General features: G+C 31.9%; 53 protein-coding genes and 1 pseudogene (2 of these 54 cut by a window edge). 28 read left to right on the top strand and 26 right to left on the bottom strand.

Annotated features, from left to right (window positions below; all coding sequences use genetic code 11):
- On the top strand, positions 1-480 hold the final stretch of the coding sequence (locus tag FJR48_RS05205; protein WP_152307097.1) for an EAL domain-containing protein. Its footprint begins 2022 nt before the window's first position; only the last 480 of its 2502 coding nucleotides appear in the window; its start codon lies off the left edge, out of view; it ends in the stop codon at positions 478-480.
- Here the strand turns inward: FJR48_RS05205 and FJR48_RS05210 are convergent.
- Positions 460-1284, bottom strand: coding sequence for an HAD family hydrolase (locus tag FJR48_RS05210; protein ID WP_152307098.1), 825 nt, complete (start codon positions 1282-1284; stop codon positions 460-462). The two genes, FJR48_RS05205 and FJR48_RS05210, sit on opposite strands and share 21 nt — an antisense overlap.
- A complete protein-coding gene (tgt, locus tag FJR48_RS05215; RefSeq protein WP_152307099.1) occupies positions 1285-2406 on the bottom strand; it encodes a tRNA guanosine(34) transglycosylase Tgt in 1122 nt (373 codons plus the stop codon).
- A gap of 126 nt (positions 2407-2532) precedes the next feature.
- On the opposite strand from tgt, the gene efp reads away from it, so the two are divergent.
- Positions 2533-3099 carry an elongation factor P gene (efp, locus tag FJR48_RS05220; RefSeq protein WP_152307100.1) on the top strand — a complete coding sequence of 189 codons (567 nt, stop codon included), beginning with the start codon at positions 2533-2535 and terminating at the stop codon, positions 3097-3099.
- Positions 3100-3146: 47 nt separating this feature from the next.
- Here the strand turns inward: efp and FJR48_RS05225 are convergent, their stop codons facing one another.
- The 3 genes and pseudogenes from FJR48_RS05225 to FJR48_RS12550 all read right to left on the bottom strand — a co-directional run.
- Positions 3147-4820: a putative bifunctional diguanylate cyclase/phosphodiesterase gene (locus FJR48_RS05225; RefSeq protein WP_152307101.1), complete on the bottom strand. Its 1674-nt coding sequence runs from the start codon at positions 4818-4820 to the stop codon at positions 3147-3149.
- Between the two features lie 5 nt (positions 4821-4825).
- Entirely contained in the window at positions 4826-5254 is a 429-nt protein-coding gene (locus FJR48_RS12545; protein ID WP_241856177.1) for a CZB domain-containing protein, read from the bottom strand.
- Positions 5243-5911 (bottom strand): annotated as a pseudogene (locus FJR48_RS12550) (methyl-accepting chemotaxis protein); the annotation flags it as partial. The gene FJR48_RS12545 and the pseudogene FJR48_RS12550, both read right to left, overlap by 12 nt.
- Positions 5912-6050: 139 nt before the next feature.
- Between FJR48_RS12550 and FJR48_RS05235 the strand changes: the two are divergent.
- From FJR48_RS05235 to FJR48_RS05320, 18 genes are all read left to right on the top strand, one after another.
- A complete protein-coding gene (locus tag FJR48_RS05235; RefSeq protein WP_152307103.1) occupies positions 6051-6311 on the top strand; it encodes a helix-turn-helix domain-containing protein in 261 nt (86 codons plus the stop codon).
- Positions 6312-6380: 69 nt separating this feature from the next.
- Positions 6381-9929, top strand: coding sequence for a DNA polymerase III subunit alpha (dnaE, locus tag FJR48_RS05240; RefSeq protein WP_152307104.1), 3549 nt, complete (start codon positions 6381-6383; stop codon positions 9927-9929).
- Between the two features lie 11 nt (positions 9930-9940).
- Positions 9941-10693, top strand: a complete 753-nt coding sequence (locus FJR48_RS05245; RefSeq protein WP_152307105.1) for a response regulator transcription factor — start codon at positions 9941-9943, stop codon at positions 10691-10693.
- A gap of 66 nt (positions 10694-10759) precedes the next feature.
- Positions 10760-11998 carry a sensor histidine kinase gene (locus FJR48_RS05250; RefSeq protein WP_241856142.1) on the top strand — a complete coding sequence of 413 codons (1239 nt, stop codon included), beginning with the start codon at positions 10760-10762 and terminating at the stop codon, positions 11996-11998.
- Between the two features lie 7 nt (positions 11999-12005).
- A complete protein-coding gene (locus FJR48_RS05255) occupies positions 12006-13277 on the top strand; it encodes a response regulator transcription factor (protein WP_152307106.1) in 1272 nt (423 codons plus the stop codon).
- Positions 13278-13296: 19 nt separating this feature from the next.
- Complete coding sequence (locus tag FJR48_RS05260; RefSeq protein ID WP_152307107.1) at positions 13297-14796, top strand: HD domain-containing phosphohydrolase; 1500 nt, start codon at positions 13297-13299, stop codon at positions 14794-14796.
- Positions 14797-14848: 52 nt separating this feature from the next.
- A complete protein-coding gene (locus tag FJR48_RS05265; protein ID WP_152307108.1) occupies positions 14849-16108 on the top strand; it encodes a M18 family aminopeptidase in 1260 nt (419 codons plus the stop codon).
- Positions 16105-17091: a sensor histidine kinase gene (locus FJR48_RS05270; RefSeq protein ID WP_152307109.1), complete on the top strand. Its 987-nt coding sequence runs from the start codon at positions 16105-16107 to the stop codon at positions 17089-17091. Before FJR48_RS05265 ends, FJR48_RS05270 begins: the two co-directional genes overlap by 4 nt.
- A gap of 34 nt (positions 17092-17125) precedes the next feature.
- Positions 17126-17446: a hypothetical protein gene (locus FJR48_RS05275; RefSeq protein ID WP_241856143.1), complete on the top strand. Its 321-nt coding sequence runs from the start codon at positions 17126-17128 to the stop codon at positions 17444-17446.
- An 8-nt stretch (positions 17447-17454) separates the two neighbouring features.
- Positions 17455-17739, top strand: a complete 285-nt coding sequence (locus FJR48_RS05280; RefSeq protein WP_152307110.1) for a hypothetical protein — start codon at positions 17455-17457, stop codon at positions 17737-17739.
- 7 nt (positions 17740-17746) lie between these two features.
- Complete coding sequence (locus FJR48_RS05285; RefSeq protein ID WP_152307111.1) at positions 17747-20029, top strand: fatty acid cis/trans isomerase; 2283 nt, start codon at positions 17747-17749, stop codon at positions 20027-20029.
- Between the two features lie 57 nt (positions 20030-20086).
- Complete coding sequence (locus FJR48_RS05290; RefSeq protein WP_152307112.1) at positions 20087-23212, top strand: cytochrome c biogenesis protein; 3126 nt, start codon at positions 20087-20089, stop codon at positions 23210-23212.
- Between the two features lie 9 nt (positions 23213-23221).
- Positions 23222-23926 (top strand): DUF2461 domain-containing protein, encoded by a 705-nt coding sequence (locus FJR48_RS05295; protein WP_152307113.1) that lies wholly within the window; start codon positions 23222-23224, stop codon positions 23924-23926.
- Complete coding sequence (hemH, locus tag FJR48_RS05300; protein WP_152307114.1) at positions 23923-24873, top strand: ferrochelatase; 951 nt, start codon at positions 23923-23925, stop codon at positions 24871-24873. Before FJR48_RS05295 ends, hemH begins: the two co-directional genes overlap by 4 nt.
- A 2-nt stretch (positions 24874-24875) precedes the next feature.
- Positions 24876-25505, top strand: coding sequence for an HAD family hydrolase (locus FJR48_RS05305; RefSeq protein WP_152307115.1), 630 nt, complete (start codon positions 24876-24878; stop codon positions 25503-25505).
- Positions 25506-25528: 23 nt separating this feature from the next.
- Entirely contained in the window at positions 25529-26776 is a 1248-nt protein-coding gene (locus FJR48_RS05310) for a coiled-coil domain-containing protein (protein WP_152307116.1), read from the top strand.
- Positions 26769-29348, top strand: coding sequence for an EAL domain-containing protein (locus tag FJR48_RS05315; RefSeq protein WP_188108632.1), 2580 nt, complete (start codon positions 26769-26771; stop codon positions 29346-29348). The genes FJR48_RS05310 and FJR48_RS05315 overlap by 8 nt, the downstream gene beginning before the upstream one ends.
- Before the next feature lie 14 nt (positions 29349-29362).
- A complete protein-coding gene (locus tag FJR48_RS05320; protein ID WP_152307118.1) occupies positions 29363-29743 on the top strand; it encodes a YbgC/FadM family acyl-CoA thioesterase in 381 nt (126 codons plus the stop codon).
- Here the strand turns inward: FJR48_RS05320 and FJR48_RS05325 are convergent.
- Positions 29729-31006, bottom strand: coding sequence for a type 1 periplasmic-binding domain-containing protein (locus FJR48_RS05325; protein ID WP_152307119.1), 1278 nt, complete (start codon positions 31004-31006; stop codon positions 29729-29731). The genes FJR48_RS05320 and FJR48_RS05325 overlap by 15 nt on opposite strands.
- Positions 31003-31659: a uracil-DNA glycosylase gene (locus tag FJR48_RS05330; RefSeq protein ID WP_152307120.1), complete on the bottom strand. Its 657-nt coding sequence runs from the start codon at positions 31657-31659 to the stop codon at positions 31003-31005. The genes FJR48_RS05325 and FJR48_RS05330 overlap by 4 nt, the downstream gene beginning before the upstream one ends.
- Positions 31660-31709: 50 nt before the next feature.
- Here FJR48_RS05330 and FJR48_RS05335 point away from each other — a divergent pair, with 50 nt between their 5' ends.
- Both FJR48_RS05335 and FJR48_RS05340 read left to right on the top strand, forming a co-directional pair.
- Entirely contained in the window at positions 31710-33278 is a 1569-nt protein-coding gene (locus FJR48_RS05335) for an EAL domain-containing protein (protein WP_152307121.1), read from the top strand.
- Between the two features lie 49 nt (positions 33279-33327).
- On the top strand, positions 33328-35157 hold the full coding sequence (locus tag FJR48_RS05340; protein WP_152307122.1) for an ATP-binding protein: 1830 nt from the start codon (positions 33328-33330) through the stop codon (positions 35155-35157).
- A gap of 38 nt (positions 35158-35195) precedes the next feature.
- On the opposite strand, the gene FJR48_RS05345 is transcribed toward FJR48_RS05340, so the two are convergent.
- Complete coding sequence (locus tag FJR48_RS05345; RefSeq protein ID WP_152307123.1) at positions 35196-35582, bottom strand: class II SORL domain-containing protein; 387 nt, start codon at positions 35580-35582, stop codon at positions 35196-35198.
- A 161-nt stretch (positions 35583-35743) separates the two neighbouring features.
- Here FJR48_RS05345 and glyS point away from each other — a divergent pair, with 161 nt between their 5' ends.
- Together glyS and FJR48_RS05355 are read left to right on the top strand one after the other, a co-directional pair.
- Entirely contained in the window at positions 35744-37762 is a 2019-nt protein-coding gene (gene glyS / locus FJR48_RS05350; protein WP_152307124.1) for a glycine--tRNA ligase subunit beta, read from the top strand.
- 5 nt (positions 37763-37767) lie between these two features.
- A complete protein-coding gene (locus FJR48_RS05355; protein ID WP_152307125.1) occupies positions 37768-38862 on the top strand; it encodes an NAD(P)/FAD-dependent oxidoreductase in 1095 nt (364 codons plus the stop codon).
- On the opposite strand, the gene FJR48_RS05360 is transcribed toward FJR48_RS05355, so the two are convergent.
- The gene (locus FJR48_RS05360) at positions 38859-40190 is read right to left on the bottom strand and encodes a GGDEF domain-containing protein (RefSeq protein ID WP_152307126.1); all 1332 of its coding nucleotides are present in this window, start codon (positions 40188-40190) and stop codon (positions 38859-38861) included. The genes FJR48_RS05355 and FJR48_RS05360 overlap by 4 nt on opposite strands.
- A gap of 28 nt (positions 40191-40218) precedes the next feature.
- The gene (locus FJR48_RS05365; protein WP_152307127.1) at positions 40219-40953 is read right to left on the bottom strand and encodes a hypothetical protein; all 735 of its coding nucleotides are present in this window, start codon (positions 40951-40953) and stop codon (positions 40219-40221) included.
- A gap of 52 nt (positions 40954-41005) precedes the next feature.
- On the opposite strand from FJR48_RS05365, the gene FJR48_RS05370 reads away from it, so the two are divergent.
- The 3 genes from FJR48_RS05370 to FJR48_RS05380 are packed head-to-tail and all read left to right on the top strand — an operon-like array spanning position 41006 to position 44005.
- Positions 41006-41752: an ElyC/SanA/YdcF family protein gene (locus FJR48_RS05370; RefSeq protein ID WP_152307128.1), complete on the top strand. Its 747-nt coding sequence runs from the start codon at positions 41006-41008 to the stop codon at positions 41750-41752.
- Positions 41745-42836: a DNA alkylation repair protein gene (locus tag FJR48_RS05375; protein WP_152307129.1), complete on the top strand. Its 1092-nt coding sequence runs from the start codon at positions 41745-41747 to the stop codon at positions 42834-42836. Before FJR48_RS05370 ends, FJR48_RS05375 begins: the two co-directional genes overlap by 8 nt.
- A 14-nt stretch (positions 42837-42850) precedes the next feature.
- The gene (locus FJR48_RS05380; RefSeq protein ID WP_152307130.1) at positions 42851-44005 is read left to right on the top strand and encodes a murein transglycosylase domain-containing protein; all 1155 of its coding nucleotides are present in this window, start codon (positions 42851-42853) and stop codon (positions 44003-44005) included.
- Here the strand turns inward: FJR48_RS05380 and FJR48_RS05385 are convergent.
- The 4 genes from FJR48_RS05385 to FJR48_RS05400 all read right to left on the bottom strand — a co-directional run bounded on the left by FJR48_RS05385 (position 43986) and on the right by FJR48_RS05400 (position 45886).
- Positions 43986-44792 (bottom strand): L,D-transpeptidase family protein, encoded by an 807-nt coding sequence (locus tag FJR48_RS05385; RefSeq protein WP_152307131.1) that lies wholly within the window; start codon positions 44790-44792, stop codon positions 43986-43988. The genes FJR48_RS05380 and FJR48_RS05385 overlap by 20 nt on opposite strands.
- A gap of 50 nt (positions 44793-44842) precedes the next feature.
- A complete protein-coding gene (locus FJR48_RS05390; RefSeq protein ID WP_152307132.1) occupies positions 44843-45112 on the bottom strand; it encodes a CDGSH iron-sulfur domain-containing protein in 270 nt (89 codons plus the stop codon).
- Positions 45113-45122: 10 nt separating this feature from the next.
- On the bottom strand, positions 45123-45305 hold the full coding sequence (locus FJR48_RS05395; protein ID WP_152307133.1) for a PLDc N-terminal domain-containing protein: 183 nt from the start codon (positions 45303-45305) through the stop codon (positions 45123-45125).
- A gap of 83 nt (positions 45306-45388) precedes the next feature.
- Positions 45389-45886: a hypothetical protein gene (locus tag FJR48_RS05400; protein ID WP_152307134.1), complete on the bottom strand. Its 498-nt coding sequence runs from the start codon at positions 45884-45886 to the stop codon at positions 45389-45391.
- 101 nt (positions 45887-45987) lie between these two features.
- Here FJR48_RS05400 and FJR48_RS05405 point away from each other — a divergent pair, with 101 nt between their 5' ends.
- The gene (locus FJR48_RS05405; RefSeq protein WP_152307135.1) at positions 45988-46431 is read left to right on the top strand and encodes a hypothetical protein; all 444 of its coding nucleotides are present in this window, start codon (positions 45988-45990) and stop codon (positions 46429-46431) included.
- A gap of 9 nt (positions 46432-46440) precedes the next feature.
- On the opposite strand, the gene FJR48_RS05410 is transcribed toward FJR48_RS05405, so the two are convergent.
- The 12 genes from FJR48_RS05410 to FJR48_RS05465 all read right to left on the bottom strand — a co-directional run.
- Entirely contained in the window at positions 46441-46713 is a 273-nt protein-coding gene (locus tag FJR48_RS05410; protein WP_152307136.1) for a hypothetical protein, read from the bottom strand.
- 269 nt (positions 46714-46982) lie between these two features.
- A complete protein-coding gene (locus FJR48_RS05415) occupies positions 46983-47264 on the bottom strand; it encodes a DUF3465 domain-containing protein (RefSeq protein ID WP_241856146.1) in 282 nt (93 codons plus the stop codon).
- A 131-nt stretch (positions 47265-47395) separates the two neighbouring features.
- Positions 47396-49765, bottom strand: coding sequence for an AAA family ATPase (locus FJR48_RS05420; protein WP_152307138.1), 2370 nt, complete (start codon positions 49763-49765; stop codon positions 47396-47398).
- Positions 49752-50888, bottom strand: a complete 1137-nt coding sequence (locus tag FJR48_RS05425) for a metallophosphoesterase family protein (protein WP_152307139.1) — start codon at positions 50886-50888, stop codon at positions 49752-49754. The genes FJR48_RS05420 and FJR48_RS05425 overlap by 14 nt, the downstream gene beginning before the upstream one ends.
- Before the next feature lie 31 nt (positions 50889-50919).
- A complete protein-coding gene (locus FJR48_RS05430; RefSeq protein WP_152307140.1) occupies positions 50920-51969 on the bottom strand; it encodes a hypothetical protein in 1050 nt (349 codons plus the stop codon).
- A 7-nt stretch (positions 51970-51976) separates the two neighbouring features.
- On the bottom strand, positions 51977-52690 hold the full coding sequence (locus FJR48_RS05435; protein WP_152307141.1) for an outer membrane lipoprotein-sorting protein: 714 nt from the start codon (positions 52688-52690) through the stop codon (positions 51977-51979).
- Positions 52691-52699: 9 nt separating this feature from the next.
- A complete protein-coding gene (locus FJR48_RS05440; RefSeq protein WP_152307142.1) occupies positions 52700-53938 on the bottom strand; it encodes an ABC transporter permease in 1239 nt (412 codons plus the stop codon).
- A complete protein-coding gene (locus tag FJR48_RS05445; RefSeq protein WP_152307143.1) occupies positions 53935-54621 on the bottom strand; it encodes an ABC transporter ATP-binding protein in 687 nt (228 codons plus the stop codon). The genes FJR48_RS05440 and FJR48_RS05445 overlap by 4 nt, the downstream gene beginning before the upstream one ends.
- Positions 54622-54683: 62 nt before the next feature.
- On the bottom strand, positions 54684-55394 hold the full coding sequence (truA, locus tag FJR48_RS05450; protein ID WP_152307144.1) for a tRNA pseudouridine(38-40) synthase TruA: 711 nt from the start codon (positions 55392-55394) through the stop codon (positions 54684-54686).
- Position 55395: 1 nt separating this feature from the next.
- Positions 55396-56421: an LptF/LptG family permease gene (locus FJR48_RS05455; RefSeq protein ID WP_152307145.1), complete on the bottom strand. Its 1026-nt coding sequence runs from the start codon at positions 56419-56421 to the stop codon at positions 55396-55398.
- A gap of 3 nt (positions 56422-56424) precedes the next feature.
- A complete protein-coding gene (locus tag FJR48_RS05460) occupies positions 56425-57243 on the bottom strand; it encodes a prepilin peptidase (protein WP_188108633.1) in 819 nt (272 codons plus the stop codon).
- Positions 57240-57671, bottom strand: the 3' portion of a protein-coding gene (locus FJR48_RS05465) for a di-trans,poly-cis-decaprenylcistransferase (RefSeq protein WP_152307146.1). The gene runs 246 nt beyond the window's last position; 432 of the gene's 678 nt are visible here — the last part of the coding sequence; its start codon lies beyond the right edge, outside the window; its stop codon occupies positions 57240-57242. Before FJR48_RS05465 ends, FJR48_RS05460 begins: the two co-directional genes overlap by 4 nt.

Here is a 57671-nt window from a genome sequence, read left to right on the forward strand (position 1 = left end):
ACCGTTCAGCTATACCAAGATAGTTTTATCAAAGATATTATGAATATAATAGATGAAGTCGGAATTGAAGCAAGCTCAATAATTCTTGAAATCACAGAGACACATATTATGAAAAATATTTTTTATAGCATGAGAGTTCTAAATGAACTAAAAACTCTTGGATTTAGCGTGTCTATAGATGATTTTGGGACAGGTTATTCCTCTCTTAATTATTTAAAACAGCTTCCGATTAACGAACTCAAAATAGATAAATCTTTTATAAATGATTTACCGTATGATTTAAATGATGTAGCTATATCTAAAGCGATTATATCACTCTCAAAAAATATGGGTTATGTAAACGTAGCAGAAGGTATAGAGACTACAGAACAAGAGGAGTTTTTATTAAGCGGCGGATGTGAAATAGGTCAGGGTTATCTGTTTTGTAAACCAAAGATAAAAGATGAGATAATTCAAATACTAAGAGATAAAACCCCTTAAGTATTTTGCAACTGCATCTTCATCGTTTGAATGTTTTGATATATATGTAGCTATCTTTTTTACGTCTTTATGAGCATTTGCGACGGCTACCGATGTTCCGGCTAATTCAAACATCCCTATATCGTTTAGATTGTCTCCAAACACCGTATAATGTTTAAAGTCTATGTTTAGGTATTCATTTACTTTTTTAAGACCGTGTGCCTTATCTGCATCTGCATGAAGCAGTGTAAGAAAATAACAATCCATGTAGGCTTCAGGTGCGAGTATATACTTTAGTGAATTTCCAAAAGTTTTATATAGTTCATTTTTTAAAATTAACAATTCATCTTCATCGCCCATATATACCAGTTTAAAGTTATCTTTCATAGCACGAATGTTTGATTTTTCTTCTAAGTTGTCATCACCTATATATCTGTCTAATAAACGGTGCTGATAATCATTTCTCTCTTTTGGGTATAAAAATGCTTCATTTAGGTTTTTATCTTTTAGTGCCAGCACAAAGGGAAAAAGATTATGTTTAGAACCAAGTTCAATAATAGCATCTGCCATATCTTTTTCTATGATTTTCATATCTATTATTTTTTTATCTTCACTTACAATAAGCGAACCGTCAAGTAAAATCATAGGTGCATTTATATTTAGACCATCTAAAAACTGTTCTGTTTTTTTAAATGTTCTTGCAGTAGCTACCGAGAGAGTACTTTTTAAAGACAAAGAGTTCCAAGTATCTTTTGTAAACTCACTTACACTTAAATCACTTCTTAAAAAAGTGTGGTCTAAATCAGTTATAAAAACTTTACCCATCTACTTAGACCTTTTTGCATAAAACTCTTTTTTGAACTCTGTATATCTATCTTGTAAAATTGCCTCACGTGCTTGTTTCATAAGATTTAGGTAATAATAAAGGTTATGCAGGGTTGCAAGACGAAAGTATGTAATCTCACGGCTTCTAAATAGGTGGTTTATATATGCACGGCTATATCTTTTACAAGTAGGGCATTCACACTCTGCATCTATAGGAGAGGGATCTTCTTTAAATTTGGCACCTTTAATATTTAACTTACCAAAAGAAGTAAAAAGAGTTCCGTTTCTTGCATTTCTGGTTGGCATCACACAGTCAAACATATCTACTCCGCGTTCTATATTTTCAATTAGATCTTCAGGAGTTCCGACACCCATCAGGTAGCGTGGTTTATCTTCAGGCATATACTGTGTAGTATGCTCAACCGTATCGTACATCTCATTATTTAACTCACCCACGCTAAGCCCGCCTATGGCAAAGCCGTCATAATCAAGTGCACAAAGCTCAGTTGCACTTTTTGTACGCATCTCTTTATCTATTCCGCCTTGTATAATGGCAAATATATTTTGATCTACTCCAATTCCCTCTTTTTGTTTTGTACGAAAGTATTCAATAGAGTCTTTTGCCCACTCGGTTGTTCTTTCGATGCTAAGTTTAATACGCTCTTTTGTAGCGGGAAGTGCAACTAAATCATCTAATATCATCATGATGTCACTTCCAAGGTTATGTTGAATATCTATAACTTTTTTAGGAGTGAAAAAATGCTTTGAACCGTCAATATGGCTTCTAAACTCTATACCGTCTTCTTTTGGTTTAGATATATCGGACAGGGAAAATGCCTGAAAACCTCCGCTATCTGTTAAAAAGCTTTTAGGATATGTTGAAAAACCGTGAAGTTTTCCCATTTTTGCTATTGTTTTATCTCCGGGACGAAGGTATGTATGATATGTATTTGCCAAAATTATTTCGGCTCCAAGCGTATCTATGACGTCTTGCATATCAAGAGCTTTGATAGTACCAAGTGTGCCGACAGGCATAAATACAGGTGTTTGTATAGTTGAATGTGCAGTTTTTATAGTACAGGCACGGGCTTTGTTTGATGTGGCATCTAAAGTAAATTCCATAAGTTTATATTCCAAAGATTATTATTTTTGTGCAATTATAGCATTAATAAAAATTGTAGAAACTTTTCTAAGATTTAAGTCCGTTTTTTGTAGAATACAAAAAAATATTTTTAAAAAGGCATATTAATGGCAACAATCGGTATGGGTGATATCAAAAAAAACGTTCGTTTAATTGTTGGCGAAGTTCCATATAAAGTGGTTGAATTTCAACACGTTAAACCGGGTAAAGGTGCAGCTTTTGTTCGTATGAAAATGAAGAGTTATTTAAACGGAAAAGTGGTTGAAAAAACCGTACATGCGGGTGATAAGTTTGAAGTTCCCGAGATAACGTATAAAACTATGCAGTATCTTTATGACGATGGAGATATGTATCAGTTTATGGATAACGATACTTATGACCAACTTGGATTATCTTATGAGCAATGTGAAGATGCATCTAAATGGTTTAAAGACGGTATAAACGTAGATATTATTTTTTACAAAGGTGATGCTATAAGTGTTGCGGCTCCTGAAGTGATGGAGTTTGTTATTGCTGAGACTCCACCTAACTTTAAAGGTGATACTTCAAGCGGTAGTAAAAAACCTGCTACATTAGAGAGCGGTGCAGTTGTTCAAGTTCCATACCATGTACTTGAAGGTGATACTATCAAAGTAAATACCGTAGATGGCGAATACTTAGAAAAAGTAAAATAAACCTCTTTTTTATGCTTTAATGATTCTTTGCATTAAAGCATAAATAACTAAAACAATTCCGCTTTTGCGGGTTTATGCAAAAAGTAACCTTGAAAGTAGTTACAACCCATCATCATTAGTTTAGTGACTTGTTCTTGCGTTTCAACCCCTTCAGCTATAATATCCAATCCAAATTTTTGTCCTATAGAGATTATTGTTTGTGTGATGATTTCATCATTTTTGTTATTTACAATATCACAAATAAAAGACTGATCTATTTTTAGCTCATCAATCGGAAGTGCTTTAAGATATGCAAGAGATGAGTAACCTGTCCCAAAATCGTCTATTGAAATAGATATTCCCATGTTTTTTAACTGAAAAATTTTCTCTAAAGCCCTATCTATATTCCCTATAAGTAAATTTTCCGTTAGTTCGAGTCTTAATAATTTTGGATTTATATTGTACGTATCTAAAATAGCTTTTAATGTTTGGATGAATACATCTGTTTCAAATTGACGTATGCTTACGTTTACAGATAGTCGCCAATTCTTTTTACTTTGTTCGTTTTCCCAGCTTTTTAACTGTTTAACAGCCTCTTCAAGTATCCAATTTCCGAGTTTGATTATAAGTCCGCTTTCTTCGGCTACGGGTATAAAACTGCTTGGAGATATAACACCTTTAGTCGGATGAATCCAACGTACCAATGCTTCTAAGCCTATTATCTTTTTTTCTTCTTCCAAAGAATATTGTGCTTGGTAATAAAGTGAAAACTCTTTATGTTCTATAGAGTGTCTTATTCTATCTGTTAGTTTTGCTTTTTCTATAATCTCTTCTTGTAGTTTTGGATCAAAAAAACTAAATCCGTTTTTACCGTTTTTCTTTGCATTATGAAGAGCACTGTCGGCAAAATTTATAAGTTCCAGGCAAGAGGAAGTGTCATCGTTAAACATTACTATACCTATGCTTGCACTCATAAAAAAAGTATAGTCGTTTATAGTATATGGATTTTGTAGTGTTTTTAGTATTTTTTTTGCTAAATTTTTTGTTGAATGAAGTGCATCGTGTCTAATTTGGGAATTTACCTTGTTTAAAATAATAAACTCGTCAGATCCGGGTCTACCTAAAATATCGTGCTCTTCCAAACACTCTTGAATTCTTTTTTTAGTTTCATTTAAAATTTTGTCTCCTACATTATGCCCTTTTATATCATTAACAAGTTTAAAGTCGTCAATATTTAAAAGTAAAATAGAATTAAATTTATTGTTTTTTTTGCTATCGGATATTGCCTCTCTTATATGAACTTTTAACGAATCTTTATTTGGAAGATTTGTAAGGGTGTCGTAGTAAGCCAGCTTGGATATTTTTTTTTCTAAATTTTTTTGAACGGTTATATCTAAACCTATTTGAATTTTGACTTTTCTGTTATCGTTCCATTTTACTATTCTGTCGTTAAAAAGATAAGTTTTCCCGTTAATTGAATTTTTGTTTTCCCATTCGTAAACCGTTCCGATATCAAGGTTTAAAAGGTTTTTATTTTTTTGCATAGGACAAAAATGGCAAGGGCTGTTTTCATCTTTTTGCAATACTTTGTAGCAAGTTTTACCTATTACATTCCCAAATTCTTCTTTGCATCTATCATTGGCATATATGATTTCATAGTTTTGCAAATCTATGACATAAACTAAAGCACCCGTATAGTTTACTATTGTCTCTAAAGGGTTAAACGTATCACTTAAGTACATAAGATTTACCGTTCTTGAGATAGTTTGTCTAAAAGTATAAATAATTCTTTGCTGGATAGTTCTGCTAGTTTAAAATGTTCCAATATCTCTTTAATATCTGTAGAATTTTCTTTTAAATTTTCAATAGCCTTTATAATATGGTCGTGTACGTTTTTATGAGGTTTAAGAAGTTCATTATAACTTTGAGTATGTCCGAATCTATCTTTTCCGATACCCGTATCATACCATTTTCCAAGTCTGCAATCGTGATGATTTGAAAAATGAGTATCGGTTTTATTATGAAAAAACGTATCGTAAGCATTGGCTTTAAAGAAAAGATGGTCTAATTTTACAAGTCCTATAAAGGTATCGTCAAGAACGGTATCTATAGATTCAACAATATGTTCACCGTCATCTGCAAATTGTTGAAGTTTTACTTCAAAATCTTTTGTCAATTGTTCTGATTTTTGTGCTATATGTGTCATGGTTGAAGATGTTTCTTCTATATTGTGAGATTCTTGTTTTAATATATTGATTGTCAATTCAACTTCTTTGGTTGCTTTTTGCGTTCTCTCTGCCAGTTTTCTTACCTCGTCTGCCACAACGGCAAAACCACGCCCGTGATCACCCGCACGAGCTGCTTCTATGGCAGCATTAAGTGCGAGTAGGTTTGTTTGGTCTGCAATATCGTTTATAAGCTCCATTAAGGAAGATACATCCCCGATTCCACTAGCGAGTTTTGAAACACCGTCGTTTGATTCTTCAATAGCACCCATCAGTTTAACCAAGTTTTTAGATATAGACGATAAGCTTTGTTTTGAACCAAAAGAGGAAGTTTTTGAATGCTCTTGCATATTTAAAAGCGTATCAACGGTTGATGAAAAATCTTTTTGAAGAATAGGGATATTATCTATACATGTAGATAACAACAAATCAACAATACTGTTATAAATAAGTTGTTCATCTAAGTTTTTTGTTTTTATTTCAAGTTTTTGTTGTAAATTTTCATTCTCTTTTTTAAGTTGATTTATCACATTTTGAAAATGTTCGATCTCATCCTTTTTTTGGATAAGTTCCTTATTTAGCCTATCTTTTTTTTGAAAGTTAAACATTATATTTCCTTTTATATTATTACACGTGATTTAATCTATGCGTTAATAATCAATAAGTGATTGTAGCAACAATTTTAACTCAATATAATTTAAATATTTATTAATTTTTAACAAAAATTAATAATTAAGGGGGATACTTATGAGTATATATAAAAATTTATGTGTAGCTGATGAAGAAGAAGTTAGGGAATTTATTCAACTTGTAGCTAGTAATATAAAAAGAATCAGGCAAGAAAAGGGTGTAACTCAATTAGAACTGGCTTTAATGATAGGGCAAAAATCTTCTGCATTTTATGCCAATGCCGAAAATTCTGCAAAAAACAGAAGATTTAATTTAGAACATATATATAAAATTTCTAAGGCTTTGGATGTTGAAGTAAGTGATTTTTTTAAAAAATAGAATAAAAAAGTTAGTTCATATTAAGCGAAGTTAACTATAATATTTTTAATTATTTAGCATAGGATTTTTATGAGCGCTCAACCTTTTACTCACTTACATTTACATACGGAATACTCACTCTTAGACGGTGCAAATAAACTTACAAATCTAGTTAAACAGGTTAAAGAGCTTGGTATGACAAGTGTAGCTATGACGGACCACGGTAATATGTTCGGTGCAATTGATTTTTACCACCAGATGAAAGAAGCCGGTATAAAACCGATTATTGGAATGGAAGGTTATATACATAACGGTGAAACATTAGATGACAAATCTACAAAACAAAGGTTTCATATATGTTTGTTTGCCAAAAATAAAAAAGGCTATGAAAATCTAATGTATTTGTCTTCTAAAGCATTTATAGAAGGTATGTACTATTTTCCTCGTATAAACAAAAATGAGTTACGTGAGCATTCTGAGGGTATTATATGTTCTAGTGCTTGTCTTCAAGGTGAAGTTAACTGGCATCTAAATACGGCAAATGAACGTAACGTAAAAAACGGAGCATTGGGATACGCCGGTGCTTTAGAAGTCGCTCGTGAATATAAAGATATATTCGGAGATGATTTTTATTTGGAGATTATGCGTCACGGAATAGGCGATCAGCTTTTTATTGACGAGCAGATTCTAAAAATATCTAAAGAGTTGGATATAAAAGTGGTAGCTACAAACGATACCCACTATACATATCCGGGTGATGCACAGTATCATGAAGCTTTTATGTGTATCGGAATGAATAAACTCTACGATGATCCAAACCGTCTTCGCCATTCCGTTCATGAGTTTTACTTAAAATCACCTGCACAGATGCAGAGACTTTTTGCAGATATTCCAGAAGCATTGATACATACTCAAGAGATAGTAGATAAATGTGAAGATTTTGTACCGGTTGTAAAAACACCGACACCTCCAAACTTTAAATTTACACCCGAATATGCGCAAAAAGACGGTTTTGCATTAAGTTGTGATGAGCCAAATACTATGGATGCAGAGTATTTTGTATTTTGTTGTAAAAAAGGGCTTGAAGAGCGTTTAAAACATGTACCACAGGATAGACACCAAGAGTATAAAGAACGTCTAGAATTTGAAATGGATATTATCAACTCTATGAAATTTCCGGGATATATGCTTATAGTTTGGGATTTTGTTAGAGTAGCCAAAGAGATGGGTATAGCGGTTGGTCCCGGACGCGGATCTGCCGCGGGAAGTCTTGTTGCATATGCACTGGAAATTACAGATATCGATCCTATGAAGTATGATTTGCTTTTTGAGAGATTTTTAAATCCCGAACGTGTATCGATGCCCGATATCGATATGGACTTTATGCAGGCACGCCGTGGTGAAGTAATTGATTATGTTGTAGAAAAATACGGTCGTAATCAAGTTGCTCAGATTATTACCTTTGGTTCACTTCTTGCCAAAGGGGTTATACGTGATGTTGCACGCGTGCTTGATATGCCTCTAAGTCAAGCAGACAAAATGGCAAAACTTATACCTGATGAGCTTGGTATTACGCTAAACGGTAAAGAAAAAAAAGGTGAGTTTATACCGGGGGCTTTTCAAAAAGAGCCTAAACTTCAAGAACTTGTTGAAACAGACACAAATGCAGCAAGGGTTTGGGAGTTTGCAAAAAAACTCGAAGGGCTTAAAAGAAACTCAGGTATTCATGCCGCAGGTGTAGTTATAAGCAATGAAGAGTTATGGAAAAAGACACCAATATACAAACCTTCGGGTGAAGATACTTTTGTGACGCAATACTCGCTAAACTATCTTGAAGATGTTGATTTAATTAAGTTTGACTTCTTGGGTCTTAAAACTCTTGATGTAATCGATAATGCTATAAAACTTATAAAGCTCAGATACGATAAGGATATAGATTGGCATAAAATCGATGAGAATGACCCTAAGGTTTATGAAGTTATTCGCGGCGGAAATACGGTTGGGATGTTTCAGATAGAATCAGACGGTATGCAGGATTTAAATAAACGTCTTAAACCTGATAGTTTTGAAGACTTGATTGCGGTCTTGGCACTTTATAGACCGGGACCGATGGAATCAGGGATGCTTGATAGCTTTATAGAGCGTAAGCACGGACGTGAAGCGATAGAATATACTTTTGATGCGATGGAGCCTATACTAAACAATACATACGGGGTCATCGTTTATCAAGAACAGGTTATGCAGATAGTTCAGACTATCGGTGGTTTTAGTTTGGGTTATTCAGATATTATCCGTCGTGCAATGGGTAAGAAAAAAGATATGGCGGTATATAACGCCGAGTTTAGTGAAGGTGCACAAAAGCAGGGGCTTGATTACGACAAAGCATCTCAGCTGTTTGATTTGATTGAAAAGTTTGCGGGTTACGGTTTTAACAAGTCTCACTCTGCGGCATATGCAATGGTTACATTTCAAACTGCTTGGCTAAAAACGTATTATCCAAACGAATTTATGGCAGCACTTCTTACAAGCGATAAGGACAATACCGATAAAGTCGTCAGATATATCGATGAAGTCAAAAGAATGGGAATCGAACTCTCGCCTCCGGATATCTGTGATTCGCAACTAGAGTTTTCTGCTATAAATAAAGACGGACAGGAGATAATCCTTTTTGGACTTGGAGCTATTAAAGGTGTTGGTGGAGCTGCGATAGAATCAATGCTAAAAGAAAGAAAAGAAAATGGCGATTATAAGTCTTTAGAAGATTTTGTAAATAGAATTGAACCTTCAAAAGTAAATAAACGTGTGATTGAATCGGCTATAAAGGCAGGAGCGTTTGACAGGTACGGGTATTCCCGAAAGGCATTGCTTGACCAGATTGAGCTTATAGTTGAGACTGCAAAAAGTGCAAGTGAAGCCAAAAAAAATGCGGCTGGGAGCTTGTTTGGAGATGATGCAGAAATCACTACCGTAAAACTTGAACTTAGCAACTCTGAAGAGTATGGTTTAAAATCAATCTTGGAATTTGAAAAAAATACCTTAGGATTTTATGTATCTGGGCATCCTTTGGACGACTTTAGAGAAAAAATAGAACAACTAAACTATACACTCTCATCAGAGATAGCAGATGCCAAAGACGGTTCATATGTTATATTTATAGGTAAAGTTGAAGATGTAGAGAAAAAAATATCTAAAAAGGGAAATCAGTTCGGTATCGTAGATTTGATGGATTTTCACGGAAATATAGATATTATGCTTTTTGAAGATAAACTCAACGAACTTGAAGAGATGGATCTGGATGAACCTATAGCTTTTAAAGCAAAAATTACCCATACGGATATGTTTACCCGCATAGGTGTTACAAAAATCATGACTCTAAAAGAAGCAACCAAAGAGACAAAAAAAGTTAAAAAAGAGGTGCGTGAGATTCCGCAAGAGCCTTTAAATTTAGCCGTTAAGATAAGTGATGATTCAAAAATTCTGGATGAACTTTATACCTTAGTCAGACAAAATCCCGGAAGTAGGGAGTTAAAATTGACTATCGTATCGAAATTACAAAATATCGTTATAGAATCCGGCATAAGGGTAAACAACAATATTATAAAAGCTATAGACGGAAATGAACTTATTGATATTTTGTAAAAGAGGGTATTATGGCTGTTTTTGACCTTAATTCGTATAAAAATAAAATAGAAAAGATTAAAAAGTTTACTAAAAATTCAAATATACTCATGGTTGAAGACTATAAACCTCTTCATGAATCACTGTATAAATTTTTTTCATCGATTTATAAAGAGGTAGATAGTGCATATGACGGGGAAGAAGCTTTTGATTTATATAAATATAAAATTGATAATTCTCAGAAGTATGAAATAATATTTACAGATATAGAGATGCCAAAAAAGAACGGTATAGACTTGGTAAAAGATATAAGAAAAATTAACCTCTCCGAATACATAGTAGTTTTTTCGGCTTATAAAGACAGTAAATATCTTTTAGAACTTATAAATAACGGTGTAAGAAAGTTTATACCTAAACCCATAGAGTTTATGCAGCTTCTTGATGAATTAATTTTAATATACGAAGAGATTAACGAAATAGATTCAGGAAATAAAATTGAATTGTCTCATAATGTTGTTTATGATAAAAAGCAAAAAAATATATACGTAGATGAGGAACTTGTTAAGTTGTCTCAGTATGAACAGCTTATACTATATCTACTTATAGATAAAGTTAACAAAGCCGTCTCAAATGCTGAAATAGTAAACTATTTAGAGTTAAATATGATAGATGTAAATTTGGAAAATGTTAGAAAACTTGTATATAAACTCAGAAATAAGTTGCCAAAAGAGATTATTCAAAGTGTTTACGGCATCGGATATCGCATCATAAAACAAACACATTAATTTTTAAGGCGACATTCAAGCGACATATTTATTTTATACTTGTATTTATATTTAGAGGGGGATATAATGAAAAGTATAGTGCATAACTCTTCTTTAGTCGATATGTTAAAGCAAGATAAGAGTATAAAAAGTTCGACTGACAGTGTACGTTTGGAAGAATTAAGCATATCGTATGAATGTTTGGCATCTATCGGTAATTCTTTTGAATTAGAGAGTATGATGAGCGAATTTATAATAACATTCGCAAGGAAAACAAACTCTATATCTGCCCTATATTACAAACATGATAATGACGATAAACCTTTAATACATATTGGCAAAAAAATCTCATTTAATATTCAAAAAAGTATGTTGAATCTTGAAAAAGCATTTACAAGTATTCAAGAAAATAAACAAATTTTAGTTTTATCCCTAAAAACAGGATACTTGGTTTTTATATATGAAAACTCCCCTATAAAAAAAATATCATCGATGCTAGAAAATTTTAAAGTTAAACTAAATTTATCTATAAGTGCATGTGAGGGTGTTCATAATTTAGAAAAGCTAAATGAGGAACTTGAAGACAGGGTTGAAGAATCCGTAAGGCTTATAAGAGAAAACGAGAAGATGCTACTTGCTCAATCCAAACAGGCAATTATGGGTGAGATGATAGAGATGATAGCACATCAATGGAGACAACCTATTACATCTATAGGTATGATAGTAAATAACTTATTTTTAGATATTGCAATAGATGAAATCGATATGGATGAAATGGTAAAAGATTTAGAAAAAATCAGTTATCAAGTTAAGCATCTATCGGGAACTATAGATGATTTTAGAGATTTTTTTAAAGAGAGTAAAGAAAAAAACAGTATGACTATAAAAGAGGTTATGGCAGCTACGATGATTATCATAGAAAAACAACTCTCAAGCCATAATATAGAAATAAGGTGTATAAATAATACGGATGATATCTCTATAAATACATATAAAAATGAACTGATTCAGGTCGTACTAAATATATTGGCTAATTCTAAAGATGCTTATAATGATAAGGAACTAGATGAAAAAATAATTGAAGTTGAATCAAAACAGGTCGGTGAAGACGTTGTTTTATATATACGTGATAATGCCGGTGGGATACCTGAAAATATTATAGGTAGAATATTTGAACCTTATTTTTCAACAAAAAATGAAAAAAACGGTACCGGTCTCGGTTTATATATGTCTATGATTATTGTCAAGGAACATATAGGCGGTAAGATAGAGGTAAAAAATACCGATAACGGTGCTGAATTTAAAATTACGATTCCGATAAAGTGAGTTTAAGATGACTAGTGAAAAAATTCTAAAGTTGAAAAAAATGGGACAATACATAAAAATTTTGTATGTAGAAGATGATAAATCGGTATCTGAGCAGTTTTACAGATTTTTAAAAAAAATTTTTTCAAACGTATATACTGCAAGCAATGGAATAGATGCTTTAAAGCTTTATAAAAAATCCAGTTACGATATTGTCATTACGGATATTGAGATGCCTCATATGGACGGTATTGAGATGATTGAAAAGATAAGAGATATAAATGAAGAACAAGCAATAGTAGTTACATCTGCTTATAACAACTCTCAATATCTTCTAAAATTAATAGATAATCGTATTGATAAATTTATATTAAAGCCCTTTAACAACAATAATATTTTCAAAGTAATATCAAAATTGGTTATTCAGATATATAAAGAGAAAAAATTAGAGCAAAAAGAGGTGAAGCTAAAAAGCACACAGATGCTTAATAATGCGGTGTTTAATAAAATGGATGTTCCGTTACTGGTAATAAACGAAAATATTGTCGAGTACTTTAATAATAAATTTATTAACAGTTTTAACAGTAACGATAAATGTGTCCTTGCAAAAGAGTTTAATCTAGCTAGCCTATTTTATGATGAATATTCAAAGTTGGGTAACGAAGATATTATAAATGATTTGTTAAAAAACAACTCGCTTGTAAAAAAACTTTATACGCATAACAACAAGCCTAAAAAATTCATTACAAATATCGTAAGGATTGAGAGTAAAAAATACTTAATATCGTTTTACAACCTTGATTCCATGTGCTTAAATGTTGACAAAGTTAATAATCAGGAAAAAAAGATAGATATATTGACTTCATTACACACAAGATATGCTTTTGAAAGTAAGTTGGACGAAATAACAAGTTCTGAAAAAGAGTATAGCATCATGTGTTTTTGTATAGAAAATATAGAAGATCTTGTTAAGTCTTTCGGTGTAAAAAGTTTAAGAGATATATACTCTCAAGTAGGTAAAAAACTCAACAGCTTTTTTAAAAAAGAGATAGATGATGATAGTGTTAAATTATACTATTTTGATCGTAATAACTTTGTTGCTTTAGTAGATAAAAATAAACTAGGTGTTACAAAAAAACTGCTAAATACTTTTGGCGAATATAACGGGTACTCAAAACATGAACTTGATTTATATGAACCGATACCTTTAAACGTTTTAAGTAAAGATTTGGAAAAAAGGAAAAATAATACAAATATTATGGAACAGGTTGATAATCTATTATACATGTTAGAAAAATAGCAAAACAGATGGGGAAACAATGTTGAATAAAATAAAAGAACTTAGAGAAATATCACAAAACTTCAGTGTTTTATATGTTGAAGACGATTTGCCTATTCAAAATAGCGTATCAAAGTATTTAAAAAAAATTTTTAAAAATATAGAGTGTGCAAATAATGGCTTAGAAGCACTTGATAAGTACAAAAAAGATATGTACGATATAGTCATTACGGATATTTCGATGCCAAAAATGAACGGTATCGAGATGATTGAAGAGATTGTAAAAATAAATAACGAACAGGAAATTCTTGTTACTACTGCACATAATGAGTTAAATTATCTACATAGTTCAATAAACCTCGGCGTTAACGGTTATGTTGTAAAACCATATGATTATGAGGTGTTAAATAACGAGCTGTATAAGATATCCAAAAAAATAAATAAATTTAAAGAAAATGAAAATTTTAAACAACAGCTTGATAATATGGTAAAGCAAAAAACATCCGAGCTGCAGAGTTTGGTAGAGTTTCAATCTAAGAACTATGATAAAACACTATACTCAATGGTCGAACTTATTGAAAGAAGAGATACATACACTGCAGGTCATTCAAAAAGGGTGGCACATTACAGCGAACTTATAGCAAGAGATATGGGATACCCTGAGAATGAATGTAAGTTGCTTCATCAGGCTGCTATTTTACATGATGTCGGAAAAATATCTACTCCGGATGCAATTTTACTAAACCCAAACTCTCTAAACGATATTGAGTATAAATTGATTCAAGAACATGTTGAGGTAAGTTATAAACTTTTAAAAAAGATACCTATGTTTGAATCATTATGCGATATTGTATATTCACACCATGAAAGATATGACGGAAAAGGGTATCCAAGAAAATTAAAAGGCGATGAAATTCATCCTATGGCGCATATATTGATAATAGCAGATGCATTTGATTCTATGACGACAAATAGAATATATAAATCCAGAAAAACAGTATCTGAAGCACTAGATGAGATTCAATGCTTAAGTGCCAAACAGTTTCATCCCGATGTCGTTAAGTATGCACTTATAACTTTAAAAGATATAATTATCGATGAAAATATAAACCAACTACCCAAAACAAGACTTGAACAAGAAAGATTTGCTTATTTTTACAAAGATAGACTCAGTTCGTTATATAACCATCATTATTTGGATATAGTGCTTATGAAAAATGAGAGGGATAATGCTTTTAAACATCTGTATATAATCAAACTACAGCAGTTCTCGAAATATAATAACGAATATGGCTGGAAAGCGGGTGATAAAGTGCTTGCAAAGATTGGAAACTATTTACACGAGAGTGTTGAAAAGGCTTTGATTTTTAGGGTGTTTGGAGATGATTTTGTAATAATAAGTGACTCTAAAACAGATGTAGAAGCTATAACAAAAGGTATAAATAATATTTTAGAAAATATATATGTAACTTTTTTTATAAAACATATAAAACTAAAAACAAATAAAATCACGAAAGTTTCTCAGCTGGAGAGAATCTAAAGCATTAAATAATTTTTGGTAAAATTACTAAAATTTTACAAAAGATATTTATATGGACAAAAAAGATTTTAATGAAGGTTTACTTGGATTTTTAGATGCATCCCCTACACCTTTTCATGCTACTAACAATATGAAGATGATGCTACAAAATGCAGGTTTTTTAAGACTTTACGAAGAACAAAAGTGGAGATTGGACGAAGGCAAAAAATATTATATTATCAGAAATGATTCGTCGTTAATTGCATTTACATACTCTAAGAATAAAAACTATGTAATGGTCGGTGCCCATACTGACTCCCCAAATCTAAAACTAAAACCAAATTCGGTTATAAAAGAACACGGTGTAGTAAAGTTCGGTGTTGAACCATACGGCGGTTTACTTTTAAATCCATGGTTTGACAGGGATTTAAGTCTTGCAGGACGTGTTAGCTATCTTGATTCAAACAATACTATAAAAGACACTTTAATAGACGTTAAGAAAAAAATAGCAATTATCCCTTCTTTAGCAATTCACTTAGATGAAAAAGCAAATTCTGAGAGAACTATAAACAAGCAAACAGATATCTTACCGATACTTACGACAAATGATGATTTTAATTTTGAAGATTTTATAAAGTGGCAACTAGAGAAAAATGATATTAGAGATGCAAAAGAGATATATGCAAACGAACTTAGCTTTTACGATACTCAAAAAGCTTCGTATGTAGGTTTACGTGACGATTTTATAGCTTCAGCTAGACTTGATAATCTGCTTTCTTGTTATGTCGGGCTTTTAAGCATCTGTAGTGTTGAAGCAAGTACTCCTATGATGTTTATAGCAAATGATCACGAAGAGGTGGGAAGTGAGAGTACATCTGGAGCAAGCGGGAGCTTTTTAGAAAATACTCTAAGACGAATGTATCCTGATTATGAGGATTATATACAGATGCTGCGTTCATCTACATTAATCAGTGCCGATAATGCACATGCAGTGCATCCAAACTATCCGTCTAAACACGATAAAGAACACTCACCCAAGATGAATAAAGGTGCCGTAATAAAGATAAATGCAAATCAACGCTATGCATCAAACTCAAAAACAATCTCAAAGTTTATGAATATAGCTTCAAATTTAGGTGAAGAGTATCAGCAGTTTGTAACACGCAGCGATATTGGATGCGGCTCGACAATAGGCCCATTAACGGCAACAAGACTGGGGATTGAGACAATAGATGTAGGATTGCCGACTTTAGGGATGCACTCAATTCGTGAGTTGGCAGGGAGTGAAGATGCACATTCACTTTATAAAATCATACTAGGATATACTCTTTGAGCGAAAATCAAATAACCCAAGAGGAGCTTACTCTATTAATTGAGCAGACATATAAGGTTGAAAAGGAGTTTACCGAACTAAAACAATCTTATGATCATCTGCAAGGTACTGTTGAAAAAGTAGTAGAGTTTTTACCAAATGCCATATGGATTTTAAATGAAGACGGCGAGGTTTTTTTACAAAACTCAAAGGCTAGGGAGTTATGGCAGTTATTTGATATTATGGAGTTTCGCGATGATGATTACGAGCTTAATTTTGAAGACAAATCATATATAGTAAAAAGCTCAACCCATAAAGATAAAAAGATGTTTTCCGCAACAGATATTACAGAACAAAAAAGAAGGGAAAATCTTGCGACTATGGGGCAAATGGCAGCTCACCTCTCACATGAAATCAGAAACCCAATAGGTTCAATCTCACTTCTTAGCTCAACTTTGAAAAAACGTGTAATTCCTGAAAATATACCTATAGTTGAAGAGATTCAAAAATCTATATTTAAGATAGAAAGAATTATAAAAGCTACATTGATGTTTTCAAAAGGGATTAGAATAAATAAAAAAACTTTTAAGTTCTCAAAACTTAAAGAAAATCTTCTGAGTGATTGCGGAAGTTACGGTTATTCAAAAGACATAAGTTTTACGATGCCCAAAGACGACTTTGAAATAGAAGGTGATTTTGATCTTTTAGAGATACTGTTTTCGAACTTTTTATTTAATGCGATAGATGCAATAGAGCTTGATGATGAAGATGACGGCTTAATTGAATTGGATTATAAATATGAAGATAATATTCATAAGTTTTTTGTTTATGATAGCGGTGTTGCTATAGAAAATAAAAAAGAATTGTTTGAAGCTTTTAAATCAACAAAAGTTAAAGGTAACGGTTTGGGACTTGTACTATCGGCTCAAATAGCCGAGGCACACGGTGGTTATGTGGAACTGTTGGAGGGCGATAAAAAAGGATTTGGTATATATATTGCTTAGCTGCTCGTAAATATAAGGGGAAATTGGAGAAGTTATGAAAAAACATAGCCTTACAAATATTATAGAATATGTAAAAATAGATGAATTTTACGTAGTTTGTCACTTTAGATGCAAGATAAAAAACAAAACTGTTATAAGTAAAGTTCCGTTTGAGCCTTATGAAGGAAAAATAGAATTTACATGGCAGGATATTCTTTTTCATCCGATAGAATCTTATAATAGGTATTACCATACGCCTATAAAGATATTTGACAGTTTTGAGGATGAAAATACTTTGGTTCAGAAGGCATTTGATAAGGTTTCAAAATATTTTAAATGGGATTCTCAACTAAAAAATTACGTATATAGATTATAGGAAAAAAGATGGATAAAGAAAAAATTGTTATTCCAAGAGGCTCGTTAGACTTTTATAAATATGAAAAAGACGGACTTATATACTATGAGTTTAATGCAACAAGATGTTCACCGCCTGAACCAATGGTAAATGCAATAGCAGGGCTTAGTATGTTAAAAGAAAAAAATGAAAGATTGGTAGGATTTTTTTTTCACGTACCTTCACCGCTATTTGGTAGAATCGGGAACGAGTTTGTCTATGAAATAGATGAAATGGACAACGGCGATGTTAGAGTTGAGTTTCAATTAGCTTAAATTCATAATGCATATCTATAAATATATCTTCGTTGTTTTCTTTATTTTTTTTACGGCTTGTTCTGTAAAACCTCTAAAACCTATAGTTGTTAAAGCTGTTGATAGAGAAATAGATTATCAAAAAGATATAAAACCTATTTTAGATAAAAGATGCGTATCATGTCATTCGTGTTACAACTCACCATGTCAATTAAAACTCAGTTCATATGAAGGTTTGGATAGGGGCGTTACAAAAGAAGAAGTATATCTTGGAGAGAGGCTCTCTTCTCAAAATCCGACCAGACTTTTCATAGATGCAAAAAATACACAAGAGTGGAGAAAACGAGGTTTCGCTAGTATAAGTAAGTCAAATTCTGCTATCGGTACAAATAACTCTTTAATGTTACAAATACTAGAGCATAAAATGAAAAATCCTAAAAGTTTAGGTGAATATCTATCTGAAGAAGATTTGACCTGTGCAAAAGATTTAGACGAATTAGCCGAATATTTGGATGACAATCCTCAAAAAGGGATGCCTTATGGTTTTCCGCCTCTAAAAAATAGTGAGTTTGAACTTATTAAACAGTGGTTGTATCAGGGTGCTAAATACACTCCGCAAAAACATACATCTTTCCCAAATGAACTTATTGAATTTGAAAAATTTTTTAACGCAGATGATGCAAAACATAAAATGAGTGCAAGGTATATATATGAGCATCTATTTTTGGCACACATATCATTTAAATCCAGACCAAATGAATTTTATGAACTTGTGCGCTCATCAACTCCAAGTCCTGAACCTATAAATATAATTGCAACTGTTCGTCCATACGATAATCCAAAAGTAGATAAATTTTATTACAGGTTTAAAAAGATAGAATCGACTATTGTGCATAAAACGCATATGGTTTATGATATGAGTTTTGATAAACTGGAGCGTTTTAAAGAGTTGTTTATAAAACCAAAATGGGATGAAAAAGCTTATGATTTTGGTTATGACTCAGAAGACAATGCAAATCCTTTTATCGTGTTTTCCCAAATACCGGCAAAATCAAGGTATCAGTTTTTACTTGATGACAGAGAATACGTAATCAGAACTTTTATTCGCGGTCCTGTATGTAAAGGTCAAATCGCATTAAATGTTATACACGACCATTTTTGGGTTACGTTTATGCAACCGGAATTTGACCTTTCCATAAAAGATAACAAATTTTTCAAATCTCAGTATAAAAATTTAGAATTGCCGATAAAAGAGGGTAGTGATATGGCGCTTCTTGAAACATTTACTGATAACTATAATGACAAGGCTGTAAATTACTATATAAATAGACAAAAACTTTATGATAAAGTATATAAAGACGGACTCGATGAACAAAGCGTTACAGGTGATATTTTAACTGTTTACAGACACTTTGACAGTGCATCCGTTCATAATGGAGCATTAGGTAATCTGCCAAGGACTTCATGGGTTATTGATTTTCCATTGTTTGAGCGAATCTATTATGCACTGGTAGCAGGATTTGATATATTTGGAAATATTGGTCATCAAGTTAGTATTAGGCGATATATGAATAGGTTAAGAGTGGAGGGAGAATCTTATTTTTTAAACCTGCTCCCAAAAGAGGATAGAGAAAATATATTTAAATCTTGGTATATAGACAGTGAAGATGATGAGATATTTTATTTTTCAAAAAACGATTCAAAAAAAATATATAAAAAAATAGATTCAAAACGTGAATTTTTAGAGTCAATAATTGGAAAGTTTGATGAACTTAATTATGTTAAAGCAAATCAAAGGTTATCAAAACCTCCAAAGACATACAAGACTAAAGAGGATTATATAGACGGATTTCGTTCCCTTATATCAAAAGGAAACAGGTTTATAAGTCATGTAAACGATTCTCATTCAAATTTAGCATATTTGCGTGTAAAAAATATACCGAATGAAGATGATAAAGTTGTGTCAATAGTCGTAAACAGATGGCATGATAATGTCTCTTTTATGTTTGATGAAGAAGATAGATTAAATTCCGACAAAGATGAGATGAATTTTATAGAAGGATTTGTTGGATCTTATCCAAATCTTTTTTTAGTTGTAGATTATAAAGATTTACCGAACTTTATAGATATGTTGCATAATTTTGATGGAAGTCAGAAGTATAAAAAAAGATTTATGAAGTACGCTATTATGCGTTCAGATAAAGATTTTTGGAAACACTACGACTGGTTTCAAAACAGGTTTTTTAAAGATAATCCGCATGAAGCGGGATTATTTGATTTAAACAGGTATTACTACAAAGCATATGAGTAATGTAACACTCTGTTAGCTTATAAAAACTATAATATCTTTTTAAATTCAAGGGATATTATGAAAGTAGTTTTAAATATATTTGGTTCAATGAAAACTATGGCAGTTTTGATGTCTATTTTTGCTTTTGCAATTGGATATGCAACATTTGTAGAAAATGATTTTGGAACCATCACGGCAAAAGCAGAGATATATAATGCAAGATGGTTTGAGATTTTACTTGGACTCTTAACTATAAATTTAATCATAAACATTATAAGATTTAAGATGTTTAGTATGAAAAAAGCATCTATACTTATGTTTCATTTAGCTTTTATTGTAATTATAATCGGTGCAGCCGTTACGCGTTATATCGGTTATGAAGGTACTATGCATATTCGTGAAGGTTATAGTTCAAATACAATGCTAAGTGCCGATACATACTTTAGCGTAAGTGCTAGTATTGATGGTAAAACTGCAACCAGTGAGGAGAGTATATACTTATCAAAACGCTCTCAAAACTCTCTAAGCTCTAGCCTAAATATAGCGGGAAAAGAGGTAGATGTTAAACTGGTAAGATATATTCCTGATGTTATTGAAGCTTTAGAAGAAGCTAAAGACGGAGTAGCTACTTTAGATATGATGGTAACGGGTAGCGGTTCAGGTGAGCCATTGATTCTTAAAGAGGGTGAATATTATGAGTTTCCATCATATGTCTTAGATTTTAACTCAGGTGCAAATTTTACAAAAGATGTTATAAAAATATATGTAGAAGATACAAAACTCTATCTAAACCATACAAAAACTTTAAATACACTCAGTATGGATACTCAACAAAATTCTGAAATAAATGCAAGTGAAAAAAGTCTTTTTAATACAAGAATATTATATACAAGTAACGATATCGGGGGATTTGTTTTAAAAAAATTTTATCCCAGTGCTAAGAAAAAACTTATATCAAACCCTAATGCATCCGCACAACAACCAGGTTTAGATGCACTTGTATTTGACGTAAACGTAGATGGTAAAAGTAAAGAAGTTTATGTATTTGGACAAGCCGGACGTAAAGCAAAAGAGACACATGACATAATCAACGGTGTAGATGTGCATCTGTCATACGGTGCTAAAAAACTTACTTTACCTTTTTCTATACATTTAAACGATTTTCAACTTGAGCGTTATCCGGGATCTATGAGCCCATCTTCATATGCCAGCGAAGTTGAGTTGATTGATAATGAAAAAAATATAAAAATGCCGTATAGGATTTATATGAATAATATTTTACAACATAGAGGTTATAGGTTTTTTCAATCATCTTACGATCAAGATGAAAAAGGCACTATTCTTTCGGTAAATAACGATCCGGGTACCTTGCCTACTTATATAGGTTACTTTTTCTTGTTTTTAGGTATGACTTGGTCATTATTCTCTAAACATAACAGGTTTGCCGCACTTTCAAATAAAGCTAAAAAAGCTTCCCAAAAACATTTTGCTTCAATACTTTTATCATTGGGACTTGCATTTAGCGTTACTCCTTCATATGCAGATGATTTAGCACCTAAATTAAAAACCGTAGTTAGTTTTGACAAAGAACATGCACAAGAGTTCGGAAAACTAGTACTTCAAGACAGCGGTGGTAGAATGAAGCCTATCGATACATTATCCACTGAAATACTTGCAAAACTAAGCAAATCTGCCAATTTAAAAATCGGTGAATATAAGCTTACTCCTACTCAGGTTATTTTAGGTATGATGATTAAACCCGATGAGTACAGAGATATAAAAATGATACGTACAAAAAAAGAAGAGATAAATAAAATTTTATCTGTTAAAGAAGACGCAAAATATGCTTCTTTTTCTCAGTTCTTTACGGATTCCGCAAATATAAGAGGATATAAACTGGCTCAATACGTAGAAGAAGCCGTTAGAAAACAACCAAAACACAGAAATCAATTTGACAAAGATATATTACAAGTTGATGAAAGAGTAAATATAGCTTATTCTGTATATACGGGTGCACTATTAAAGATATGGCCGAAACCTAGTGATATGAATAATAAATGGTTTGCAAGTATAGAAGCACTTCAAACTTTTTCTGCGGAAGATTCTTCTAAAGTCAGAGAGATAGCTTTTGCATATTTTTCATCCGTAGATACCGGTATTAAAACCGGTGATTGGAGTAGTGCAAATGATGCTCTTGCAAAAATAGCTGAATATCAAAAATTTTACGGTCAAGAAGTATATCCTAGTAAAAATAGAATAGAAGCAGAAATTTTTTACAATAAAGCAAATATTTTTGAAAGACTCTATCCTTTATATCTTTTGGTAGGGTTTGTACTTTTAGTTTTTAGTTTTATTAAAATAATAAACCATGATTTTAAACTTGGAATTGTTGCCAAGTCTTCATTATGGTTATTAATACTGTTTTTTATAATTCATACTATCGGTTTGGGTATTCGTTGGTATATATCGGGTCATGCCCCTTGGTCAAACGGATATGAGTCTATGATATATATTGGATGGGCTACGGTTTTAGCAGGTTTTCTTTTCTCAAAGCATTCCCCTTTAACTATGGCTTCGACCGCGATATTAACAGGATTAATACTTTTTGTAGCACATTTAAACTGGATGGATCCGCAAGTTACAAACTTGGTTCCTGTACTAAAGTCGTACTGGTTAAGCATCCATGTTGCCACTATTACTGCTAGTTACGGATTTTTAGGTCTTGGTGCATTGCTTGGTTTTGTAGCTATTATTTTATTTATTTTAAAAACACAAAAAAATGATGCAAAAATTTCAAACTCTATTAAAGAGTTAAATGCCATAAATGAAATGAGTTTAATGATTGGTCTTGCACTTCTTACGATGGGTAACTTCCTTGGCGGTGTTTGGGCAAATGAGTCTTGGGGACGCTATTGGGGATGGGATCCAAAAGAAACATGGGCATTGGTAACTATATTGTTGTATGCGGTGGTTGTGCATCTGAGATTCATTAAAGCATTATACAGCGAGTTTAACTTCGCAGTTATCTCACTTCTAAGTTATTCAAGTGTTATTATGACTTACTTTGGAGTAAACTACTATCTTGCAGGTCTTCACTCTTATGCAAAAGGTGATCCTGTTCCTATTCCTGATTTTGTTCCTGTAACATATCTTGTTATAGGTATAGTTATAGCGCTCGCATTTAGAAATAGAAAGCTGGCATAAAGTAAGAGTATGGATTTTAAAGGTTTTGATAAAAAATCATTAACGTTTTTAGAGTCGATTAGACAAAACAATAACAAAGAATGGTTTGAAGCTCATAAAAAAGAGTATGAAGAGTATATTTTAAACCCATCACGTCTTTTTGTAGAAGAGATGGGTGAGCATCTGATGGCACTTGAACCGACTCTAAATTTTGAGCCCAAAATAAATAAATCTCTTTTTCGCATCTACCGCGATACCCGTAGAATGGGTGCAAACAAAGTGCCTCTAAAACACAGAATAGGTTTTGTTTTTTGGCAAGGTGGCGGCAAAAGGCTTCAAAGTTCAGGGTTTTATATGCATTTTTCTCCCGATGAACTTTTTGTAGCAGTGGGTGTAAGATGGTTTGAGAAACCTATGTTAGATGCATACCGAGAATATATTAAAAATGATGAAAATAGAGAAAAACTAAAAAATATACTCGATAAAATAACGGCAGATGGTTATAAAGTAATTGACAAAGGTTATAAAAGACTGCCTCGCGGTTTTGATAGTGATATGTCAAATGCAGATTTGGCTTTATATAAAGGTATGGCTACGTATAAAGTTCTTAAGCCTGAACTTATTTGTGATGGAGATAAGCTTATAGATAACCTTTATAAAATATATGAAGATATGTTAGTATTACAACAATTCATGTATGAAGTAAGTTTACGTGTCAAAGAGGATATAGATTGAAAAAAGAAGCGATAGTACTTTTAAATATGGGTGGACCAAACAACCTTAAAGAGGTTGAAATGTTTTTAAAAAACATGTTTAACGACAAAAATATTATCACTGTTAAGAGTTCCCTTCTTCGTAAGTTTATAGCTACGATGATAACCTTTACAAGAACCGAATCATCACAAGAGATATATGAAAAACTCGGTGGAAAATCCCCTCTTGTAGGACATACGAAAAAGCTTGTAAAAAAGCTTCAAGATAAACTCGGTGGTGAGGTAATCGTGGATTTTGTTATGCGTTATACTCCTCCGTTTGCTTCTGAAGTGATACAACGTTTAAATAAAGAGAACGTAGATAAAATTTATTTGATACCTTTATACCCTCAATTCTCGACGACAACGACAAAGTCATCACTCGAAGATTTTGAAGAACAATACCATTTGCACGGTGGAGATGCACTGCTAACGGAGATAAAACACTTTTTTAAAAATGAAAAATATAATGAAGCCGTTTTAGAAAATATTAAAGAAGTTATGGGAACTTCAAGCTATGATGAATTTGAGCTTATATTCTCAGCCCACGGTTTACCTCAAAAGATTGTAGATGCCGGTGACGTGTATCAGAAACATATTATTAGACATGTAGAGATTTTAAAAGAGATGCTAAGCGAAAAAAACATGAATTTTGCGTCTGTTGATATAGCATATCAATCAAAAGTCGGACCAATGGCATGGCTAAGACCATCATTGGATGAAAAACTAGAAGAGTTAAAATCTAAAAAAGTTGTTATCTTTCCTATAGCATTTACGATTGACAATTCTGAAACAGATTTCGAACTCGAAATCGAGTATCGTGAAATTGCAAGTGAACTTGGTATAAAAGAGTATAAGGTTGCCAGATGCCCAAATGACAGTGATTTGTTTGTAGAAGCATTGGCTCAGATATACAAAAAAATGAGATAGTTATGAAAGTTGTTATATTTGATATGGACGGCACACTGCTCGATTCTCAAAAAGATATAACTATATCGGTAAACCATGTAAGAAAAACTAACTATAATCTTAAACCTCTAAGTGAAAAGTTTATAGTAGAGGCTATAAATATGGAGGTTAGAAATCTACCGTATCTTTTTTACGAAACAGAGATTTATGAAGATAGTGCAAGAGATATGTTTGAAAAGCATTATTATGAACAATGTGTAAAAAATCCATACTTATACGACGGTATAGACACTACCTTAAAAACTCTTTTGGATAATGGTATTAAACTCTCAGTAGCAACAAATGCCCCTACAAAATTTGCAAAAAGAATGTTGTCGCATCTAGATGTTGCACATCTATTTGACGTGATTATAGGTGCAGATAAAATAAATGCTTCAAAACCAAGTCCGAAAATGATTGAATATATTTTAAAATCTTATAATTTTGACTATGAAAAACATGAAGCATGGATGATCGGCGATAATTCTAAAGATATGCTCAGTGCGCAAAATGCGGGTATAAACTCGGCTTTTGCTATTTGGGGATTTACCCCCGAATCAAATCATAATATAGTTATTAATACTCCAAAAGATATTTTAGATATAATACTTTAAAAACTGATTTTAGGGGATTATAAATGTTTAGTATTGATATCGTTATATCTTTTGCTTTCATGGCACTTCTTTTTCTAAGACAGATTTCAATAATCAAACATGAAAATAAAATTAATTATGCCCCGCTAATGATAGGTATAGGGGCTATAAGTAGTGTTATTCACTTTATAATACACCCTGAGTATAAAGATATCATCTTACTTTTACGCGAATCGTCTTTTCCATTGCTTGTATCGTTAATATTGTATATAGTTATGAATATAATACACCAAACTATAGAATCTAAACAAAAAAGACTTCAGCATGAATTCACACAAACTTTAATAGAACAAATAACACAACTAAAGCAATATACTACGGAGTTGGAAGTCAAGATAAACGATTCACAAAAAACAGACTTAAAAGCTCAAGAAGAACTAAGAAAAAAATTTAAAGAAGATATACAAGCACTTGATACTATAAAATCAAACCAAAATATTTTTTTAGAAATGTTTGATGAAATGAAAGCTTTAAATAAAGGTGTTGAAAAAGCATTTCGAGATTTCGCGGATGTTGAGATGCCATCACTTGATGATGTTGTTCATAAGCATATAGACCTAATCCGTATCTCCGAACAAGATCATTTTAATAAACTAAATTCACTCTTGCAAAATATTGTGCAAAATAAGGGAGATATTTCCAAAGACTTAGATGATGTAAAAGCCACTATGGTACAGATTCAAAATTTGGCAAAAAACATATCCGATGCTATTGTGACAAATACGGTTTCAAAAATGGCAAATATATCTAAAGCTTTTGAAGAACAAATAAGTACTTTAAAATCTCACTCGGAGAGTTTAAACACAGCATTATATGAGAGTGAAAATAAAATATCGCATATTTCAAAAGAGAGTGAAGTTCTTTTAACTCAGATGTCCCTCTCGTCAAAAAAGATGGATGAGATGCAAGAACAAAGCTCAAATCTAAGCGATATGTATGTCAAATTAAGAGCTTTAATGAATGATATCGAAACACTTAGAGCAGATTATGTTAAGGCTCAATCGCAGTTAAGTATGCTATCACGAGAACTTAGAGAATCTCAAGAAGATGATATTAACAATATAAAAGAGCAAATGGAAGATTTAATAGTTCTTTTAACAGGTAAAATAGACAACTCTTTGGAAAAACTTCATAAACATTACCATATTTCAAATGAAGAGTTATCTCAAAGTGTTCAGATGCTGGCAAAAAAAGCACAGCTTCAAAAAGGATACGGTGAAACTAATGTTTAAAAAACTTAGTACAAAAAGTAAAGTATTATTATTTATTTCCGTATTACTATTTGTTTTTATATCTATACTGATTACAAATATATATTTAACCGAAAAAGAAAACCTGAGCAGAGAAAAAGAACAATATAGGTTAAATACTATAACTGCATATACAAATACTCTTAATAATTATGAAATCTCGTATAAAAGTAAGCTAACGTCAATTTTAACTTTGCCGGGAGTTATTGAGAGTATAAAAAATCATGATAGATTAAAGCTTTATTCGTTAGTCAAAGAAGAATGGGATAATTTAAAAAAAGAAAATAAATATGTAAAAATTTTGCATTTTCATAAAGCCGACGGATATACACTTTTAAGAATGCACAATCCTAATAAATATGATGATGATATAGCAAGCAAAAGGGCTATGTGCAGGTATATGCACGAAAGTAAAAAAGCTATTTCGGGCTTTGAAGCGGGAGTACATCTGCTGGGATATAGAGTTATGATGCCTGTTTTTTACAATAGTGAATATATAGGTGCTATAGAGATAGGTATAAAACCTAGTTTTATTTTAAGTCAAATGAAAAAATTCTCTAATGTTTCAGGTGTAATTTTTGCAAAAGAAGCAGATATATTTAGTAAAAAGCTTATAGATAAAGAGAAAATACTTATCGGTAAATATAGACTAGAGAGCAATAGTTTAAATGATAAAAGTCTAATCAATCACTTACCCGATGGATATAAGTTAGATAGTGATTTAAGAGTAGAAAAAGATTCAAAGATATATGATGTTTATCTATTTGAACATAAAGATTTTAAAGGTGAAGTAAGTGCCAAAACATTGATATTTAACGATATAAGTATCTTAGTTCATAATTTCAACGAGGCTATTTTAAAAATAGTATTTTTTTCGGTAGTGCTTTTCTTTATACTTGTTTTAACTATAAAGTTTGGATTTGAAAAAACACTTGACAAAATTGATAGTACAAACAAAGAACTTCTACACAGCGTAGCTTTTTTGAAAAGCCATCAGTTAGCTATGGATGAGTCTAGCATAGTTACAAAATCGGATATTAAAGGACAAATTACATATGTTAACGACAACTTCTGCAAGGTAACGGGTTATACAAAAGAAGAAGCGATAGGAAAACCGCATAGCTTACTGAGACATCCTGATAATCCTAAAGAGATGTTTACAGATTTATGGAAAACTATTAGGTCTAAAAAAGTTTGGAAAGGTATTATGAAAAACAGGGGTAAATACTCAGATTATTGGGTAGATGCTTCAATATTGCCTATTTTAGACGATAACAACGATATAGTAGAATATATAGCTATAAGACACGATATTACAAAGATGATTGAACAGCAAAACAAGCTTGATAATATAGCTAATACAGACACCTTGACAGGCTTAGGAAGCAGATATAAATTAGTCCAAGACATAGCAAATTCTAAAACGCCGGCACTGGCAATATTAAACGTAGATTCTTTCTCTCAAATTAATGATTTTTACGGTCATGAAAAAGGTGACTTGGTTATTGTTATGTTAGCCAGCATCATAAATTCTATTACTAAAGATAATGACTTTAGTCTTTATCATCTTCAAGGTGATGAATTTGTTGTTTTTCATAAAGATGCAAAAAGAGAAGACTTTATTAAAGATATTTTAGATATTCCTCTACAGGTTGCAACAAAGCCTATTAAACTCGATGAAGAAGAGATATATTTAAATTTAACTACCGCAATCTCTTTTGAATCTAATGAAAAAATTTTAACTACTGCCGACATGGCACTAAAAATAGCAAAAAGAGAACATAAAAGTGTAGTTATATACAGTGATGAAATATCGTTAAACGATGAATATAAAAACAATATAAAATGGGCAAAAAAAATTAAAGAAGCCATAGAGTTTGACAAAATAATACCTGTCTTTCAACCCATAGTAAACAACAGTAGCGGAAAATGGGAAAAGTATGAATCTTTGGTTAGATTGATAGATGATGACGGAAAATTAATATCACCGTATTTCTTTTTGGAAATATCGAAAAAAACCAAACATTATACCCAAATAACAAAAATAATGATTCAAAAATCATTTGATATGTTTAAAGATAAAGATATAGAATTTTCCATCAATTTGACTATTGAAGATATTTTAAATGAGCAAATAAATGATTTTATAATAGAGATGCTGGATAAATACAAAATAGGCTCATATGTAGTATTTGAGATTGTTGAATCTGAATCTATAGAAAATTTTAAACAAGTTCACAACTTTATAGAGAAAATAAAATCGTATAACTGTAAGATTGCTATTGATGATTTTGGAACGGGTTATAGTAACTTTGAGTATTTGATGAAATTAAATGCCGATTATATAAAAATAGACGGTTCAATGATTAAGTATATAGATAAAAACAAAGAGGCACAACTTGTCGTGTCAACAATTGTAGATTTCGCTAAAAAAATGGGTGTTAAAACCATAGCGGAGTTTGTTGAAAATGAAAATATCTTAAAAGAAGTAAAAAAGTTGGGAATAGATTATTCCCAAGGTTACCATTTTAGAGCACCGGAAATAGAATTATAAATATAAGGTTGTAGATGCAAATTAGAGTTTATTATGAAGATACGGATACGGGTGGTATAGTTTACCACTCCAACTATTTGAACTTTTGTGAAAGAGCAAGAAGTGAGACTTTTTTTCAAAAAGGGCTAAGCCCCGATATGCCAACGGGAGGTTTTGTTGTAAAAAAGATTATTGCAAACTACTTAAAGCCTGCAAAACTAGGTGATTTACTGGATGTAAAAAGTTCACTTAAGCAGATAAAAGCAGCTTCTTTTATTCTTATTCAGAGTGTATATAAAGATGATATTAAACTATTTGAAGCTGAGATTATTTTAGCGTATATTAACAGAGAAGGGCATCCTCAAAAGATTGAGGATGAGCTAAAAGAGATTATTGTATCTTTATTCGACGGCTGAGAAGTGCTTGATAAATCTTGTTTTGGAAGGTTGCAGTAACTCTATAGGGTATTGCATCTGATTATCTACTACTTTTATTTTATATTGTCTGTCTTGTTTTGTTATTTTATTGAAAAAGTAGTCTATTCCTACAGTAGTAGTATAATTTATCCAATCATAAACAATATCGTTTCCAAGTAATGAGTTTGTTTCGATAAATACAGAATTGTTTTGCGTAATTGAATTTGCTATAACCATACTTTGTCTATCTTCATATTGAGTTAATGATAATATAAGCGGATCGTAGTTAATTTGTGTTGAAAGTACGTTTGTAGCATTTGTATCATACATAGTGAGTTGAGATATAATCATCGAGCTTTTTACTATAGGCGTATTTACGATAAAAGATCCTCTCTTGATTTCTTCGTTCTCAAACAGTTGAGCTTCCAAGTTTGTAGTGCGTCTTGGAATTAAAAATTTTACAACTGTTCTGTTATTATCAGATTCAAGTATAGTATCGTCTTCTTGGATGCTAAGATTTATTTCTGAGATATTTGCATCTAGAGAATTTACGTTTTTAAAAACCTTCTCTTCATAAGCGGCTAGTTTTTTTCCTGTCGGCGATTTGTCATAAAAGATTACAAGCGGTGATACGGCTTCTTTTAAAAGTAAATCGCTTTGTGCTTTATAATCAATACCTCCAAAATAGATATTTGAGAGAGTAGTATTTAAATCTTTTTTGTTTATAGTAGGAAAATATATGTTTTCATAAGGTCTTAAAGAGATAAAAGTTTCTGCACCTTCTTGGGTAAAAGGCGCTATTATATACTCAAATCCGTTTTCTTGAATCTCATATAGTGCTTTTTCTATATCTTCGTATTCTTCACTCTCTATATTATATGTTTTTAATTCAAAACTTTGGTTTCTGGCTAAAAGATAAGCAAAAGAAGCATTAGTCGTAGAAGCTGCATAACGACCTATTTTTTTATAAGGTAACAGTAGTGCTATTTTTAGTTTATTGCTCACTTGTGAACCAAGATTTAAGATAGATATATTCATCATTCTGATTTCATCTTGTTCTTGATTGTCAAGTTGTCTGTCGGCATGAGCTAAAAATGATAATATCATATCATTATCTAAATAATTTTGAAGACATTCTTCATTACACGGGTAGGGGTCTAAATTTTGAATATATGTTTTTGGTAACGGTATATTTGATATTAGATAACTTTGTGCATTTAACACAATAGAAAAAAAAGTAATAATGTATAATAGTTTTTTCATAAACAGCTCTTTATAGTAATAAGGTCATTAAATGTTGTTTTTTTGCTCTCCGGATTTCGAAGCAAGAAACTAGGATGATGAATAGGTACAAGTTTGTACTCTTTGAAATCTATTACATGTCCTCTAACGCTTTCAAAATCTTCATCTATATTCATTATTTTAGCATATGCATCTTTACCTAAGGTAACAATAACCTTTGGTTTTATAAATTCTATCTGGAAAAACAGATAATTTTTACATGATTCCCATTCAGAACTTGAAGGTAAGTTGGAATTTAGGGGTTTACATTTTATGGCATGCGTAAAATATATATCATCAACTTGGAGTTCTAAAACATTTTCTACCATGTTTTTTAATATTTCGCCGGATCTTCCGGAATAGTATGTATTTGAGTTATCGTCATTTTGCGAAACAGAATAATCGATTATCATTAAGTCGGCATCTACGTTACCGTATCCTCCCATACTTTGTGAACGAGATTTACTTAGGTCACAAAGATGACATAAAGATATGTTTTGATACAATTGAGAAATATTTAAAGGTTTCTCATTGTGATAATTGGTGTTTATCGAAAATTGTTCTATATATTCAAAGCCTATGGCTTTTAATCTATATAGATTTTGTAGAAGTGCTAAGTTTTGAAAAGAGTCCAATATATGCCCTAAATATGGTTTAATACTTTGTAATTATAATAGGATTTGTTTTGCAAAAAGATAAAAATGATTTACTAAATGTAAAAGAATATTTATTAGAATCTTCGTCTGATGTTGAAAAGACCGTAAGTGATATAGCCGAGATAGATTGTAATCAAATGCTTATTCATATATATTCAATAATTCATAATACGGTTTTAGTGCAAAATCTCAAGCAAGAACTCTCAAAAAGAGTCGGACACGCCAATGTCGTTTTGCTAAAACATAATGACAGAAATAATACAAGAATAGTAATATATAGCTATTATGGAGAAGTTTTTGAGGATAATCTAGAGAGTGAAATTTTAAATGATGTAAACCTTAAAAATACAAAACTTATCAGAAAATTGCAAGAGTGTAAAACGGAATTTATGAGTAGGTACTTTACCGATCATTTAACACGCTTACCAAATTTATATCAGTTAAGAAAAGATTTAAGCGATAATGAAAAAAGCGCTTTAGTCAGTATAGTAGTAGATGACTTTGTAACGATTAACAATTTTTACGGATTTATAGTAGGCGATTACGTCTTAGAACAAGTCGGAAAATTTTTAATTGAAAACTTGGATGATAAAGTATATAGAGTGTCAGGAACGGAATTTGCGGTAAATATAAATAAAGAGTTGAATTTTTATGAACTCAAAGAGTACATGAGTAACATGTATAAAAAAATAAAAATCATTCAAGTTGAGTATCAAAATTCAAGAATTACCACAAGTTTAACCTTAGCCTCAAGTGCAAGTAGTTCAAATGAAAATGTATTTGCCAAAGTCTCAATGGCACTAAAATATGCACAAGAAAACCATCTGCCGTTTTGGATATATGAAGACAGTATGAGGTTTGAGAATGAGTATGAACAAAACCTCAGTGTATCGTCAAAGGTTCGCCATGCCGTCCAAAACTCTAAAATAGTCCCTTATTTTCAGCCTATATTTGATAACAAAACTGAAAAAATCGTTAAATATGAATGTCTAGCCAGACTTCTTGATGAATCCGATAATGTTATTAGTCCTGCTTTATTCTTACCTTTGGCAAAAAAAGTAAAAGTTTATAATTTAATTACAAAAATTATAATTGAAAAGTCATTTGAAGCTTTTAAAGATAATGATTATGATTTTAGTATCAATTTATCTATAGACGATGTTATGAGTACGGATATTTTTGAGTTTATTATCGATACACTTAAAAACTCTCCTATTGCCAATAGAGTAATTTTTGAGATTGTAGAATCGGAGGCTATAGTTGATTTTACAAAAGTGTCTAAATTTATAAATGAAATAAAAAGATATGGTGCAAAAGTAGCTATAGATGATTTTGGAGACGGATATTCTAATTTTTCATATCTTATAAAAATGGATGTTGATTATATAAAAATAGACGGGTCTCTTATTAAAGACATCGATGTAGATAAGAGTTCGCTTATGGTTGTTGAGACTATAGTTGATTTTGCCAGAAAATTAGGGGTTAAAACTATAGCCGAATATGTTCATTCAAGTACGGTACTAGATAAAGTCAAGGAATTGGGAATAGACTTTTCACAAGGATTTTATATAGATAAGCCCTCATTGAATATAATGTAAAAAAGGTGCTATAATTATCTAAATGTAGATAAAAAAGGTTAAAGTATTTATGAGTAGATTTAAGTTATCTATAAAATTGAAAGTTACACTAATACTTGTGTTGTTAAGTATATTTTTTATAACTATTTTATATCTAACAATTAATAAAATAATAACAAACGACATATTAAAAATAGAACATCAAAAAGCAGAAATAATCCTTAAAACCGTTGAACCCACAATAGCCGTAAACCATTTTTTAGAACTTAATAAAGAAAATAAAGAATTTATAAAAAAACTTTTGGAAAATGAAGATATTATGGGGATATGCGTTCACTTTAACGAAAAGCTTTTTTTTATGAAAATGCCAGATAAAGATGCCGAGTTGTTTAGGTTGGAATACCCTATAAAAGATGTAGTTTCAAATGAAGAAATAGGAACAATTTTACTTCATTATACAAAAAAACATTATAACAAAACAGTTAAAACCTTACATACACGTTTTATAGTAATATCGATTTTAATTATAGCCGTTGTTATATTGGTTTATTTTATCGTGCAGTATATGTTTAAATCATTGGTTAAAATTTCAGAGGTTATAGCAAACTACAAAATAGGCGATAAGATAGATTTTTCACATATTAAACATGAAGAGGAGACTTCTAAGGTTATTACGATTATATCTGACCTTGTAAAACGTATCAATAAGCATAATCATCAGATGCAACTTAAACAAGAAGAATTACAAGAAGCTCGTGAAAATGCTGAAGCTGCCAGTAGATTTAAGTCGGAATTTTTAGCAAATATGAGTCATGAGATTCGTACCCCTATGAACGGTGTATTGGGATTTGTGGAAAAGCTTTCTAAAAGTGAAAAAGACCCTGAACGCTTAAAGCAGTTTAAGATTATTAAAAATTCAGGTGAAACTCTGCTTAGTATTATAAATGATATTTTGGATCTCTCAAAAATTGAAACAGGTAAAATGGAACTAGAATACCATCCTTATAATATTAAACAACTGTTTGATGATACTGCTTCTATTTTTACCGAATTGATAAGCAATAAAAATATAACTTTTAAAAGTAATATAGACGAAAAAATACCTAGTTGTTTGTTGGTCGATCAGCTACGTTTAAAGCAAGTAGTATTTAACCTATTAAGTAATGCAGTTAAGTTTACGTCTCAAAACGGTACTATAAGATTGGATGCAAATATAGTAAATGATACTTTGCATTGTTCTGTAATTGACAGCGGTGTCGGAATAGCAAAAGAAAATCAAATAAAAATATTTGAAGCATTTGGACAGGAAGATACTTCAACAACGAGAAAATTTGGAGGTACAGGTCTAGGTCTTTCAATTTCATATAAATTAATATCTATGATGGGCGGAAAATTAAACGTAAAAAGTCAACTTGATAAAGGTAGTGAGTTTTATTTTGATATTCCACTACATTATTGTGATGAAGATACGGAGTTAGACAATAATTCTATAATAGACGAAGAATATTCTTTTAACGATGTTATCTCCTCAAATGCACATATCTTGGTTGTAGAAGACAATAAAACAAATCAATTATTACTTGGTATGATTTTAGAGGAACTTGGTTTTACCTACGATGTGGCAAACGATGGTTTAGAGTCATTGGAACTTTTTAAAAATAATGATTACGATATTGTTTTAATGGATGAAAATATGCCGAATATGAACGGTATTGAAGCAACTAAAAAAATAAGAAAAATTGAAAATAAAAACTCTTTAAAGAAAACACCTATTATTGCCGTTACGGCAAATGCTTTGGCAGAAGACAGAAATCGATTTTTAGAGTCCGGAATGGATGAATATATTAGTAAGCCTTATACCGAAGATGATATATTAAAAATACTACGTAAGTTTTTATAAATATATAAAGTCCAACTAAAGGACTTTATAGTGTTAAATTATTCAGCTACCGCTACTTCAACAGGAGTTGATTCCCAAATACCGTGTTTAGTACAGTAACCGTGTGCAATTAGGTTTAGTTTTTTACCCATTGGACGGATGTTGAAAGTAACTTCTGCATGAGATTTTTCATTTCCTAGAGTTCCCGGAACAAAAGAAGCTGAAGCTAATTTAGTTTCACCGTTAAACAGTGTAATACTCTCAATATAGTGATCAAAATCATCAGGGTGAGTATATTCATTACCCATTTTAACATTCACTGAAAGTATTTCACCTTTTTTAGCTTCACCATCTACCGTAATGAACGGTGAATGACGGTCAATAAGATCCTTTTTTGCTTCTCTTTCTACTGTATCGATATCAACGTATTTGTTAATTTTTGGCATTTTTATTCCTTTTAAATTATGTTATGCGAAATTGTATCTTGAAATATATTTTATAAAGTTAAACAAGAGTTTATTTATCTTCTTTAAGTATTTTTTAATTTATACTGATTTAACCATAAAAAAGGTAAAATCCGACTTATTTAATTTATAAAGAGTTATAGATGTTAAAACCACTTTTAATAGAAATAGGAGTTGAAGAACTTCCAGCCGTACCGCTTTTAAAACAACTAGAAAATATTGAAAAGAAATATGTAGATATTTTACAAGAGTATTCACTTTTATGTGAATTTGAATTTTACTATACACCTCGTCGTTTAGTTTTATGGCATCCTGAGTTTAAACTTTCTCAAGATGATTCTACCGAAGAGTTTTTTGGAGCACCTACGGCAGTAGCTTTTAAAGACGGTGAAGCTACACCCGCTGCACTTGGTTTTGCCAAAAAATGCGGTGTAAGCATAGATGAAATCGGTCGCGGTGAAAAAAACGGCAAAGAAGTTCTTTACTATAAAAAAGATGTAAAAGGACAAGCTTCAGAGACTCTTTTAAACGAGATTATTACAAAATGGATTATGTCGCTTGATTTTGGTAAATCAATGAGATGGGCTAGCAATAATGAAAGTTTTATACGTCCTATTCGTTGGTTAAATGTTATGCTTGGTGATGAGCTTGTAGATGCAGAACTTTTTGGCGTAAAGTCTGATAAACATACCTTTGTTCACCGTATTAGTAATTTTGAGTCTATATCTATTGGTGGTGCAAAAGAGTACTTTAATACTTTAAAAGAGGGTGGTGTAACTCTTTATCAAGATCAAAGACGTAAAGATATTTTAGACGCATTTGTAAAACTAGAAAAAGACAACGGCGTTAAGATAGAAGTAGATGAAGACCTTCTTGATGAAGTTGTAGCTATTACGGAGAATCCTACACCGCTTTTAGGTAGTTTTGATGAGGAGTTCTTAACTCTTCCTCCTGAAGTAATCATTACCTCTATGAAAGAGCATCAACGTTATTTCCCCGTATTTAAAGACGGTAAATTAATCAATAAGTTTTGTGTAGTCTCAAACGCGCTTACAAATGATTTTTCAGATGTTATAGAGGGTAATGAAAGAGTTCTTCGCCCGCGTTTAGCGGATGGACTTTTCTTTTGGGAAAATGATTTAAAAAATGGACTAAGTATAGACGGGCTTGAAAAAGTTGCATTTTTTAAAGGTCTTGGAAGTGTTAAAGATAAAATAGAACGTGAGAGCAAAATTGCTAATAAACTTTTTGATATTTATACACCTGATGCTAACAAAGATGATTTAAATACTGCTATATCTTTAGCAAAAGCTGACTTGATGAGTGAGATGGTTTATGAGTTTACGGAACTTCAAGGTGTTATGGGTGGTTACTATGCACTAAAAGCAGGGCATTCACAAGAAGTTGCTACAGCTATAAGCGAGCAGTATCTGCCTGAAGGTGAAGATAGTGAACTGCCATCTACTAAACTCTCCGCTATCGTAGCTATGAGTTTAAAACTTGATACTTTAATAGCTCTGTTTAGTATAAACCAAATACCTACAGGTTCTCGTGATCCGTTTGCACTTCGTCGTGCCGTAAACGGAATTATACGTATAACAGAGAGTCAAGGATTTGAATTTGATATTGTAAATACAGTAAAAGAGTTATTAGATGCTTATACGGAATTTGATTTATCTAAACTTGAAGCATTTATACTTGAACGTGTTAAGCAATACTACAAAGTTAATCCTTCGATAGTTGAAGCTGTACTGGCATCAGGTGAAAGAGAACTTTTAGCTATCGGTAAAAAGATAGAAGCACTGAACAACATTGCAAACTCAGATAACTTTAAAGAGGCTACATCTACATTTAAAAGGGTTTCAAATATCACAAAAGATATTGATTTGACTAAAGAGATGCCAGTAAATGAGTCTTTATTTGAAGAGGAAGCAGAAAAAGTACTAAATGCTGAGTTTAATAAGGCAAAGGCTGATAGTTATGAGAGTTATGAACAAGAGTTGGATGCACTCTTATCACTTAAACCGTACCTTGATAAATTTTTTGAAGATGTAATGGTAAATGCCGAGGATGAAAAAGTAAGAGACAACCGTAAATCTTTAGTGGCAAATATATACAAAAGTATTTTAAATATAGCAGATATCAAAGAAGTATCAATTTAATATATATGTACGATATAGCAATAGTCGGAGCAGGAATCAACGGTTCTAGTGTTGCTTATGAGTTTGTACAAGCAGGTAAAAACGTAGTCATATTTGACGAGAGTGCTATTGCAGCAGGCGGAAGCGGTGCAGCAGGTGCTTTCATATCTCCTAAGTTTTCAAAAGCGGGTGAATTAAAAGAGTTGATTCACGAAGCTTTTGTGTATTCTACAAGTTTTTATGAAAAACATTTCCCTAAACTTTACACTAAAACAAGACTGCTACATTTTGCACAAGATGATAAAGATGCAGATATTTTAAAGTACTATAAAAAACACACATCTTTAAAGCTTTATGATGAGAATCCAACTGGTCTGGATGCAGAATATATATCATTGGATTCAGGCATAGTAGATGCAAAAAGTATGTGTGAAGCTTTATGCGAAGGTGCAAGGTTTATAAAAGAGAAAATAAATACACTTGTTTATGAAGACTCATATTGGGTATTAAATGATACATATGCGGCAAAAGAGGTCGTACTCGCAACAGGCGCATATAAATCTTTGTTAAATGAGACATATATAAAACTTCGCGGTGTATGGGGGCATAGAATAGATATTAAAACCTCCACAAAAAATGAAAATTCAATCCATCAGTTTGTGTCAATCTCGCCAAATAAAGACGGTGTATTGGCTATCGGGGCTACACATAATGTTCACTACCATCCTGAGAGTTCAAAAGAACCATATGATTTTAGCGAGGGGAGGATAGAGCTGTTGGAAAAAGCTACTCGTACGCTTGATTTGGAAAATGTAGAGGTTATAAAAGATTATGTGGGTTTAAGAAGCGGTAGTTTTGACTATTTACCGCTTTTAGGAGCTATTGTAAATTCTAAAGAGACACTTGCAATGGGTGAGAAAAATATAAGAGTTAAAAAGCCTGACTTTGAAAATTTTACTTACTATCCGAATCTTTATATGATAAACGGTAACGGTGGATACGGATTTGTTTTAGCTCCGTACTTGGCAAAAAAGTTATCTGATTTTATTTTAAGAGGGAAAAAAATCGATAAGGTTTTAAGCCCCGCAAGATTTTTTGCCAGATGGGTTAAAAAATCCTAACTGTATATATAAACAGCATCTCTGCCTGAATCTTTAGCCTCATATAAAGCTTCATCAGCCATTTTAAACAGTTCTTCTAAATTATCTGAATGCTCAGGAAAGCTAGATATACCAATACTTACAGTCATATTTATTTTATTTTTATCTATATTAAACTGATTGTTTTTTACTTTTTCTTTTATTCTTAAAGAGATTTCTAAAGCTGTATTTATACTCGCCTCCGGAAGCACTAATGCAAATTCTTCACCGCCGTAACGGATGGCATAATCGGATGAACGGATGGCCTTACTAAAGAGTTTGGATAGTTCTACAAGTACAGTATCTCCTGTTTGGTGACCGAAAGTATCGTTTATGGATTTAAAATGATCTACGTCTATAAGTATTACCGATAGATTTCTGTTATGTCTTTTTGCTTTTGTAAGTTCATTTTTAATTTCTTTTTTTATAACATTTCTATTATAAAGCCGTGTTAGAGAATCATGATTTGCCATATCTTCAAGATGTTGCTTTAAAATCAAATTGTTTAGTGCTACGCCAAGTTGTTCGGTTGCGATATCTAAAAACTTTATCTTGTTTGTATATGTGTTTTTTATGCATATATCCGATAAACATTTTGTATAAGTTGTAACATAACCTCTTTTTTTAGAGTCTATAACGATATCCGAAGTGTTTTCACAAAGTGCATCTTCAACAAATATATCTACATACTCTTTCGAATCAAATATGATTTTTGTCATTGTACTTTTTGGAAAACAACAACCGTTTGATATCACTCTTGTTGAATTTTTTAGAAGCTCATCTATATTGTGAAACATATTTATTGTATTTGTCAGTTCATTAAGACAGCTTAACTCTTTTAGTAGTCTTTTTTCTTCGAGTTCATGTTCTTTTTCTTTAGTAATATCTTCAATAATACCTTCATAACCGGTAATTTTATTTTCTATTACAATTGCATATTTTGTCATTCGGATATGTTTGATATTGCCGTTTGTATCTATAAATGATGTATCAATCTGTTTAGAACGTTTAGTATCTTTTTGTAGTTTTTCTTCAAGGGTTCTTATTTTCTTAAGTTCACTTTGTTGCCAATGAACTTTTTCATAAAAACATGAACCTATCATCTCTTTTGGTAAGATTCCGAAAATATACTTTATCCCATCTGTAACATAGTTTACTCTATAATCCGTATCGTACATATAAGACATAAATTTATGAGATAAGTGCTTTGTAAATTTGTTTATATTTTGTTTGCTATATACACCTGCTTGGGTGTCATTATCTATATTATTTTGAAGATTTTTATAATCCTCGTAATCCATAATCGACATATTTGTTTTTTCCCCTTTTTTTGAAAAACTACTCGATTCTTTTAATTATAGGAGGATTACTCATAAAAGAACCTTTAAAAGCATAAGCACGCGTATCTTTTGCTTTGCCTTGTGCAAGTGGATGCAAAAAGTAAGATTGTTCTATACATTCGTCTGCATTGTAATTTCTATCGTGTAAAAAGACAACTTCTTTTCCAAGTTCTTTTGCTTTTATGGCAATATCTCTGGCATAGTTTTTTATGCCTATATGTTGAGGGTCATATTTATGTCCGACACCCATAAATACAAACTTGCCGGTTAATCTTATATTTGCAGCGTCTTGGTAGTTCATAGTTTTTTCAAAAAGAGTAAGTTGATCGGAGTTGTATAGGTCTAAATCAACTGCAAATTTATCTAAAATGGACGTAGTCTCAATATTTGCAAGATTAATATTAAAAAGATATTTAATCTCAATAAGCTTACCCTTGTATTCTCTTTTTGTAGCTTGGTATAAAAGGTTTGACATATCGTCAAAGTTTAATTCTTCAAAGTCTCCGTTAAATTCATATCCCTGAGAAGCTAAAGAGCTGTTTGTGTTATAGCCTACAGGACTCATACAAGGGTTAAATAAAAATATAGTTCCCGCTACATGTTTTCTTTTCTTTTTTAGTTTTAGTTCCAAATCTTTTGTAGTTATTTTCTCATTGTCTTCATTTATATATATGTAGTGTTCAACTAAAAACTCATCATCAAATTTTGTATCAAATCTTCCAAAAATCTGCATAAAATATACTCTCTTACTTATTATTAAATGAAATTATAGCTAAAATTCAAGCATGGATTTTGGATTTATACTAAAAAAAACTATTACATTTTTTGTTGAACCGATGGGATTAGTAGTAAGTATATTCGCTTTAGGCTTGTATTTTTTATATATACAAAAAAATAGATATGCAAAAATATCATTAAGTGCTTCTTTTGGCTTTTTAGTTCTTTTCTCTTATCCGCCTTTTTCAAATTTTTTACTCAAAAACTTAGAAAATAAATATGAAAATTATCAATATGATAAAAATTTAAAGTATATACATGTCTTAGGCGGTGGACATAACTCTGACAACACACAACCTTTAAGTTCAAGACTCTCTGATGCTTCAACAAAAAGGGTGCTTGAGGGTATTATTATTCACAAAAATACTCCAGATTCAAAACTAATCTTTACAGGTCATAAAGGCAAGACAAATACACCAACAGCTGTTATGAATGCAAATTTGGCATTGGTACTTGGAGTTGAAAAGAAAAATATAATCATAAATCCAAAAGCAAAAGATACTTATGAAGAAGCAGAGTTTTCAAAAACACTCGTGGGGAAAAATAAATTTGTATTGGTTACATCTGCTACGCACATGCCAAGAGCTATGATGTTGTTTAAAAATAAAGGGATGAACCCTGTTGCTGCTCCGACTTACTTTAAAAAATCAGGGGAGTATGATTTTTTACAACTTCCCAGTACGACGAGTTTTGAAAGAAGTCGTATGGCTATACATGAATATTTAGGTATATTATGGACAAAGTTACGTGGCTAAGCTTTTAAAAGAACTATATAATAAACAATATATTGACTATCTGGCATCAAACATAGTAAAAAACTATAAAACATTTAAAACCGATAGTTTTAAAAAAGCTATTTTTTATAAAGGCTGGGAAGATTTAGAACTAAAACAAAGGATGAGGCATATTGCATCTACTCTTGGAGAGTACCTACCGAGTGAATATATAAAAGCTATAGATATTTTAGAAAAGACTTTTAAAGATGTTGATAGCAAATACGCTTTAGAAAATATGCTTTTTCAAGACTTTGTAGAGGTTTACGGTTTAGATGAGTTTGATACTTCTATGATGGCTTTAGAAACATTTACAGTTGGTTCCAGTAGTGAATTTGCCATAAGGCAGTTTATATTAAAATATCCAAAAAAAACAATGACTCAGATGCAAAAATGGGCTAAGAGTGAAAACGAACACGTAAGACGTTTGGCATCTGAAGGGTGCAGACCAAGACTTCCTTGGGCAATTGCACTTCCTGAGTTTAAAAAAGATCCAAGTCAAGTTATAAAAATACTCGATGTTTTAAAAGATGATGAGAGTGAGTATGTTCGTAAAAGCGTTGCCAATAATTTAAATGATATCTCAAAAGACAATCCCGAGATTACAATAAATTTAGCTAAAAAATGGATAGGAAACTCTAAAAATACGGACAAGCTTTTAAAGCATGGATGCAGGACACTCCTAAAAGCATCAGAGGTAGATGCTTTAGAGATTTTTGGTATAAAAAAAGCAAAACATATTACGCTTGAAGCAATCTCGATACAAAAAAAAGTAGAGATGGGAAGTGAGTTGGAGTTTAGCTTTACAATTAACTCTAAAAAAAATTTAGGTTATTTAAGAGTTGAATACCAAATGGAATTTCTAAGACAGAATAATAAATACTCAAAAAAGATGTTTAAAATTTGTGAAGGTGAATATTTGCAAAATAATAAAACTATTCAAAAAAGACACTCTTTTAAACCTATATCTACTCGTAAGTATTATGCGGGAGTTCATAGGTTGCATCTGTATGTAAACGGAGAGATTTTTAAGTCCTTTGAATTTAAACTTGTTACAATTACATAAAAAAAAGAGTTGATTTGCGTATATTTGTATTATTTGTTTTAGCATTAAGTTTTTTTGGTTGTAGTACTAAAGTGCCTTGTAATTGTAAATGTCCAAAATGCCCAAAAGACGAGAGTAAGGTTTTTGTATATAATGAACCTGAAATAACGGTTTATAAAGAGCCTCAACAACTCTCAAAAGCACAAGTATATTATAAAAAACAAGTGAGTTACGTTAGAAAAAAAGCAGCACCGTATTGGGGAGAAAAAGCTCAAGTTGCAGATAAATTTAACTACGTAAAATATGCAAAAGACTTTAAAGCACGTACAATTATCAACTTCCAAAACGGTGTAATACGTGTAGAAACGACGGATACGGCTAATCCGTTAAGAACTTTAAAAGAAGTTATTGCAAGCACACTCTTAAACACTCAAAATCCAGAAACAGTTGACTTGTTCTCAAGCAGGCATACTATTCATGTAGGTGAGCCTTTTTTATTTAACAGGGTCAAAGATCATGACGGTGAGCCAATTCGCTGGGTTTGGAGGGCAAACAGATATGCACAGCATCTTATAGACACTGGATTAAAAAAGGACGCGATAAAAACAAGTACAGGAGTAAAAAAGCGTTACTATGTTACTTTTAAAATGAAGCAAGATAACTACTCAAATAGTTCTGAGCTAAATTATGCATCCATAGTAAAAAAACAAGCAAAACGATTCGGACTTGAACCTGCTTTGATTTTTGCTCTTATTGAAACAGAAAGCCATTTTAACCAGTTCGCGACAAGTGCCATACCTGCTTATGGTCTGATGCAGGTAGTACCACATTCAGCAGGACGAGATGCCTGGGAGTTTTTAACACAACGTCCGGGTCAACCCACTAGAAACTATCTTTTTGATGCAAGAAACAATATAGAGATGGGCAGTGCATATGTACACATACTTTTTAACCGTTATTTGTCTGATGTGAAAAATCCTGAAAATCGTGAGCTGTGTGTTATTGCAGCATATAATACCGGAAGCGGTAATGTTCTTAGAAGTTTTCATAAAAATAAAGATATTGCAGTATCTAAAATAAACAGACTATCTCCGGATGCACTCTACAAGCACTTAAGACAAAAACTACCCTATAAAGAAACAAGAGACTACATCAAAAAAGTAACAAGTGCTAAAAAACACTATCTATAACTAAAACGTATTTACCTGCTAACTCATGGTTTTTTGGATTTTGCGGTTCTGGTTCATATGGATGTAACCACTCTGTACCATTTAAAAGGTGTGCAAAAAAAACGAAGTTGTTATCCAAAAATCTATTTAGATTTTCACTCATCCTTATGCATCCGTGAGATTGTACTCTGCCAAAGGTTTGCGTACCGCTGTGTGCATGCATGGCAAAGTTTAGTTTGCTTTTTATTAGTTTCCACTTTTTTTTGTCTTTTATTTTATTTCCGTCTTTATCAAATGAGTTGTATCTAACACTGTTTTGTTTTCCGAAATAAAATACAAATCTTCCTTTTTCTCCATATGGTCTTGTTATATTGTCTTCTAAAAATTTTCCATCGGATCGCCAACCGCTTTTTATATCAAACAGTCCTACCGGACTTTTTATATAGTGGTCTTCACCTTTTTTAGTTTCTATCTCTCTGTCTATATCACCGCTTGATATAAAGTCAAATCCTATAGGGAAAAAATCTCTTTCACATTCATCCCATACTGTTAAAATAAGTACTTGCTTTGATAAATCTATAAGTGAAACGAACTGTGTGTATGTGAATTTGTCTTGTTCCATAAGCAAATATTCTTTTGCATTTTCAAAATAAGACTCGCTTAGTTTAAACTTTTTATCTCTGTCTTGAATATTTGATTTTAAAATAACTTTTTCATAAAAATCTTTTTTGATTTCTTCTAAGTCGTAAGCAAAAAGTTGTAGAAAAGTTGATGAAAGAAGTGTAGCTATTATAAATTTTAAAAGCACTCATAAACCTTGGTTGTTTAGGTTTATGACAGCAATAAGCGTACCAATGATTAAACTTTTTTACCTATGTCGCTATCGCTATAAAAACTATGAGTACCATCACAAAAAGGAAAGTTTTTACTTGCTTTGCATCTACATATAAGATATGGTTTAGTTTTTTCAACCACGAGCTTTTTCGGCAGGCATTTTGTTACTTCGTGACTTCCGTCGCAAAATACACCGTCTTTACTTCTTCCACATTGGCAAATAAGGTATTCTTTTCCGGCTTCAAGAGTTTCACCTTTTGGTTTGTTAAAAGCTACAATCGCTTCATCACACATTTTAAACCCCTTATCTAAGTAAGTTTTTTTTCATAAAGATATAAAAAAATGCTAAAAAAGGAACAAATATAACTCCGATAGTCCAAAAAACTTTTGCTTTTTTATCGACAAATTCACTTCTTAATATAGAAAAAATAGTATAAACCCAAAATACGACGAACAGTAAAAAGATTGTTATAGTAACATTACTCATAACTTACTCCTTGTATTTTTTAATATATCTACCATTGTAATATTTATTAAATTAAACGACTTATAATTATAATAACTAATATTTTATTTTAGATTTTTTTTGTATTTATTTGAATAATGTGTAGCACTTACTATATCGCCGATTATAGCTTTATGGTATAGGTATGGTCTTTTTATATTTCTAATCACGTAACGACCGCCCGAAGTAGTTACCACCTCTAAAGTTCCTATGTCTATAATATCTTTTAGGGTTTGGTTGATAGGTTTTATATATATGCTTCTGATATCTTCTAGGTTTATGGGAAAAATCTCTTTTACCTTATGACCCTTTAGTATGATAAGTCTTTTCTCAGTTAGCAGGCAGTGGTATGATTTTTTCTCTTTTATCTCTTGCATATTAACAAAAAAAGTACGTATAACCAAAACTGCACCGATAACGCCTATTTCATACTCGTAACCTATAAAAAGAAGTGCAAATCCCAGTAGGTACAACAAGGCTATAGAAGTGTAAAAAGTGATTGATATATCTGCTTTTGCAAGTACGGATTCGTCTTTATGAAGAATTTTATCGATGTTGTTCATAGATACCTCTTTGAACAATATTGTATCAAAACTTTCAAGTGAGTATATGAAATTTATACTATTTATGTATAATCACTGCAATTTTTTAACAGGAGAGATTTATGGAAGCAGTTTATCCGTATGCTCATATTATTCATTTGATTTTGGCGATTATGTTTTTGGGGTATGTATTTAGTGATTTGGCAGTTATATCTACACTTAAAGGTAAGTTCTCTAAAGAAACACAGCAAGAGATAAACCAAACACTAGGAAAAAGAAGCTTTAAAATTTTTCCGCTGACTCTTTTGTTTTTAATCCTTACAGGCGGAATGATGATGTCAAGATACATCAACTCAGATGCAGGTTTTTTTGAGACGGATCTTCAAAAAATCCTAATGTTTAAAATAGCCTTGGTCTTAGTTATAGCTGCAGGCGTACTCTCAAACCTATATGTAAAACTAACAAAAGGCAAAAAAAGCAACTTCATGGAAAACCACTTTCATAAGCTGGTAATTGTTCTAGGTGTTTTAATAGTTGTATCTGCTAAATGGATGTTTTTGGTTTAGTTAATACTACTAATCCGTACCAATAGCAACAATTGATTCCACATTATTGAAGTTTATTATCAATTTATGGTCATCCTGAGCAGCACTTAATTTATTTCTATCAAAAGAAAATTTATAGACAGATTGCTTATTGTTTTTATTGTACTTTTCGTATTCCTTTAGTAGCTTTTCCTTATATTTATTTTTATCTTCTTTATGATTTGTTATATCTATAATCAAACCAGATTTTAGATAAATTTTTATATTCCATATGCTTCCACTTTTTATTTCTTTTTTTGACATTTTTAATCCTTTGTGTTGAGTGGTTTTTATAGATTAACTATTTATTCAAAGAATATTATATACAAAATAGCCGAATATATTCAAATATATGAACATATAAAAATATTGACGATTAAATTATTAAAAATGTCATGTTTTTGCTGATTTTGTATATTTTTTTAAAACTCCATACACTCTTAAATATCTCTTGTATTTCTATTGTTAGTATCACTTTGTTTGTTTAAAGTTAGAAAAAAATAGAAATTTAGTTACATAAATAGATGTAAGTACTATTGATACCTTTTACCATTATATTCCAACCAACCATCACTATGACGTTTTTGCGGGTCATGATGTGTCCAATGAACAACACCACCTTTTGCATTGTTTTCGTACTCACCACAAAAATCTATTAAATCACCTTTTTGAAGTGAATGAATTTTTGGTGCTAAATCAATATTATGAGCAATTAATAATGTTCTTCCGGATGGTTCTTTTATTATAAATCTTTGATGCCGACTACCTTTGTTGTCATCACTAAGTAATCTAATTACAGTTCCAGAACCACACATTAGTGTTCCAGCAAATAATTCAAGACTCATAACGAGTACTAATAATATTTTTTTCATTTAAACTCCAGTTTTATTTTTCCATATAACGTTTAAAATGAGCAATCAAAAAGCCATCCGCGTGTTTTTTATATCTACAACTCCACAAGCCGCTCAAACATCTCTTTTATCTCCATCTCATGACTTATTAGAAATATCTGTCTGTATTGTTCTTTTATGGTGTGAAATGCTTCTAATATCTCCATGCGACGGCTCTCGTCTTGGCTTCCAAACACTTCATCAAACGCTAAAAATCCTATGGAACTTGCACCGCTTAACTCGGTAAGTGTTTTACTTATTGCTATGCGAAGTACCAAGTTGGCAAGGTCTATTTCCCCTCCGCTAAAGCGCTCTATTGGGTACTTTTTGCCCTCATCGTAGATGAAAAAGTCAAAGTCGTTGCTTACTTCTATGTGTTGGTATTTACCTTTTGTTATGCGTGAGTACATATCGGATGCTATTGTAGAGATGCGTGGTGCTACCTTGGAGTTAAGACGTGTTTTAAACTCTGCAAGGCTCGTTTTTATTTTTTCATAATCCTGCAAGTCGTCTTTTTTTGTTTGTACTTTTTTAAGTTGTTCTTCGTTGTTATCAAGTGAGCTTTGAGTATTTTTTACATCTCCATCTATACGTGTAACTTCTACTTTTATATCATGTATAGTTTCCGTTTGCTCTTCAACACTTTTTAAAGCCTGTTCATGTTGTACGACTTTTTGTTTGTGTGCATTCTCATCGTAAACTACTTTTTGAAACTCTAGCTCTTTTTCTTGATGTTCTTTAGTTAGTTTTTCTATATTTTCATTTACTTTTGCCAAATCTATTTTAACCGCTTTATGTCTTTTTAGCTCAGTCTCCAGAGAAAGTATATGTTTGTACTTTGGTGTCAGCACATCATTGTTTTTTTGTAACTTTTCATGCACAGAAGCATCGTACTTAAAGACTTCAAGCTCTTTTAGTTCATCTTTGTTTTTCAGCCCTTTAAGTTCTATCTCTTTAAAGTGCTCTTTTGCTTTTTGCAAATCTTGAAGTTTGCTTGTTATGATGTTTAGGTTTTTACTCAGTTCTTGGAACTCTTTTTCTTTTACTTTTCTTTGCTCGATTAGTTTTGCTTTTTGCTCTTGTACATTTTTGAGCTGAGTATTGTACTCATCTATCTTTTTTTGGTGTGTACCTTGCACTATGGAGTTTAGTGAGTTTATTACCTTGTCGTACTCCTCTAAAAGTGGTCTTGTACATGTCGGACATTCAGATTCACTTCCAAGCTCTTCCAAACTTTGTATTTTAGCATTTGTCTCATCTATGATTCTCTGCTCTGATGCTCGCTCAATAAGTATCTCTTGCTCTATAGTATGCTTTGCTTCAATGCCGTCTTGTCGGATAGAGAGGTCTTGTTCGAGGTTCTTTGCATCGAAGCTGTACTGCTCGTGGAGCTCACACTCTTTTTCAAGTTTATGAATATCAGCTTTGGCTTGGCTGTAGCGTTCCCTTAGTTGGACTTGCTCTTTTTGAAGTCCTTCACGTTTTAGATGCTTCTCTTTTAAACCCTCTTGTTTTTTCAAATCTTCTTGCAGACCAAGGTACTCTTTTTTTACATTTGCCAAAGAGTTTAGTTCCTCTTGTTTGTGTTCTAGTTCATAGTTCTCGGCTATGAGTTTTGCTTGGTTTATAAGCTCTATGCTTTTATTGCTTGATATTAGTTCAAGTCCCGCATAAAGCTTTTGTTTTAGCTCTTTTGTCTTTACAAAAACATCAAGCTCTTTTTTTATGACTGACTCTTTGTCTTTTAGAGAGATAAGCTCTTTAGTTTTGTTTTGTTCATCTTTTACAAGCAGGTGTTTTTTCTCTTTGTTTTGTTTTATAAGTTCCTGTTTTGCTTTTATATCTTCATCGCTTAAAAGCACCTCCGCAAAAGCTTTTATCTCACGTCCTAACTCACGGCTTTTCTCGACTAGCTCTTTTTCTACAAAATCTATTTTCTCCAGTCCTAAAAGACGGCGTATCATCTTTTTACGCTCTTCATTTTTGAGTGTACTCAGACTTGCAAGCTCTTTTTGTGATGCAAAAAGTGTATGCATAAATGCATCCTTACCCATCCCTGTAAGTTTTGTTATGGCAGTAGTTACCTCTTTTGCACCCGTAGTCGTAACTTCGCCGTTTTTTAAAAGCTTGGCATTTGCACTCATGGCTTTTCCGCGAAACTCACGGATAACTTTATAGAGTGCATCTTCAAACTCAAACTCAAGCTCGACTACTACCGCATCTTTAGCAGAAGCTCCTGCATTTCTTAGCAGGTCTTTATTTCCCCGTTTTTTAGCTTCTCCAAACAGGGCAAAAAGTATCGCCTCAAATATGGTAGATTTTCCGCTTCCGTTTTTTCCAATGATACCGATAAGCCCCTCACCGAACTCTATATCATATGAAGTGTATTTTTTAAAGTTTTCAAGATGCAACTTAGTTAGTATCATCTTGCACCTCTTCGTATGAAGCAAAAAGTTCTTGGATTTTATTTTTTAGTCTGTCATACTCTTGCTCTTTTGCATCTTCTTTTATATGTTCTAAAAAAAACTCTTCAAGACTCATAGCTTCTACTTCACTGACATCACTTTCATTTGTTGCGTGTTTAAACTCTCTTTTTATATTTACGCTCATGGCATCTTTAATGTGCTCTTTTATATCTGAATTTTGAATCTCAATAGATTGCATCGGGGTAAGGTTTTTTAGTTTTACTTCTACTATTGCATCTGTAGTATCAGACACATCTATGGATGCTAAAGAGTTCTCATAATCTTCACAGTCTATCTCTTTAGTAATAATAGGGCGTATATCTATCTCTTTGTACTCGACATCCAGTGAGCCAAACAGTGATGCTTTATCTTCTAGTGTAAGTTCTATAAAACCTTTAGAGTTTCGTTTATCGTTTAGGCTTGTACGTTCGGTTGAACCGCTGTAGTAAACGTTTTCATGTTTTCCCACTTGTCCAAAACCGTGCCAGTGCCCGAGTGCTACATAATCCATTTTAGCAAATATATACTCTTTATCTTTTGGGTACACCCACTCGCCAAATTCTTGCATCAGGTAGTGTGCTCCAACGGAGCAGTGCATCATCATGATGTTCTTTTTGTTTTCATCTATGCTTTTTTCACAAAGCTCTATTTGTGAAAGTGCCTTTGTGTCGTCGTTCATATGGGGCAGGGTGTGAAATGCTACGTCTTTAAACTCTATTTTTTTATACACCTGATTGTACGATACGTGTATGTTTTTAAAACTGTTAAAAATTTTGAGTATAGGTGAACTTAGATTTGTTCTAGGGGTAGAGTGGTTTCCTGCTATCAAAATGAAAGGAATATTTAACTCATCTATTATTTTAAACTTCTCAAGTGCAAAAGTTATAGCGCGGTTACTTGGACTCGCTCTGTGAAACAGATCGCCTGTGTGGATTATATAGTCAGGTTTTATGGTTTTTATTTGCTCAAGAACCTGAGAAAAGGCATCGTAAAAATCTGCTTCTCTTTGGTTTATGTTTTTTTCATTTAAAATATCTAAGTCGTTAAAACCCAAGTGGGTGTCGCTAAAGTGAACAATCTTCATAAGGGTATAATAGTGTGATTTAACTTAAAATTTAGTAGTTCCATTTGATTTGTAGCCATACAAAGTCGCTTACCGGTTTAGAACCAAATTCGCTTAAATCATTACCGCTGTTTTTATTGTATGATATATCCGCATCTATATTATTTTTAAAACTGTAACTTATTCCGATTTTATTTTGCATAGAATCATCGTCTAAGTTTGTATAGTTTTTGGCATAGATGCTAAAGTAGAGTATGTTGTATGGCTCTTTTTGTGTCAGCTGTGTTACGAAGTAATCATCCTCATCGTTTAAATACTCACTTATAACAGTCAACTCATAATCGGTCAAATATCGTAAGCCAACAAGATATGCTTCGTCTGCGTTTATAACTTTGGCATATTCGCCGTGTATTTCAAAATTTGTTTGAAGGTTTTTAGAAAAATCTATACCGATTTTGTCATCTTTTTTATTTGAATAGTTGTATATAAAATCTATATCCGTATCAAAATAAAGCAGGTATAAACGAGTTGCTAAATTGTTTGAATTTTTGTCAAAGTCTTGATTTATAGCATTACTTGATGGCAGATATACAAAATCAAAACTAAGGTTTTTTAAATCCCCTATAAAGCTTTTGTTATAGCTGTATTTTAAAATGCTATATCCTTCTCTAACTTGTGTAGGCTGAGACGGGTCTTTTTCTCTGTCAAAAAATGCGACGGGGTTGAAAAAGTAACCTTTTCCCCATTTTAGACTTTTTTTACCTGCCAAAAATGAGTTGTATGTATCTAGTTTTGCTTCAAAATAGAGTTCGTTTACTACTAAATCATCTTCGTTTTGTTTATTGTTTATATAATCACGCGTATAGATTACGGAACTCTCAAACGTCAGTTGTTCATAAAAATATGAAAAATCAAAAAGAGCTTCTGTATGAATGTAGTTTTGATATTTATCATCGCCTTTGTCTAGTTTTTGAAGTCTGTCGTCAACTCTTAGATATCCACCGTACTCGTATTTTTTGGGCTTAACGTCGGATATATCAAAATCATATTCATTACCCATAAGTAAAGCGACAGATAAAAAGACGATAAAGAGTTTTAACATTCTTTGCTTATCTTCTTAGATTTGATGCTTTAGATAGATTATCAAGCGTAAAAGCCTCGTCCGGAAACTTTTTAGGTAAAATCTTCCCGTAAATCATTATAGATTTATACCCCTTATACATAGGTGATTCTGTCTCAATTACTGACGGTCTTACTATGTTGTCCCCAAAATCTTTTAACTTTTTATAATAAAGCGTTTTTATAAGCAGCTTTGTTGAAGTATAACACTCTATTTGAAGCGGTGTCATACTTTTTTTATCTACTTGCATGATAAGTTTGTCATAAGAGACAGTATCGTTTTTTGCTTTTAGCGTAAGTAAAAGATACTCTTTTTTTTCTTCTTGTTTTTCTACATTGTACTCAGTTGAAAAGTCAAGCCTCATAATATCTGCGTTATTAAATACACCCCCAACTACCGACTGCATCGATGTAATGCGGATAGGGCGACCCACATTTGGAATATATAGCCACATATTGTCACCCAAACGAAGGGTTGAACGACCTTTTTCACTGTCGGGTGACAAAAATAGCGAGACCATTTTTTCTTTGTCTTTTTTTGCCTGAAAAAGTATAAACTCTTTTTTTGCACCGTCCGGTTCAATATTTATAAGTTTCTTATACATCTGCGCTGAAACAGGCGTGAGATTTCTGTCTATTTTTTCTAATATATCTGAAGAAAATACCGAGATAACTGATGCCAATAATATAATTAAATACTTCATAATATTCTCCTAGTTTTGTCTTAGTGCATCTACGGGGTTTAGTTTTGCAGCTTTTCTAGCCGGCGATATAGATGCAACAAGAGAGATAATAATGACTATTATCCCTACAATTAAAACCTCATTTGTTTGAAGGGTCGGATTTAGTATTAAGTCACTTTGGCGACCAAAAGAGAAAGTTATTCCGACCGTGTTTATAATAAAAACAAAAATATACGATAGTATAGTTCCAAGGATTGTTCCAAATACTCCTAGCATCAAACCCTCAGCCAAAAAAAGTTTTGTAATGGTACTTGGAGTAGTACCCATAGCCGCAATCGTACCAATCTCTTTAATACGCTCATAAACGCTCATGATCATCACGTTTAAAACAGATATAAGTACTATGGATATTAAAATGATTTTAATAGATATGTCCATAATATCAAGCATCTTGACTATGTTATAAAAAGGAGTTAGCTTTTTCCAACTATGTATCTCAAAAACAGGCTTATCATTTTTGTTTTTCATTTTTGTTAGCGGTTTTAGATAAAGCATCATTTTTTCAAGATTTTTTACATCTTTTAAACGGATAACTACTTCGCTTACTTCTACTTTTTTTAGACGAAGAAGTTTTTTAACATCGTTTATATGTATGTAGCCGTCTCTTCCACCGGGACCCGAAATAGGCTCTATACTTCCTGTTACTTTAAAGTTGAGCCCGTTTACCGAGCCTTTTTGATTTGTAGCTACAAGTACTATCGTATCGCCTTTTTTGACTTTCATACCTTTTGTTATAAGCTCTGGAACTAAAATGTTTCCTTCTTTTAATAGAGTATTCTCTTTAGCATCGACTCTTGATTTAAACAGAGGTAGCGTCTTAGTTTCGTTTTCAGGATCGATGCCATTTAGTCTTATACCCGTAGATGCTACATAGTTTGAAAACATTGCACTTAGTTTTAACCTAAATGTATAAGATTCTATAAGCTCGCTGGTATCTAAAAACTCTTTGATTTTATCTATTTGTTTTTCATTTAGGTTTTTATCTAAAGGCAGGTTATCTACAGATGCAATATAGCCTTTTTTGTGGATTTGGATATGTCCAAGCATCGAGTCCGTTACTTGAGAGATCATGTATGATTTAAAGCTACCTGAGAGTGCCGCATATATCAACACAAACATAACACCTATGGTTATTAAACTGGCTGTAAGTAATGTTCTTCTCCCACTTCTGAGTAAATTTCTAAAAGACATTTTTATGATATTTTTCATGATGCAACCCTTTTGTCATCTGTTATAACACCATCTACAAGTGTTATGATTCTATCTACTGCAGTTACTATCTTTTCGTCATGTGTTGCAAATATAAAGGTTGTATTAAACTCTTTTTGAATATTTCGCATAAGTGTTATGATTTGATTTGAGGTGTCGGTATCTAAGTTTGCCGTAGGCTCATCCGCAAAAACTATTTTCGGGTTTGTTACGAGAGCCCTCGCAATAGCTACACGCTGACGCTGACCACCTGAGAGTTGATCGGGGAATTTATCTTTTTGGTCAAGCATATCAACATCTTCAAGAAGTTTCATTATTCGTTTGTGACGTTCGTCTTTTGGCAGATTTTGAATCATAATAAGTGGATACTCTATATTTTCATAAACACTAAGTACGGGGATAAGGTTAAAGCTTTGAAAGATAAAACCAATATTTTGGCCTCTAAAGTTTGCTAAATCTGTCCTGTTTAATACAGTAACGTCAATACCCTCTATGGTTATTTTTCCATCGGTAGGTTTATCTAAACAGCCGATAAGATTAAGTACCGTACTTTTTCCGCTACCGCTTGGTCCGACTATGGCGACAAATTCTCCATGTTCTATAGTCAAGTTTAAATCTTTTATGACTTTTAAATCAACTTCACCCATTTTATAGGTTTTATTTACATGTTCATTGGCAATCATTTATAACCCCCTGTGTTGTAAAATAATATTATATGCACATTAACTTAATGTTAAGGAGAGTTTTAATACTTTATTTTAGCTAGATAGAGTCCATTTGGAGTTGCAGGTTTGATTTTATATTGTTTTTTACAATCTAACTGTTCTTTTATTTGAGTTGCATCTAGGTTTAAAAGCGCACCTACCATTAAACGTATTTGACTTCTTAAAAAACCGTTTGCTTCAAAGTTTAAAACAATTAGATCATCTTTTTTATATGCGTAAGCTTTATATATCTCTCTAGTGGTAGAGTTTATTTCACTTCCTGTTTTCATAAACTCCCTAAAATCATGTTCACCTATAAAAAGAGATATATTTTTTTGGATGCTTTTAAAATCTGCATCTGTATAGAAACTTATAAAATCATCTTCAAAAGGATTGGATTCATTTGTTTTAATAAGATAGCGATAAACCCTTGATTTTGCAGAGTATCTTGCATGAAATTCAGCATCTACCTCTTTAATGGATAAAATTTTTATAGAATTTGGAAGCATCTCGTTTAAAATACGTTTTAGTTTTTTTAAATCATTCCAAAATTCAGGCAAGTCTATATGAAAAGTTTGACCGCTTGCATGGACTCCCTTGTCTGTTCTCCCGCTAGGCTGTGGCTTTGAAGTAATATTTAACTCATTAAATATATATTCAATCTGTCCAAATATAGTGTTTTTTGTTTCGGTTTGGGTTTGTGAACCCAAAAAGTGGGTACCGTTGTAAGAACAGGTTATAAGGGCTCTCATACTAAAACTTGGCGACAATAGTTTTGCGATATATCATATACGTACCTATCAACCATACTATAGCAATAGTAGGGATAGCATAAAAAAACAACGGTACCCATAACAATTGTATGGATTCATAGAAAACAATGATCCCAAGAAACATATAAAGATATGCCTTTCCTTTGTTATGTCTAACGTGTACTATACCAATACTTGCAGCAAGAAATAGCGACATCATCGGAAATAAACTCATTAGTGTATCGGTAATAAATGTTTTATATTTTCTACCGATATCAAAGTCCGACTGCCAATATTCCAATGGTGTTTCATATTTTACTAAATCGGTTGTCAAAGAACTGTTTATATACATGGTGTCAAAATTTATTTGTGAAAATTTATCTTTAGAATAACTATAGCCTTCGCCGTTTGTTAGCTTTAATCTTAAAAGACTTGTTTCATTGATAATTTTAGCTTTTTTTGCACTTATCAGCACCTCTTCATTATCTTGTTTATTTTTTTTGAATAAAAACACATCTTCAAAAGTATCGTCCGGATTGTCTTTTCCTATATACAGTAACCAAGGGCCGAATTTATGTCCAAATTCAGAAGCTGATAGGTTGAATTTTGCTTGGGACTTTTTATATGCAATAAAGTTTTTAGAGAGTGTTTTTGCATGCGGATATAGTACAAAAAAGTTTAAAAAGAGCAGTACAGCCAATAGGGCAGCCGGTTTTAATAATGTTTTTATAATAAAATTTGGATGGATACCAAGAGAAAACAATACAATTATTTCATTGTCGTTTGATAGCTTAAACAGTGTTAGTGTCGCAGCTATAAAAAATGAAAAAGGCAGAGTAAAGAAAAATACATCTGGGAGTACAAAAATATACATTTTTGTCATCTCCCAGATTGAAAGTTGAACAACAGCCGTATATGTAGCTAACTTAATTAAAAATATAACTGAAGCTATTGAAAAAAGCGGTAAAAAAACAGATAAAAAAAGTACGGATAAATTGTTTATAATATATTTTTGTAATATTTTCATTCTCTAGTAATTTGCCTCTATAAAACTTTTAATAGGTGTATCAAAAATATAAACAATAAAAGTAGCAAGGGCTAAAAACGGCACAAACGGTACACGTTGTTCTTCTGCACTTTTATTGTGAACTGCCACCATAACGGGTAGTGCTAAAACAGCAGATAAAAATATCGCTACTAATGTAAGATGAGTTCCCAAAAGAGCGCCCATTGTAGCTGCTACCATAATATCGCCTTCACCCATAGCCTCTATGTAAGGGTATCTTTGATAGTGTTTGGTCCAAGGTGTTAAAGTTTTGTTAGCAACTCTATGTGCAGATGAAGTTAGTATATAAGAGAGTGAAAATCTTAAGAGTGTAAATCCGCCTGCAAATAATAGAGCATTTTGAAAGTTATTTATAAACCCTTCCATATTCCACGCACCTAAAATAGCAAAAACTATAGCTAAAAGATTAATTGAGTCGGGAATCATTTTATATTTAAAATCTATCATGGCAAGGACCAAAAGCATTGAAAAACTTAAGTATATAAATATTATAGGTACTGAAAAACTATACTTTTGAACTAAAACAGCAAATAAAATACCGGATATAAACTCTATGATAGGGTATTGTTTAGATATATTGGCTTGGCAATATGCACATTTTCCTCTTAAAAATATCCATGAGAAAATAGGTATGTTATGCCAAGGTTTTAATTTGTTGTTGCATGAATAACAATGAGACGATATAAAAACAATACTTTCATCATTTGGAATTCTAAGTATTACTACATTTAAAAAAGATCCAAAAACTATTCCAAATACAAATGCTAAAATCATCTCAATCATTTAAGCCCTCCAAAACGGCGTTCTATTTTTTTAAACTCTTTTATAATCTTTTCAAGCTCTTTAGCAGAAAAGTCAGGCCATAAAATGTCTCTAAAGAAAAATTCTGCATATGCAGCCTGCCATAAAAGATAATTAGACAACCTATGGTCACCGCCTGTACGAATAAGTAAGTCAACATCGTGTTTACAATCGAGTGCATTTGAGAGCATCTCCTCTGTTATATCGTTTTGAGAATCTTTAATCTTGTTTACGGCACGTAAAAGCTCATCTTTTGCACCGTAGTTTAGAGCCAAAGATTGAACAAGTCCGTCACAGTGGGCAGTTTTTTCCTTAACCTCTTTTATGGTTTTTTGAAGAGGTTTTGAAAAAGCTCTTATATCTCCAATAGGTTCAAATCTAATATTGTTTTTTAAATAAGTATCAAGCTC

This window comes from Sulfurimonas lithotrophica (assembly GCF_009258225.1).
Classification (GTDB): domain Bacteria; phylum Campylobacterota; class Campylobacteria; order Campylobacterales; family Sulfurimonadaceae; genus Sulfurimonas; species Sulfurimonas lithotrophica.

Excerpts from the sequence above, each read along its gene's own strand:
- FJR48_RS05210 (WP_152307098.1), bottom strand. The coding sequence starts at position 1,284 with ATGGGTAAAGTTTTTATAACTGATTTAGACCACACTTTTTTAAGAAGT.
- tgt (WP_152307099.1), bottom strand. The coding sequence starts at position 2,406 with ATGGAATTTACTTTAGATGCCACATCAAACAAAGCCCGTGCCTGTACT.
- efp (WP_152307100.1), top strand. The coding sequence starts at position 2,533 with ATGGCAACAATCGGTATGGGTGATATCAAAAAAAACGTTCGTTTAATT.
- FJR48_RS05225 (WP_152307101.1), bottom strand. The coding sequence starts at position 4,820 with ATGTACTTAAGTGATACGTTTAACCCTTTAGAGACAATAGTAAACTAT.
- FJR48_RS05235 (WP_152307103.1), top strand. The coding sequence starts at position 6,051 with ATGAGTATATATAAAAATTTATGTGTAGCTGATGAAGAAGAAGTTAGG.
- dnaE (WP_152307104.1), top strand. The coding sequence starts at position 6,381 with ATGAGCGCTCAACCTTTTACTCACTTACATTTACATACGGAATACTCA.
- FJR48_RS05245 (WP_152307105.1), top strand. The coding sequence starts at position 9,941 with ATGGCTGTTTTTGACCTTAATTCGTATAAAAATAAAATAGAAAAGATT.
- FJR48_RS05250 (WP_241856142.1), top strand. The coding sequence starts at position 10,760 with ATGAAAAGTATAGTGCATAACTCTTCTTTAGTCGATATGTTAAAGCAA.
- FJR48_RS05255 (WP_152307106.1), top strand. The coding sequence starts at position 12,006 with ATGACTAGTGAAAAAATTCTAAAGTTGAAAAAAATGGGACAATACATA.
- FJR48_RS05260 (WP_152307107.1), top strand. The coding sequence starts at position 13,297 with ATGTTGAATAAAATAAAAGAACTTAGAGAAATATCACAAAACTTCAGT.
- FJR48_RS05265 (WP_152307108.1), top strand. The coding sequence starts at position 14,849 with ATGGACAAAAAAGATTTTAATGAAGGTTTACTTGGATTTTTAGATGCA.
- FJR48_RS05275 (WP_241856143.1), top strand. The coding sequence starts at position 17,126 with ATGAAAAAACATAGCCTTACAAATATTATAGAATATGTAAAAATAGAT.
- FJR48_RS05280 (WP_152307110.1), top strand. The coding sequence starts at position 17,455 with ATGGATAAAGAAAAAATTGTTATTCCAAGAGGCTCGTTAGACTTTTAT.
- FJR48_RS05285 (WP_152307111.1), top strand. The coding sequence starts at position 17,747 with ATGCATATCTATAAATATATCTTCGTTGTTTTCTTTATTTTTTTTACG.
- FJR48_RS05290 (WP_152307112.1), top strand. The coding sequence starts at position 20,087 with ATGAAAGTAGTTTTAAATATATTTGGTTCAATGAAAACTATGGCAGTT.
- FJR48_RS05295 (WP_152307113.1), top strand. The coding sequence starts at position 23,222 with ATGGATTTTAAAGGTTTTGATAAAAAATCATTAACGTTTTTAGAGTCG.
- FJR48_RS05305 (WP_152307115.1), top strand. The coding sequence starts at position 24,876 with ATGAAAGTTGTTATATTTGATATGGACGGCACACTGCTCGATTCTCAA.
- FJR48_RS05310 (WP_152307116.1), top strand. The coding sequence starts at position 25,529 with ATGTTTAGTATTGATATCGTTATATCTTTTGCTTTCATGGCACTTCTT.
- FJR48_RS05315 (WP_188108632.1), top strand. The coding sequence starts at position 26,769 with ATGTTTAAAAAACTTAGTACAAAAAGTAAAGTATTATTATTTATTTCC.
- FJR48_RS05320 (WP_152307118.1), top strand. The coding sequence starts at position 29,363 with ATGCAAATTAGAGTTTATTATGAAGATACGGATACGGGTGGTATAGTT.
- FJR48_RS05325 (WP_152307119.1), bottom strand. The coding sequence starts at position 31,006 with ATGAAAAAACTATTATACATTATTACTTTTTTTTCTATTGTGTTAAAT.
- FJR48_RS05340 (WP_152307122.1), top strand. The coding sequence starts at position 33,328 with ATGAGTAGATTTAAGTTATCTATAAAATTGAAAGTTACACTAATACTT.
- FJR48_RS05345 (WP_152307123.1), bottom strand. The coding sequence starts at position 35,582 with ATGCCAAAAATTAACAAATACGTTGATATCGATACAGTAGAAAGAGAA.
- glyS (WP_152307124.1), top strand. The coding sequence starts at position 35,744 with ATGTTAAAACCACTTTTAATAGAAATAGGAGTTGAAGAACTTCCAGCC.
- FJR48_RS05355 (WP_152307125.1), top strand. The coding sequence starts at position 37,768 with ATGTACGATATAGCAATAGTCGGAGCAGGAATCAACGGTTCTAGTGTT.
- FJR48_RS05360 (WP_152307126.1), bottom strand. The coding sequence starts at position 40,190 with ATGTCGATTATGGATTACGAGGATTATAAAAATCTTCAAAATAATATA.
- FJR48_RS05365 (WP_152307127.1), bottom strand. The coding sequence starts at position 40,953 with ATGCAGATTTTTGGAAGATTTGATACAAAATTTGATGATGAGTTTTTA.
- FJR48_RS05370 (WP_152307128.1), top strand. The coding sequence starts at position 41,006 with ATGGATTTTGGATTTATACTAAAAAAAACTATTACATTTTTTGTTGAA.
- FJR48_RS05390 (WP_152307132.1), bottom strand. The coding sequence starts at position 45,112 with ATGTGTGATGAAGCGATTGTAGCTTTTAACAAACCAAAAGGTGAAACT.
- FJR48_RS05395 (WP_152307133.1), bottom strand. The coding sequence starts at position 45,305 with ATGAGTAATGTTACTATAACAATCTTTTTACTGTTCGTCGTATTTTGG.
- FJR48_RS05400 (WP_152307134.1), bottom strand. The coding sequence starts at position 45,886 with ATGAACAACATCGATAAAATTCTTCATAAAGACGAATCCGTACTTGCA.
- FJR48_RS05405 (WP_152307135.1), top strand. The coding sequence starts at position 45,988 with ATGGAAGCAGTTTATCCGTATGCTCATATTATTCATTTGATTTTGGCG.
- FJR48_RS05410 (WP_152307136.1), bottom strand. The coding sequence starts at position 46,713 with ATGTCAAAAAAAGAAATAAAAAGTGGAAGCATATGGAATATAAAAATT.
- FJR48_RS05415 (WP_241856146.1), bottom strand. The coding sequence starts at position 47,264 with ATGTGTGGTTCTGGAACTGTAATTAGATTACTTAGTGATGACAACAAA.
- FJR48_RS05420 (WP_152307138.1), bottom strand. The coding sequence starts at position 49,765 with ATGATACTAACTAAGTTGCATCTTGAAAACTTTAAAAAATACACTTCA.
- FJR48_RS05425 (WP_152307139.1), bottom strand. The coding sequence starts at position 50,888 with ATGAAGATTGTTCACTTTAGCGACACCCACTTGGGTTTTAACGACTTA.
- FJR48_RS05430 (WP_152307140.1), bottom strand. The coding sequence starts at position 51,969 with ATGTTAAAACTCTTTATCGTCTTTTTATCTGTCGCTTTACTTATGGGT.
- FJR48_RS05435 (WP_152307141.1), bottom strand. The coding sequence starts at position 52,690 with ATGAAGTATTTAATTATATTATTGGCATCAGTTATCTCGGTATTTTCT.
- FJR48_RS05440 (WP_152307142.1), bottom strand. The coding sequence starts at position 53,938 with ATGAAAAATATCATAAAAATGTCTTTTAGAAATTTACTCAGAAGTGGG.
- FJR48_RS05445 (WP_152307143.1), bottom strand. The coding sequence starts at position 54,621 with ATGATTGCCAATGAACATGTAAATAAAACCTATAAAATGGGTGAAGTT.
- truA (WP_152307144.1), bottom strand. The coding sequence starts at position 55,394 with ATGAGAGCCCTTATAACCTGTTCTTACAACGGTACCCACTTTTTGGGT.
- FJR48_RS05455 (WP_152307145.1), bottom strand. The coding sequence starts at position 56,421 with ATGAAAATATTACAAAAATATATTATAAACAATTTATCCGTACTTTTT.
- FJR48_RS05460 (WP_188108633.1), bottom strand. The coding sequence starts at position 57,243 with ATGATTGAGATGATTTTAGCATTTGTATTTGGAATAGTTTTTGGATCT.